This window comes from Streptomyces violens, from assembly GCF_000717745.1.
GTDB classification, from domain to species: domain Bacteria; phylum Actinomycetota; class Actinomycetes; order Streptomycetales; family Streptomycetaceae; genus Streptomyces; species Streptomyces violens.
In genome coordinates, this window is the sequence record NZ_JOBH01000013.1 from 1 (window position 1) to 56,284 (window position 56,284).

At 71.8% G+C, this 56,284-nt stretch carries 49 protein-coding genes, 1 tRNA gene and 1 pseudogene (1 of these 51 cut by a window edge); 22 read left to right on the forward strand and 29 right to left on the reverse strand.

Going from position 1 to position 56,284, the window contains the following annotated elements; translation table 11 throughout:
• Positions 1-228: 228 nt before the first annotated feature.
• Complete coding sequence (locus tag IF04_RS0124440; RefSeq protein WP_030261796.1) at positions 229-1,770, reverse strand: CehA/McbA family metallohydrolase; 1,542 nt, start codon at positions 1,768-1,770, stop codon at positions 229-231.
• Between the two features lie 161 nt (positions 1,771-1,931).
• Between IF04_RS0124440 and IF04_RS0124445 the strand changes: the two genes are divergently transcribed.
• A complete protein-coding gene (locus IF04_RS0124445; RefSeq protein WP_030261798.1) occupies positions 1,932-2,756 on the forward strand; it encodes a TIGR03619 family F420-dependent LLM class oxidoreductase in 825 nt (274 codons plus the stop codon).
• A 166-nt stretch (positions 2,757-2,922) separates the two neighbouring features.
• Positions 2,923-5,577 (forward strand): bifunctional FO biosynthesis protein CofGH, encoded by a 2,655-nt coding sequence (locus IF04_RS0124450; RefSeq protein WP_281179695.1) that lies wholly within the window; start codon positions 2,923-2,925, stop codon positions 5,575-5,577.
• A gap of 53 nt (positions 5,578-5,630) precedes the next feature.
• Here the strand turns inward: IF04_RS0124450 and IF04_RS0124455 are convergent, their stop codons facing one another.
• Entirely contained in the window at positions 5,631-5,888 is a 258-nt protein-coding gene (locus IF04_RS0124455; RefSeq protein WP_030261803.1) for a hypothetical protein, read from the reverse strand.
• Positions 5,889-6,123: 235 nt separating this feature from the next.
• Here IF04_RS0124455 and IF04_RS0124460 point away from each other — a divergent pair, with 235 nt between their 5' ends.
• A complete protein-coding gene (locus IF04_RS0124460) occupies positions 6,124-7,242 on the forward strand; it encodes an ADP-ribosylglycohydrolase family protein (protein WP_030261805.1) in 1,119 nt (372 codons plus the stop codon).
• Between the two features lie 106 nt (positions 7,243-7,348).
• On the opposite strand, the gene IF04_RS0124465 is transcribed toward IF04_RS0124460, so the two are convergent.
• The 5 genes from IF04_RS0124465 to IF04_RS0124485 all read right to left on the reverse strand — a co-directional run bounded on the left by IF04_RS0124465 (position 7,349) and on the right by IF04_RS0124485 (position 13,778).
• The gene (locus tag IF04_RS0124465) at positions 7,349-8,902 is read right to left on the reverse strand and encodes a sodium:solute symporter family protein (protein WP_030261807.1); all 1,554 of its coding nucleotides are present in this window, start codon (positions 8,900-8,902) and stop codon (positions 7,349-7,351) included.
• Positions 8,903-9,273: 371 nt separating this feature from the next.
• Positions 9,274-10,557 (reverse strand): aminotransferase-like domain-containing protein, encoded by a 1,284-nt coding sequence (locus IF04_RS0124470; RefSeq protein ID WP_078600731.1) that lies wholly within the window; start codon positions 10,555-10,557, stop codon positions 9,274-9,276.
• A gap of 348 nt (positions 10,558-10,905) precedes the next feature.
• Positions 10,906-11,115, reverse strand: coding sequence for a DUF397 domain-containing protein (locus tag IF04_RS0124475; protein ID WP_030261811.1), 210 nt, complete (start codon positions 11,113-11,115; stop codon positions 10,906-10,908).
• A 239-nt stretch (positions 11,116-11,354) separates the two neighbouring features.
• Positions 11,355-12,221, reverse strand: a complete 867-nt coding sequence (locus tag IF04_RS0124480) for a helix-turn-helix domain-containing protein (RefSeq protein WP_030261813.1) — start codon at positions 12,219-12,221, stop codon at positions 11,355-11,357.
• Between the two features lie 795 nt (positions 12,222-13,016).
• Positions 13,017-13,778 (reverse strand): GOLPH3/VPS74 family protein, encoded by a 762-nt coding sequence (locus tag IF04_RS0124485; RefSeq protein WP_030261815.1) that lies wholly within the window; start codon positions 13,776-13,778, stop codon positions 13,017-13,019.
• Between the two features lie 224 nt (positions 13,779-14,002).
• Between IF04_RS0124485 and IF04_RS0124490 the strand changes: the two genes are divergently transcribed.
• A complete protein-coding gene (locus tag IF04_RS0124490) occupies positions 14,003-16,816 on the forward strand; it encodes a D-alanyl-D-alanine carboxypeptidase family protein (RefSeq protein ID WP_245654495.1) in 2,814 nt (937 codons plus the stop codon).
• A gap of 285 nt (positions 16,817-17,101) precedes the next feature.
• A complete protein-coding gene (locus IF04_RS0124495) occupies positions 17,102-18,508 on the forward strand; it encodes a glycosyltransferase family 39 protein (RefSeq protein ID WP_245654496.1) in 1,407 nt (468 codons plus the stop codon).
• A gap of 60 nt (positions 18,509-18,568) precedes the next feature.
• Here IF04_RS0124495 and recQ read toward each other — a convergent pair whose 3' ends face one another.
• Both recQ and IF04_RS0124505 read right to left on the reverse strand, forming a co-directional pair.
• Complete coding sequence (gene recQ / locus IF04_RS0124500; protein WP_078600733.1) at positions 18,569-20,647, reverse strand: DNA helicase RecQ; 2,079 nt, start codon at positions 20,645-20,647, stop codon at positions 18,569-18,571.
• 147 nt (positions 20,648-20,794) lie between these two features.
• Complete coding sequence (locus IF04_RS0124505; RefSeq protein WP_078600735.1) at positions 20,795-21,547, reverse strand: excalibur calcium-binding domain-containing protein; 753 nt, start codon at positions 21,545-21,547, stop codon at positions 20,795-20,797.
• Between the two features lie 319 nt (positions 21,548-21,866).
• Here IF04_RS0124505 and IF04_RS0124510 point away from each other — a divergent pair, with 319 nt between their 5' ends.
• Entirely contained in the window at positions 21,867-22,952 is a 1,086-nt protein-coding gene (locus tag IF04_RS0124510; protein ID WP_051831532.1) for a terpene synthase family protein, read from the forward strand.
• Between the two features lie 208 nt (positions 22,953-23,160).
• On the forward strand, positions 23,161-23,391 hold the full coding sequence (locus tag IF04_RS0124515; protein ID WP_030261830.1) for a hypothetical protein: 231 nt from the start codon (positions 23,161-23,163) through the stop codon (positions 23,389-23,391).
• A gap of 96 nt (positions 23,392-23,487) precedes the next feature.
• On the opposite strand, the gene IF04_RS0124520 is transcribed toward IF04_RS0124515, so the two are convergent.
• The 7 genes and pseudogenes from IF04_RS0124520 to IF04_RS39145 form a co-directional block, all read right to left on the reverse strand.
• Entirely contained in the window at positions 23,488-24,279 is a 792-nt protein-coding gene (locus IF04_RS0124520; protein WP_245654497.1) for an ABC transporter permease, read from the reverse strand.
• 259 nt (positions 24,280-24,538) lie between these two features.
• A pseudogene (locus IF04_RS0124525) lies at positions 24,539-25,252 on the reverse strand (ABC transporter ATP-binding protein); the annotation flags it as partial.
• A gap of 228 nt (positions 25,253-25,480) precedes the next feature.
• Positions 25,481-26,551, reverse strand: a complete 1,071-nt coding sequence (locus tag IF04_RS0124530; protein WP_245654498.1) for a polyprenyl synthetase family protein — start codon at positions 26,549-26,551, stop codon at positions 25,481-25,483.
• 287 nt (positions 26,552-26,838) lie between these two features.
• The gene (locus IF04_RS0124535) at positions 26,839-27,456 is read right to left on the reverse strand and encodes a GOLPH3/VPS74 family protein (protein WP_030261839.1); all 618 of its coding nucleotides are present in this window, start codon (positions 27,454-27,456) and stop codon (positions 26,839-26,841) included.
• Positions 27,457-27,567: 111 nt separating this feature from the next.
• Positions 27,568-27,640 (reverse strand) — tRNA-Arg (locus IF04_RS0124540).
• A 131-nt stretch (positions 27,641-27,771) separates the two neighbouring features.
• Positions 27,772-28,074 (reverse strand): hypothetical protein, encoded by a 303-nt coding sequence (locus IF04_RS0124545; protein ID WP_030261842.1) that lies wholly within the window; start codon positions 28,072-28,074, stop codon positions 27,772-27,774.
• A complete protein-coding gene (locus IF04_RS39145) occupies positions 28,071-28,229 on the reverse strand; it encodes a hypothetical protein (RefSeq protein WP_169746153.1) in 159 nt (52 codons plus the stop codon). The genes IF04_RS0124545 and IF04_RS39145 overlap by 4 nt, the downstream gene beginning before the upstream one ends.
• A gap of 138 nt (positions 28,230-28,367) precedes the next feature.
• Here IF04_RS39145 and IF04_RS0124555 point away from each other — a divergent pair, with 138 nt between their 5' ends.
• Positions 28,368-28,997 (forward strand): TetR family transcriptional regulator, encoded by a 630-nt coding sequence (locus IF04_RS0124555; RefSeq protein ID WP_030261844.1) that lies wholly within the window; start codon positions 28,368-28,370, stop codon positions 28,995-28,997.
• Between the two features lie 45 nt (positions 28,998-29,042).
• Here IF04_RS0124555 and IF04_RS0124560 read toward each other — a convergent pair whose 3' ends face one another.
• A complete protein-coding gene (locus IF04_RS0124560) occupies positions 29,043-30,476 on the reverse strand; it encodes a M6 family metalloprotease domain-containing protein (RefSeq protein WP_106975663.1) in 1,434 nt (477 codons plus the stop codon).
• Positions 30,477-30,741: 265 nt separating this feature from the next.
• On the opposite strand from IF04_RS0124560, the gene IF04_RS0124565 reads away from it, so the two are divergent.
• Positions 30,742-31,395 carry a TetR/AcrR family transcriptional regulator gene (locus tag IF04_RS0124565; protein WP_030261849.1) on the forward strand — a complete coding sequence of 218 codons (654 nt, stop codon included), beginning with the start codon at positions 30,742-30,744 and terminating at the stop codon, positions 31,393-31,395.
• A 140-nt stretch (positions 31,396-31,535) separates the two neighbouring features.
• Positions 31,536-33,062 carry an MFS transporter gene (locus tag IF04_RS0124570; RefSeq protein ID WP_030261851.1) on the forward strand — a complete coding sequence of 509 codons (1,527 nt, stop codon included), beginning with the start codon at positions 31,536-31,538 and terminating at the stop codon, positions 33,060-33,062.
• Positions 33,063-33,143: 81 nt separating this feature from the next.
• Here IF04_RS0124570 and IF04_RS0124575 read toward each other — a convergent pair whose 3' ends face one another.
• Positions 33,144-33,641 carry a MarR family winged helix-turn-helix transcriptional regulator gene (locus IF04_RS0124575; protein ID WP_030261852.1) on the reverse strand — a complete coding sequence of 166 codons (498 nt, stop codon included), beginning with the start codon at positions 33,639-33,641 and terminating at the stop codon, positions 33,144-33,146.
• 145 nt (positions 33,642-33,786) lie between these two features.
• Here IF04_RS0124575 and IF04_RS0124580 point away from each other — a divergent pair, with 145 nt between their 5' ends.
• The gene (locus tag IF04_RS0124580; RefSeq protein ID WP_030261853.1) at positions 33,787-34,212 is read left to right on the forward strand and encodes a pyridoxamine 5'-phosphate oxidase family protein; all 426 of its coding nucleotides are present in this window, start codon (positions 33,787-33,789) and stop codon (positions 34,210-34,212) included.
• A 54-nt stretch (positions 34,213-34,266) separates the two neighbouring features.
• Positions 34,267-34,794, forward strand: coding sequence for a pyridoxamine 5'-phosphate oxidase family protein (locus IF04_RS0124585; protein ID WP_051831534.1), 528 nt, complete (start codon positions 34,267-34,269; stop codon positions 34,792-34,794).
• Positions 34,795-34,849: 55 nt separating this feature from the next.
• On the opposite strand, the gene IF04_RS0124590 is transcribed toward IF04_RS0124585, so the two are convergent.
• Both IF04_RS0124590 and IF04_RS0124595 read right to left on the reverse strand, forming a co-directional pair.
• Positions 34,850-35,269 carry a hypothetical protein gene (locus tag IF04_RS0124590; RefSeq protein ID WP_030261857.1) on the reverse strand — a complete coding sequence of 140 codons (420 nt, stop codon included), beginning with the start codon at positions 35,267-35,269 and terminating at the stop codon, positions 34,850-34,852.
• A 53-nt stretch (positions 35,270-35,322) separates the two neighbouring features.
• Entirely contained in the window at positions 35,323-35,883 is a 561-nt protein-coding gene (locus tag IF04_RS0124595) for a GNAT family N-acetyltransferase (RefSeq protein ID WP_030261859.1), read from the reverse strand.
• A gap of 189 nt (positions 35,884-36,072) precedes the next feature.
• Here IF04_RS0124595 and IF04_RS0124600 point away from each other — a divergent pair, with 189 nt between their 5' ends.
• From IF04_RS0124600 to IF04_RS0124615, 4 genes are all read left to right on the forward strand, one after another.
• A complete protein-coding gene (locus IF04_RS0124600; RefSeq protein WP_030261862.1) occupies positions 36,073-37,074 on the forward strand; it encodes a sigma-70 family RNA polymerase sigma factor in 1,002 nt (333 codons plus the stop codon).
• A gap of 252 nt (positions 37,075-37,326) precedes the next feature.
• Positions 37,327-38,088, forward strand: a complete 762-nt coding sequence (locus IF04_RS0124605) for a DeoR/GlpR family DNA-binding transcription regulator (protein WP_030261865.1) — start codon at positions 37,327-37,329, stop codon at positions 38,086-38,088.
• Positions 38,085-39,032 (forward strand): 1-phosphofructokinase, encoded by a 948-nt coding sequence (pfkB, locus tag IF04_RS0124610; RefSeq protein ID WP_030261868.1) that lies wholly within the window; start codon positions 38,085-38,087, stop codon positions 39,030-39,032. Before IF04_RS0124605 ends, pfkB begins: the two co-directional genes overlap by 4 nt.
• Positions 39,033-39,120: 88 nt before the next feature.
• Positions 39,121-41,178 (forward strand): PTS fructose transporter subunit IIABC, encoded by a 2,058-nt coding sequence (locus IF04_RS0124615; RefSeq protein WP_030261870.1) that lies wholly within the window; start codon positions 39,121-39,123, stop codon positions 41,176-41,178.
• Positions 41,179-41,269: 91 nt separating this feature from the next.
• On the opposite strand, the gene IF04_RS0124620 is transcribed toward IF04_RS0124615, so the two are convergent.
• Both IF04_RS0124620 and IF04_RS0124625 read right to left on the reverse strand, forming a co-directional pair.
• On the reverse strand, positions 41,270-42,553 hold the full coding sequence (locus tag IF04_RS0124620) for a L,D-transpeptidase (RefSeq protein WP_030261872.1): 1,284 nt from the start codon (positions 42,551-42,553) through the stop codon (positions 41,270-41,272).
• Positions 42,554-42,632: 79 nt separating this feature from the next.
• A complete protein-coding gene (locus IF04_RS0124625) occupies positions 42,633-43,820 on the reverse strand; it encodes a CaiB/BaiF CoA transferase family protein (RefSeq protein WP_211259856.1) in 1,188 nt (395 codons plus the stop codon).
• A 505-nt stretch (positions 43,821-44,325) separates the two neighbouring features.
• Here IF04_RS0124625 and IF04_RS0124630 point away from each other — a divergent pair.
• Positions 44,326-44,577, forward strand: coding sequence for a hypothetical protein (locus tag IF04_RS0124630; RefSeq protein WP_030261877.1), 252 nt, complete (start codon positions 44,326-44,328; stop codon positions 44,575-44,577).
• A 29-nt stretch (positions 44,578-44,606) separates the two neighbouring features.
• On the opposite strand, the gene IF04_RS0124635 is transcribed toward IF04_RS0124630, so the two are convergent.
• From IF04_RS0124635 to IF04_RS0124645, 3 genes are all read right to left on the reverse strand, one after another.
• Positions 44,607-45,212 carry a YIP1 family protein gene (locus tag IF04_RS0124635; protein ID WP_078600739.1) on the reverse strand — a complete coding sequence of 202 codons (606 nt, stop codon included), beginning with the start codon at positions 45,210-45,212 and terminating at the stop codon, positions 44,607-44,609.
• Positions 45,213-45,314: 102 nt separating this feature from the next.
• Positions 45,315-46,463 carry a P1 family peptidase gene (locus IF04_RS0124640; RefSeq protein ID WP_078600741.1) on the reverse strand — a complete coding sequence of 383 codons (1,149 nt, stop codon included), beginning with the start codon at positions 46,461-46,463 and terminating at the stop codon, positions 45,315-45,317.
• A 54-nt stretch (positions 46,464-46,517) separates the two neighbouring features.
• The gene (locus IF04_RS0124645) at positions 46,518-47,342 is read right to left on the reverse strand and encodes a L,D-transpeptidase family protein (protein ID WP_030261883.1); all 825 of its coding nucleotides are present in this window, start codon (positions 47,340-47,342) and stop codon (positions 46,518-46,520) included.
• Positions 47,343-47,724: 382 nt separating this feature from the next.
• Here IF04_RS0124645 and IF04_RS36010 point away from each other — a divergent pair, with 382 nt between their 5' ends.
• A complete protein-coding gene (locus tag IF04_RS36010; protein WP_051831554.1) occupies positions 47,725-48,231 on the forward strand; it encodes a group III truncated hemoglobin in 507 nt (168 codons plus the stop codon).
• 16 nt (positions 48,232-48,247) lie between these two features.
• On the opposite strand, the gene IF04_RS0124655 is transcribed toward IF04_RS36010, so the two are convergent.
• Positions 48,248-49,351: a methyltransferase gene (locus IF04_RS0124655; RefSeq protein ID WP_078600743.1), complete on the reverse strand. Its 1,104-nt coding sequence runs from the start codon at positions 49,349-49,351 to the stop codon at positions 48,248-48,250.
• A gap of 275 nt (positions 49,352-49,626) precedes the next feature.
• On the opposite strand from IF04_RS0124655, the gene IF04_RS0124660 reads away from it, so the two are divergent.
• Positions 49,627-50,874 (forward strand): amidohydrolase, encoded by a 1,248-nt coding sequence (locus IF04_RS0124660; RefSeq protein WP_030261891.1) that lies wholly within the window; start codon positions 49,627-49,629, stop codon positions 50,872-50,874.
• A gap of 187 nt (positions 50,875-51,061) precedes the next feature.
• The gene (locus IF04_RS0124665; RefSeq protein WP_245654499.1) at positions 51,062-52,159 is read left to right on the forward strand and encodes a MerR family transcriptional regulator; all 1,098 of its coding nucleotides are present in this window, start codon (positions 51,062-51,064) and stop codon (positions 52,157-52,159) included.
• A gap of 61 nt (positions 52,160-52,220) precedes the next feature.
• On the opposite strand, the gene IF04_RS0124670 is transcribed toward IF04_RS0124665, so the two are convergent.
• Complete coding sequence (locus tag IF04_RS0124670) at positions 52,221-53,471, reverse strand: NAD(P)/FAD-dependent oxidoreductase (RefSeq protein ID WP_030261895.1); 1,251 nt, start codon at positions 53,469-53,471, stop codon at positions 52,221-52,223.
• A 230-nt stretch (positions 53,472-53,701) separates the two neighbouring features.
• On the opposite strand from IF04_RS0124670, the gene IF04_RS36015 reads away from it, so the two are divergent.
• Together IF04_RS36015 and IF04_RS0124680 are read left to right on the forward strand one after the other, a co-directional pair.
• Complete coding sequence (locus IF04_RS36015) at positions 53,702-54,220, forward strand: AMP-binding protein (protein ID WP_078600744.1); 519 nt, start codon at positions 53,702-53,704, stop codon at positions 54,218-54,220.
• 290 nt (positions 54,221-54,510) lie between these two features.
• Positions 54,511-54,768: a hypothetical protein gene (locus IF04_RS0124680; RefSeq protein WP_030261899.1), complete on the forward strand. Its 258-nt coding sequence runs from the start codon at positions 54,511-54,513 to the stop codon at positions 54,766-54,768.
• Between the two features lie 44 nt (positions 54,769-54,812).
• On the opposite strand, the gene mscL is transcribed toward IF04_RS0124680, so the two are convergent.
• A complete protein-coding gene (gene mscL / locus IF04_RS0124685) occupies positions 54,813-55,328 on the reverse strand; it encodes a large conductance mechanosensitive channel protein MscL (protein ID WP_030261901.1) in 516 nt (171 codons plus the stop codon).
• 693 nt (positions 55,329-56,021) lie between these two features.
• Positions 56,022-56,284, reverse strand: the final stretch of a protein-coding gene (locus IF04_RS0124690) for an S-methyl-5'-thioadenosine phosphorylase (RefSeq protein ID WP_030261903.1). 571 nt of this gene lie beyond the right edge of the window; the window shows 263 of its 834 coding nt (coding positions 572-834); its start codon lies beyond the right edge, outside the window; it ends in the stop codon at positions 56,022-56,024.

Sequence of the window (56,284 nt, forward strand, 5' to 3'; positions counted from 1 at the left end):
TTTTTTTTTTTTCAAGCAGAAGACGGCATACGAGATAGCGTAGCGTCTCGTGGGCTCGGAGATGTGTATAAGAGACAGCCCCCACCCCTCCCCCTCCACCTCCGCCTGTCGAACGCTCCTCAGCCGGGCCTCAGCCGACCGTCAGCCGCCCCTCAGGCCGGCCCGCAGCCTGCCGTCGTCAGCCGTCGTCAGCCGTCCCCCGCCGTCGTCAGCCGTCCTCCGCCGCCCTCACTCACCCCCCAGGAACACCGGATTGGTCATGGCCGCCATCGGGCCCGGCAGGGCCCGCGTCGTGGCTGGGTGGCGGACCTCCGCGCGTATGTAGGCGGCGTTGTCGGGCGTGGTCTGCCAGCTGAGCGTGCCGGAGCCGGAGGACGGCAGCGGTGCCGTGTACCGCGTGCCCTGGTCCGTGACGAAGGAGACCGTGCAGCCCGGGGCGCCGGTGACCTCCAGGCGGGCGGTCACCCGCGACGCACCACCCACCCGGAGGCGTTCGCCTATGCCGGCGTGTGCGCCGCGTTCCCCGGTGACGGAGAAGGAGAGGCCGACCCGGGCCGACTCGGCGATCCAGACGCGGCCGGCCCGTATGCCCGCCAGGATCGACTGGCGGGAGAGGTCGTCGGCGAGGACGACGGTCTGCGGCAGGCCCACGACGTCCGGGTCGCGGTGGGCGTCGCTGTGACCGACGGCCGGGAGCCAGGCGCCGCGGCCCTGGGCGTGCGCCACCAGCGTGTTGTCCCACTCGGCGAGGGTGACCTCGTCATCGGGGGTGTACGGGCCGTTCCACACCTCCACCGCGTCGGCCTCGTTCAGCCCGAACTTCCAGTTGCAGCCGATGCACGTGGCGTGCGGATGGGCCGGGACGACCAGGCCGCCGGCCCGGCGGACGGCGCGGGCGTACTTCCCGAAGGCGTTGTCCCGGGCGCGGTACCGCCAGTCGAGGAAGACGCCCGGGTCGGTGCCCATCGCGACGACGTGGCCGTTGCGCGTGGTGATCTCCTCGCCGGTGAGGATCAGCAGGTCGTCGCCCCACAGGCCCTCCCACGCGCCGTGCGCGGAGGTGGTGTTGTGCTCGGTCGTGGTGAGGAAGTCCAGCCCCGCGGCGCGGGCGAGCGCGGCGATCTCGGCAGGGGTGCGCTTGCCGTCGGAGTGGATGCTGTGGAGGTGGTTGTCACCTCTGTACCAGGCCCGTCCGCGGCCCTTGGCGCGCTGCGGGGGATACACCGGCTTCGGCGTCTCGCCGGAGGCGCCGTACCGCAGGGTGACCGTGATCTCGTACCGCAGGCCCTGGGGTGCGACCGTGTACGGGCCGAGGGCGATGTGCCACGTGCCGGGCCGGATCGGGCCCGGGAGGTAGCCGGGTGTCGCGGCGTCGGCGCGGAGGAAGAATTCCGTACGGGCGCCGCCCGACCAGCCGCGGAAGCCGGCGCCGCCCAGCTCCGTGCCACGCTGGTCGAAGATGCCGATGTCGCAGGCGTTGCCATTGGTGCCCTCGGGCACGGGCGGCTTGTCGTACGTGTACGAGACGGCGATCTCGCGGACGCCGGGCGGGACTTCCACGGGTACGTACACGAAGTCCGGCGCGCCGGTCGGGAGATGGCCGGAGACGGTCCGGCTCTCGTCCGCCGGTCCGTCCGGTCCCTCCGGCCCGTCCGATCCGCCCTGTCCACCCGCGCGCCCCTCGGCGCCTGCGAAGCTCACGGGGCCGAGCGTAAGGGCTCCCGCCGCGCCCGCGACGGCGCCGAGCCTCAAGATGTCCCGCCGGTCCATCGCCGCTCCTCCTCCATTGCTCCGGCCGTGTGTTGCGTCGTGTGAAAACTGTTGTACGCGCGTATGACACGGACGGAAAGGCCTGTGGATAACCCGGCGACGGTGCGGCAACATGCGCTCACCAACCCTTGAACGGGACGGCCGACGCGGAGGGATTCAGCATGCGGATCGCGACCACGATCTTCCTCACCGACGAGACGATCCGGCCGGTACGGCTGGCCCGCGAGCTGGAACAGCGCGGGTTCGCCGGGCTGTACCTGCCCGAGCACACCCACATCCCGGCCTCCCGCGACACCCCGGCGCCGATGGGGGAGCCGCTGCCGCGCGAGTACGGCCGCACTCTCGATCCGTTCGTCGCGCTCGGCCAGGCCGCGGCCGTCACCGAGCGGCTGGCGCTCGGCACGGGCATCACGCTGGTCGCCCAGCACGACCCGATCGGTCTCGCGAAGCAGGTCGCCACGCTGGACTTCCTCTCCGGCGGCCGGTTCACACTCGGCGTCGGCTTCGGCTGGAACGTGGAGGAGGCCGCCGACCACGGGGTGGAGTGGTCCTCGCGGCGGGCGCTCGCCCGGGACCGGATCGCCCTGATGCGCGCCCTGTGGGCGGACGAACCGACCGCGTACGAGGGGTCCTTCGGCTCCGTACGGGCGAGCCACGCGTACCCGAAGCCGGTGAAGGGCGCGCCGCGCATCCTGGTGGGCGGCGGAGCCGGTCCCACGTTGTTCGCGCACGCCGCTGAGTACGCGGACGGCTGGCTGCCGATCGGCGGGCGCGGGCTCACGGAGGCGCTGCCGGAGCTGCGCCGGGTGTGGGCCGGGGCCGGGCGCGAGGGGGAGCCGGTGGTCGTCCCGTACGGTGTGCGGCCCTCGGCCGGGAAGCTGGCGCACTTTCAGGAGCTGGGCATCGATGAGGTGGTGGTGCAGCTGCCGGCGGCGGGCGAGGGCGAGGTGCTGCGGGCGCTCGACGCGTACGCGGAGTACCTGTGAGGCGCGGGCGGCGCAAGGTGCCGGTGTCTGCCCGGACGCGCAGAGGTGCCCCGGATGTCTGCCCGGACGGTAGTCGGAGGGAACCTCCGTATGGCGTGATCATCCGCACACAAAACGGTCTCCGTGGCCCGTCGGCCGCCCCGGCGCCCGCTCGTATCCTCGGAGGATGACTTCCAGCCCGCAGGGATCCGAGCAACTGCCGCAGGGACCCGAGCAGCCCCCGCAGGGAAACCGGCGCCCCGCGCCGACCGCGAACGCCATGCGCCGGGCGCTGAGGCGCGCACGGGACGGCGTGGCGCTGGACGCGGCCGAGGCGGCCGTCCTCCTCCAGGCGCGCGGCGAGGACCTGGACGATCTGTGTGCCTCCGCCGCCCGGGTACGGGACGCGGGGCTCGACGCCGCGGGCCGCCCCGGCGTCATCACGTACTCCAAGAGCGTCTTCATCCCGCTCACCCGTCTGTGCCGCGACAAGTGCCACTACTGCACCTTCGCCACCGTGCCCGGCAAGCTGCGCCGCGAGGGGCACGGGATGTTCATGTCCCCGGACGAGGTCCTGGACATCGCCCGCCGCGGCGCCGAACTGGGCTGCAAGGAGGCCCTGATCACCCTCGGGGACAAGCCCGAGGACCGTTGGCCCGAGGCGCGCGAGTGGCTGGAGGCCGAGGGGTACGACGACACGCTCGCCTACGTGCGCGCGATGGCGATCCGCATCCTGGAGGAGACCGGGCTGCTGCCGCACCTGAACCCGGGCGTCATGTCCTGGACGGACTTCCAGCGGCTCAAGCCGGTCGCGCCCTCGATGGGCATGATGCTGGAGACCACCGCCGAGCGGCTGTGGAGCGAGCCCGGAGGCCCGCACTACGGGTCGCCCGACAAGGAGCCCGCCGTACGGCTGCGCGTCCTGGAGGACGCCGGTCGCAGCTCCGTGCCCTTCACCAGCGGACTGCTGATCGGCATCGGGGAGAACTACGAGGAGCGCGCGGAGTCGCTGTTCGCGCTGCGCCGCGTCTCCCGTGCGTACCACGGCATCCAGGAGCTGATCATCCAGAACTTCCGCGCCAAGCCGGACACCGCGATGCGCGGCATGCCGGACGCGGAGCTGGACGACCTGGTCGCCACGGTGGCCGTCGCGCGGCACATCCTTGGCCCGTCCGCCTGCCTCCAGGCGCCGCCCAACCTGGTGGACGCGGAGTACGGGCGGCTCATCGGGGCCGGCATCGACGACTGGGGCGGCGTCTCGCCGCTCACCCCGGACCACGTCAACCCCGAGCGCCCCTGGCCCCAGATCGAGGAGCTGGCCGCGCGCTCCGCGGAGAGCGGCTTCGAGCTGAAGGAACGCCTCGCGGTGTACCCGGAGTTCGTGCTGCGCGGCGAGCCGTGGCTGGACCCGCGGCTGCTGCCGCACGTACGGGCGCTCGCCGACCCCGAGACGGGCCTCGCGCGCGAGGACGCGGTGGTCGAGGGGCACCCCTGGCAGGAGCCGGACGAGGAGTTCTCGCTGCACGGCTCGGGCCGCACGGACCTGCACCGCACCATCGACACCGAGGGCCGCACCGGCGACCGCCGGAACGACTTCGACGAGGTGTACGGCGACTGGGAGGCGCTCCGTGAGGCCGCGGCGCCCGGGATGGTGCCCCAGCGCATCGACACGGACGTACGGGCCGCCCTGAAGCAGGCAGCGGACGATCCGACGAAGCTCACGGACGACGAGGCGCTGGCCCTGTTGCACGCAGAGGGGCCCGCCCTGGATGCGCTCTGCGGCATCGCCGACGACCTCCGTAGGGCGACGGTCGGCGACGACGTCACGTACATCGTCACGCGCAACATCAACTTCACCAATGTCTGCTACACCGGCTGCCGGTTCTGCGCCTTCGCGCAGCGCCGTACGGACGCCGACGCGTACACCCTCTCGCTGGACCAGGTGGCCGACCGCGCGCAGCAGGCGTGGGACGTGGGTGCCACCGAGGTGTGCATGCAGGGCGGCATCCACCCGGACCTGCCGGGCACCGCGTACTTCGATATCGCGCGGGCGGTGAAGGAGCGCGTCCCGGGGATGCACGTGCACGCGTACTCGCCCATGGAGGTCGTCAACGGCGCGACCCGTACGGGCATGTCCATCCGGGAGTGGCTGACCGCCGCCAAGGAGGCGGGGCTCGACACCATCCCCGGTACGGCCGCCGAGATCCTCGACGACGAGGTGCGCTGGGTGCTGACCAAGGGGAAGCTGCCCACCGCCACCTGGATCGAGGTCATCAAGACGGCGCACGAACTGGGCATCCGTTCGTCCTCCACGATGATGTACGGGCACGTGGACCAGCCGCGGCACTGGCTGGGCCACCTGCGGCTGCTGGCCGACATCCAGCGGTCCGCGCTGGCCAAGGGTGTCGAGGGGTTCACGGAGTTCGTGACGCTGCCGTTCATCCACACCAATGCGCCGGTTTATCTCGCCGGCATCGCCCGACCGGGGCCCACCTCGCGCGACAACCGTGCGGTGACCGCGATGGCGCGGCTGCTGCTGCACCCGTACATCCCGAACATCCAGACCAGCTGGGTCAAGCTCGGCACCGAGGGCGCGGCCGAGATGCTGCGCTCGGGCGCCAACGACCTGGGCGGCACGCTCATGGAGGAGACGATCTCCCGGATGGCCGGGTCGAGCTACGGCTCCTACCGGTCGGTGCGCGACCTCGTCGCCATCGCCGAGGAGGCCGGGCGCCCGGCCCGCGCCCGCACGACGACGTACGGGCCGGTGTCCGCGGAGCGCCAGGAGGCGGCGCTCCGCTCCGACGGACACCTGCCGGAGCTGCTGCCGGTACTGGACTGACGCACGGGGCCTCCGGGGCCTCCAGCGCCTCCGGAGGCCCCCGTGGCCGATTCTCACCCCTCCCCGCTGTGCTCCGTCTCGTGCTGGAGGATGCACTGCTGCCAGCGGGCGAGGGCCTCGGCCCGGTCGCCGCCGGCGTCCTCCGCCGCGGTGATGAGCGCGTCGGCGGCCATCGCCGCGAGCCGTACGGCGATATGGCAGGTGTCGCGCTGGGGGAGCGGGCGCAGCAGCTCCACCGCCCCCTCGCTGTCCCCGGCCAGCGCGCACGCGACGACGGCCATGGTCGTGCGGTCCCACTCGTACTCGGACATGGTCGGAGCATGCCCACACCAGGGGCGGAGGATGACTCCTGGGCCGATATTGCGCAGGTGAACGGAAAGTTCCGGTAACGATCAAAAGCCGCCTCCTGGGCGCCTCTTCGCATTCCCTTCCTGCCCACTAGTGGCCGAAACCCTGTCGATTACAGTGCCCTGCGTCAGCGAGCGTCAGAAGGGCGTCGGGAGCGGCAGCACGGGTCCAGGAGGGCACAGTGCCAGGAGGGACACAGTGAGCGCAGCGGGCGGGAACGCCATCTGGGGCCGCGCCGAGCAGCAGGACTTCCGCAGCCGGGTGCGCGGCTGCCTGCTGGGCGGGGCGATCGGTGACGCGCTCGGCGCGGGCGCCGCGCACGCCTCGCTCGACGACCTCCGCCAGGCATACGGCACCGAGGGGCTCACGGACTACGCCGTGGTCTTCGAACGGCGCGGCGCCATCACGGACGCCACCCAGCTCACCCTCTTCACCGTCGACGGCCTCATACGGGCCCAGGTGCGCCGCGACACCGGCGCCTGGCACCCGCCCACCGACCTGTACCGCGCCTACCGGCGCTGGGCCGTCACGCAGCACGACTGGGGCCCGGACGAGCGCCGTACGGACGACGGCTGGCTGGCCCGCGAGGAGTGGCTGTACGCCCGCCGCGACCCGGCTCGCGAGTGCCTCACCGGCCTCGGGGACGGCGTCATGGGCACCCTGGACGCGCCCCGCAACCCGCAGGCCAACGGGGGCGGCGCCGTGATGCGCTCGGCCCCCTTCGGGCTGCTGGTCGGCTGGGAGCCGCAGCTGGTCTTCCAGCTCGCCGTGGAGTGCGCGGCGCAGACCCACGGCCACCCCACCGGCTATCTCGCGGCCGGCGCGCTCGCCGTCATCACCCACTCCCTCGCCCGTGGCGAGGACCTCGACAGCGCCGTCCAGAAGGCGCTGGCGCACCTGGCCACCCGCCCGGGCCACGACGAGACCACAGACGCGCTCAAGCGGGCGCTGGGGGCCGTACGGCAGGGCATGCCGACCCCCGCCCGGGTCGAGTCGCTGGGCGAGGCGGGACACGCCGCCGGCGCGCTGGCCATCGCCGTGTACTGCGCACTGGTCGCGGAGGACATCCGGCACGGGCTGCTGCTCGCGGTCAACCACAGTGGCGCCTCCGACCTCACCGGCGCGATGTGCGGCAACCTCCTCGGCACGCTGCACGGCGAGACGGCCCTGCCGCCGGTCTGGCTCGTCGAGCTGGAGGGCCGCGCCACCATCCTCCAGCTCGCCGACGACTTCGCCATGGAGATGACCCAGGGACCCGCGCTGCACGGACCCGGCAACTCGGCACCGGGATGGCTGGCGCGGTACCCGAGGGCGTGAGCCCACAGCGCTGCCAGGGACGCAGCTGCCTTACGGGCACAGCGCTGTCCTACGGGCACAGCGGCGCGCCCCGGGTGCGGCGTTGCACGGGCCTTCGTTGCGGCGACTACACGGGCTTCTTCTGGTCCTGCGGAGCGGACTGCCCGGGTACGGCCAGTGCCGCCGCGGCGGGACCGTCGTCGTCCCCGTCGGAGTTGATCCGGGCCAGTACCGCGTCCCGCTCCGGCGTGGCCTCCGGCCTCACCAGCCCGATCAGTACGAACAGCACGAGCGAGACGGCGACCGGCGAGACGATCTGGATCTGCAGCGAGACGTCGGCGATCCCGTAGTTCGTCAGCCAGAACGCGAACAGGCCGGCTGCCCAGGAAGTCAGCGCAGCGACCGGCCCCGACCTGCGGAAGAGCGGCAGCATGCCCAGCAGGAACGGGATCGAGATCGGCCCGACGAGCCCGGCCACCCACTTGATCACGACCGAGATGATGCCGGCGAAGGCCGGCGAGTTCACCTGCGTCGCGATCGCCATCGACAGGCCGAGGAAGGCGAGGGTGGACAGCCGCGCGGCCACCAGCCCCGCCCGGTGCGACCAGCCACGCGCCTTCGCCGAGACGGCCGGCGCGATGTCCCGGGTGAAGACCGCCGCGATGGCGTTGGCGTCCGACGAGCACATCGCCATCGTGTGCGAGAAGAAACCCACGATGACCAGGCCCAGCAGCCCGTGCGGCAGCAGGTGCTCGGTGAGCAGCGCGTACGAGTCCGACGCGTCCGGCTTCTGGGCCTTGACCAGCAGCGGCGCGACCCACATCGGGAAGAACAGCACCACAGGCCAGACGAACCACAACGCGGCCGACAGCAGTGCCGAGCGCCGCGCCTCACGGGCGCTGCTCGTGGCCATGTAGCGCTGCGCCTGGTTCCACATGCCGCCGCTGTACTCGAAGGTCTTGATGAACAGGTACGCGAGCAGGAACGTCAGCGTGTACGGGCCGACGGTCGGCTGGGTGTGGGTGTCCGGCAGCCGGTCCCACACCGTCCACAGCGCGCTGACCCCGCCCAGTTCGGACAGCACGGTCAGCAGCATCGCCACGCCCGCCAGCAGCTGGATCACGAACTGCCCCAGCTCGGTGAGGGCGTCCGCCCAGAGCCCGCCGACCGTGCAGTACACGGCCGTGACCAAGCCCGTGATCAGAATGCCCTGGTTGAGCGACACGCCGGTGAAGACGGACAACAGGGTCGCGATCGCGGCCCACTTGGCGCCCACGTCCACGATCTTCAGCAGTACGCCGGACCAGGCGAGCGCCTGCTGGGTGGGCAGGTTGTAACGGGTCTTCAGGTATTCGAGCGGTGAGGCGACGTGCAGCCGGGAGCGCAGCCGGTTCAGCCGGCCGGCGAAGAGCCTGGCCCCGATGGCGATGCCGATCGCGATGGGGAAGGACCAGGTGACGTACGAGGTGATGCCGTACTGGTAGGCGATGCCCGCGTACCCGGTGAACATCACGGCGCTGTACCCGGACATGTGGTGCGAGATGCCGGACAGCCACCAGGGCATCCGGCCGCCCGCGGTGAAGAAGTCGCTCACGTTGTCGACGCGTTTGTGCGACCACAGGCCGATGGCGACCATGATGCCGAAGTATCCGATGAGCACAGCCCAGTCGAGACCGTTCATGCCCCCTCCAAGGGGTCCGCCTTGTGAACGTGCAAGAACGCAACAGCACTTCGCCTCGGCGGCGCCCCCGTGCGGGAGTGGGGACTTCGGGGATTGAACCGTTGGCACGGAGCCTGGTCAAGGGGGTTCGAGGGTCACGGATATGAACTCCGGTCACCTAACCGAACGATTTTACTCTCTCTTGACCCCACGCCTCGTTGTCGTGCCCGCGATGGCGCCCGCACCATGAGCGGACACTTCGCCAGGCTCCACCCATCAAATCCGCACAGAAAAAAGCACCACACGGGAGCGGGATCCCGTGCGGTGCAGGAGGGGAGGCCGTATACGGAGGCACACGACAGGTCGTATGACGGACCGCGTACGGAACGGCGTCAGCGAAGGGCCGCGCCCAGCCGCCGCAGACCTTCCCGGATCTCCTCCGGGGAGTGCGTCACGAAGGACAGCCGCATGGTCGCCGCGTCGGCCTGCCCCGCGAAGAACGGTGCCCCCGGGACGTACGCGACGTCGTGCTCGACCACCGACGGCAGCAGCTCCGTCGCGTCGTACCCGGCCGGCAGCTGCGCCCACACGAACATGCCGCCCGTGGGACGGTTCCAGCGCGAGCCCTCCGGGAGCGCGTCGCCCAGCCCCGCGAGCAGCGCGTCCCGCCGCTCGCGGTAAGCGACCCGTATCCGGTCCAGGTGCGCGGGCAGATCGGCGTGCGCCAGGTAGTGCGCCGTGGCCGCCTGGTCGATCGTCGAGGTGTGCAGGTCGGCGGCCTGCTTGGCGATCACGCAGGCGCGTCGCAGCGCGGCGGGCGCGCGCAGCCAGCCCAGCCGCAGCCCCGGCGCCATGATCTTGGAGAACGAGCCGAGCAGCGCCGTACGGTCCTCGGCGCCCGGGAAGGTCGCCACCCACGGCACCGGCTCGCCCTCGAAGCGCAGCTCGCCGTAGGGGTCGTCCTCCACGATCCACAGCCCGCGGCGCGCAGCCACCGCGCCGATCGCGGCACGGCGCTCGGCGGGCAGCGTGCGCCCGCTCGGGTTCTGGAACGTCGGCACGGTGTACAGCAGCTTCGGCCGCTCCCGCGCGACGATCTCGTCCAGCGCCTCGGGGTCCAGCCCGTCGTCGTCGCACGGCACGGACACCACCCGGGCGCCCGCGAACGAGAAGATCTGCAGGGCCGCGAGGTAACAGGGCGCCTCCACCACGACCGTGTCGCCCGGCTCCAGCAGCGCGGTCGACAGCAGCGTGAGGGCCTGCTGCGAGCCGGTGGTGATCAGCAGGTCGTCGGGGTCGGTGGCCAGGCCGCGCGCCGTGGCCCGCGCGGCGACGATCCCGCGCAGCGCCGGGTCGCCCTCGGTGGTCGAGTACTGCAGCACCTGCTGCGGCCGGTCCGCCAGTACGTGCCGGAAGGCGTCGGCGATGCCGTCCGTGTCGAACAGCTCCGGAGCCGGCAGCCCGCCGGCGAACGAGATCACCTCGGGCCGCGCGGTCAGCGCCAGGATCTCCCGCACGGGCGAGGCCCCGGTCCGCGATGCCCGCCCGGCGAGCCCGGGAACGGGTGCTGCGGGTACGGGTGCTGCGGGTGCGGAACCGGCGGCGAAGTCGGCGGTAGTGGCCAGGGGTACGGCCGTGGAGGCGGTCGTGGCAGTGGCGGATGCGGCTCCGGGCATGGTGGCTGGCTCCAATCGCTCGTCTCGCGCGCGCCGTTAACCGGCGTTAGCTGCAAGGCACAGGGAGCTTATGTCTCCGGGTGTGCGTCTCGCACAGGTATCCGCATTGTGGGCACTCGTGGGGCTCCTGCGCACTCCAACTCCCTCCGGGGGAGGCGGCGTCGGGGGAGGTGCGACGCCGGACGGGGGAAGGCCGAGCCCCCTCGGCCGGGACGGCGATCCAGTCGAGAGGGCCCGTTGCGGTGGTGCGGTGTGGTGAGGCAATGGAGTTGTAGAGCTGTGAAGTTGTGGGGTGGTGCGGATCTGGGTGCGGAATGCGGACTTCTGAGGGGCTGGACGACGGGCCGCTCAGGCCACGTCGTACGAACCGGCGCCGACCTCCGCCACGAACGTGCTCCAGGCGGCGGTGTCGAACGTCAGGCGGGGGCCGTCGGGGTCCTTGGAGTCGCGCACCGCGATGGCCTCGGTCGTCGGGACGGCGATCTCGACACAGGCGCCGTTGCCGCCGGAGTACGAGGACTTCGTCCAGGAAAATGCGGAATTGGGCTTGGTTGCCATGTTTGCTCCGACTCGCTCTGGGTTGCCGCGACTTGGCGCGGATTCGGTATGCATGACGCTACGCGCCAACATCACCGACGCCAGAGGGGTGTCACTCATTCGTATGGCATATTCCTTGATCTCTTTTCAAGGAAACCAGCGCAGGTGTACCGTGCCCGCTTCCATTCCGGAATTCGCTATTCGACCGCCTTGCGGGCCGTTTCCCGCCAGGTGAAGCCCCGGTGGATCGGCCCGACGCCTCACCTCGTGCTGTCGGCGTGCTGCTTGGCGGCCTCGGCGATGAACTCCCGGCTCTGATCGGCGTTGAGCGCCTGAGCCCGCAGATGCTCGTACATGATCGTGTACTTGTGCACGTCGTTGGTCTTCTCCAGGTACAGGTCGCTCGTCACGCCCTCGATGTAGACCACGCTGGAGTCGGCCGCGTCGTCGAACTCCAGGATCGAGAACGTGCCGGACATCCCGGCGTGCGCGCCTGTGTCGTACGGCAGCACCTGAACCGTCACGTGCGGCAGCTTGCTGATCTCCACGAGGTGTTCCAGCTGCTCGCGCATGATGAGGTGGCTGCCGACGACGCGGCGCAGCGCGCTCTCGTCCAGCACGACCCACAGCCGCAGCGGGGTGTGCGGATCACTGACCCGCTCCTGGCGCCGCATGCGCACCTGGATGCGCTTCTCCAACTGGTCCGGCGCCAGCTCCGGGACGGTCCCCGGGATCACCGCCTCCGCGTAACCGGGCGTCTGCAGCAGCCCGGGCACGAGCAGCGATTCGTACACCCGCAGCGAGGCGGCCTCGGTCTCCAGGCCGATGTAGACGCTGTACGGGATGTCGCCGAAGGCGTGCCACCAGCCTTGCTGGCGCGAATCCTTCGCCATCTGCATCAGCGAATCGACGATGCGGTGATCCTCGACTTCGTACACCCCGCAGAGGTCTCGGACGTCGCGCTGGCTGATGCTGCGGCGGCCGTTCTCGAGCCTGCTGATCTTCGATTGCGAGACCAGCAGCCGCTCCGCGACCTCCTCCGCGGTCATGCCCTTGAGCTCCCGGAGCCTGCGCAGCTCCTGGCCCAACCGGCGTCGCCTGACGGTGGGATTCACATTGGACGCCACGGGACGTGCACCTCCGGCTCCGGACTGCTGTTTTTTCCTGTTCAGCAGATTGCCACCACCGGTCGGCGCCGCGCTGGGAAATGGCCGGACAAGGTGGGCACGGGTACGAGACGCCCTACGGGATGCGCGGGGCCGGACGGCGCCCACTGCGACGTACGGGCGGATACCGGGAGCGCGTACGGGAGCGTGCACGCGGGGCGCGTACGGAAGCGGAAGCGGAACCGGCGCCCCTGGGCCCGGGCCGGGGCCTGGAAGGCGGTGTGCGGCCCGTACGTGCCTGCTGGGGGGCCGCGGGAGCACCGTTGGGCCGCCGGGCCTGCAAGGCGGCCCGAGGGGGCCGGAAGGGCGGGAAAAGGGCGCGGGGTGGTGGACCCGCCGTCGTCCAGAACGGAAGGTCCACCACCCCGCGCTTGTTGCGGCTCCCGGACGGGATCTGGGGACGGTGCTGCGGTGTGTTGCCGGGTGCTGCGTTGCCGGCTGTTCGGCCGCCGGGTACTGCGTGTTGGCGGCCGGTTCGGTACCGGGCGCTACGTTGTCGATGCTGCGGTCGTGCGTGAGGGGTGCTGCTGCGGACGGGACGGGTCCGCGCGGGCAGCCGTCGCGCGCTGCCTGCCGCGCGGGCGGTGCTCGTGCCGGTGCCGCCCTGGGGTCGGCGGCGTCCTGCTGCTGTCCCGTCCTGTGAGGTGCGTCCGGTTCCTGTCCGTCCCGGTCCTGTCCACCCCGGGAGCTGCCCTTCCCGGGGGCCTGTCAGCCCGGTTCTGTCCTGCTGTCCGTACCGGGGTGCTGTCCGTCCGGCTAACGGGCGCCGACGCGGGCCATGCTGCCCCGCATTGGCTGGGCCGGAACGCCTGGCGTCCCGTCCGTGGCCCGAGCGGCCGGCTGCCTGCCGGCTCCGGGGCCCGGTCCCGCCGCCGTTGCGCGCCTCGGCTGCGCCGCGACGCCGTTCTGCACGTCCATGACAGCGTGTGCGACCAGCCCGCCCATGGGGTCGTGCCGGATGAGATCCCGGAGGCGGGAGCGCGATGAACGCCCCTCGTTCCCGGGGTACAGGTGCTTGCCGAGACCGACCGCGTGGGCCAGTGCGGCGAGCGCCGCGGTCCGCGGGTCCGGTGGTACGCCGGTGCGGATCGCGTTGTCCAGCCGGGTCCTGATTTCCCGGCTGATGGCCGTGTCCGTCGCTTGGTAGCGAGTCGTCGGCAGTACTCCGCACATCTGACCCGCCACGGCATGCACCATGCCGCACCGCTCCAGATGCGTGAGGTAGGTCTGGCGCAGCCCCAGCCGGGGCCCGCCGATCCAGTGGACCGCGCGCACCGGGCTGCCGCGCCGTCGCAGCAACTCGAGCGCCGAATCCAGTGTCGGATCTCCAGTCGGCCGTGGCAGTACCACGGCGATACGATCCCCGTCAGGGGCTATCCGTCCCGCCAGAGCCAGCTCCACTAGCTGGGCCCCGGCCAGACCGAGGTCGAGCGACTGCGGCTGCGCTGTGGTTCCCGTGGCCGGGTCCAAAGCGAGCAGCAGAAGCTCCTCCGGAATTGTTCTGCGGCTCCTGCCCATCCATGCCTCCCCGCGTGGATGAATGACAGGGTGACCCCTCTCACATTCATCTGTCGAGAGTGCGTGGGTGATTCGGCAGGGAACCGGTAGGTATGTCGTTCTCGTCTACTCGGTGGGCGGCAGCCTCTGAGGGCGGGGCGCGAGCCCCGGACAGCGCGGCTGCGCAGCCGCGCTTCTCGCACACAGGACACTTGGCAACACTGGGCAGATCAGCAGCGCGACGTATGAAGGAGATACCGGTGGCGGGCGAGTCCCCCGACAGGTCGGAGCAGAAGCAGTCGTCGGGGGAGACGGCGGAGAGCGAACGCGATCCGCGGCTCGCGGTCTTCCGTGATGCACCGACGGATACGGAGACGTCCGAGGAGGAACCCGAGTCCGGCGAGGCATCCGAGGAGACGTCCACGGAAACGCCCACGGAGACGTCCGCGGAGCCGGATTCGGTTGCGGCGGCCGGGGAGAAGCGCGATTCCGAGGGCGACCGGGGCGGCCAGGAAGGCAGCCGGGGCGGCTCGGGCGGCTCGGAGGCTCCCGAGGGTGGCTCGGACGCTCCTGAGGGTGGCGAGAGCGGTGATGCTCGGCTCAAGGCGGCGGTGGCCGCTTGGGTGGCGGGCAAGGACGCCCCTGAGGGCGCTGAGGGCGCGGAGTCGGGCGAGGGCGCCACTGAGGGCGCTTCTGGCGCCGCTGAGGCCCCTGCGGGTGACGAGGCCGCCGAGGGCAAGGCCGGCTCCGAAGCGGAGTCCGCGCTGCCCGTACGGAAGCCCGGCGGCAAGGCCAAGAAGGGCGCCGGCCGGTCGGACCAGGCGACGGCCGTCTTCGGCACCGTGGCACCGAAGCCGGCTCCGGCCGATGACGCCACCCGAGTGTTTGCTGCCGTAAAGCCGAAGGGTGGGGAGGGCGAAGAGAAGGCTCCCGCCAAGGCCGCCGAGAAGGACCCGGAGAACGGCGCCAAGAAGGACGCGGAGGCTCGGAAGGCCACGGCGGCTGCGATCCCCAAGCGGTCCGAGACCGCCAAGAAGGCCGAAGCCGCCGCCGCGTCCAAGGACACCGAGTCCACCGGCAGCGCGGACAAGAAGGACGCCACGAAGGACGCCGATAAGGACGTCACGGAGGGCGCCAAGAAGGGCGACGGAGGCGGCGCCAAGAAGGACGCTGAGGGCAGCAAGGAGTCCGCAGGCAGCAAGACGTCCGAGGGCACCAAGGAGTCCAAGGGCGACGAGCAGCCCAAGGGCAGCACGGATGCCAAGGACGCCAAGACCGCCAAGGACGCCAAGCCCGCCGAGGATGCCAAGGGCACCGCATCCGCCGCCAAGAGCAGCAAGGCCGGCAAGGTCGGCGAAGACAGCAAGCCCGGCGAGGAGCCCAAGGACGCCGGTAAGCCCGGTAAGCCCGGTAAGGAAGACGCCGAGAAGTCCGGTTCCGGTAAGGAAAAGGACGCCGCCGAGAAGTCCGGCAAGGCGTCCGCCGAGCGGGACGCCGAGCGGACCAGCCAGTTCGTCGCGCTGAAGTCGGCGGACGAGCGGCCGGTCAAGCCGCCGAAGCCGGTCGGCAAGGCCGTCGCCAAGCCGACCGCCAAGCCCGGCGCCGCCTCGGACATCGCGAAGGCCCCGGGCGGCACCGCCGCGTCCGCCCCGCTCCCGCCGGCCGCCGAGGCCACGGCCCCGGCGCGCCCCGGCCCCCAGCCGGCCGCGCAGCCGTCGTCCGCCGCCCCCGAAGGGGCCCCGCTGCCCGAATCCGAGCGTACGAAGCAGCAGCCGCTGCCCCCGCTCGACCTGCTCGCGCAGCTCACCAACACCCCGCCGCCGCCCGAGACCCCGATCCGCACCATCGTGCGGCGGTTCAAGATCTGGACCCCGCTGGCCCTGCTGCTCCTGCTGATCTTCGTGATCGTGCAGGCCGTGCGCCCGCTCCCGGACCCGGCGCTCGCGCTGACCTCGGACGCGACGTACTCCTTCGACGGCGGCAAGCCGTCCCTGCCCTGGCCGACCGAGGGCCAGGCGTACGTCGAGGTGTCCGGCCTGGGTCCGATCGGCTCGTACGGTGCGCAGAAGCCGATCCCGATCGGCAGCGTCGCCAAGACGATGACCGCGTACATCATCATGCGCGACCACCCGCTGAAGCCCGGCAAGAAGGGCGACATGATCCGGGTGGACAAGCAGGCCGAGGAGGACGGCAAGAAGGGGGCCGGGCACGGTGACGAGTCGGTCCTCGACACCGTCAAGGAAGGCGATTACATCTCGCAGAAGGACGCGCTGTCCGCGGTCATGATCCCCTCCGCGAACAACATCGCCCGGCTGCTGGCCCGTTGGGACGCCGGTTCCCAGGAGGCGTTCGTCAAGAAGATGAACGCCACCGCCAAGGACCTCGGCATGAAGAACACCACCTACACCGACCCCAGCGGTCTGATCGAGACCACCGTCAGCACCGCCCAGGACCAGGTGAAGCTGGGCAAGAAGGCGATGGAGATCCGCTCGCTGGTGGACATCACCAAGCTGCCGACCTGGACCGACCCCTCCGGCAAGACCTGGCGGAACTTCAACACCCTGCCGCCGTACAACAACGCGATCGGCCTCAAGACCGGCTCCACCTCGAAGGCGGGCGGCAACCTGCTCTTCGCCGGCCGGCAGCAGGTCGGTGACACGACGCAGCTGATCGTCGGCGCGGTGCTCGGCCAGCACCGGCCGCCGATCATCGACACCGCCAACGCCATCAGCAAGGACCTGCTCACGACCACCCAGGGCGCCCTGGAGGACCGTACGGTCGTGAAGAAGGGCGATGTCGTCGGTCTGGTGGACGACGGCCTCGGCGGCACCACACCGGTCGTGGCGACCGAGGACCTCAAGGCGGTCGGCTGGAATGGCCTGACGGTAAAGCTGGGGCTGACGGACAAGGGCAAGGCCATCCCGCACACGGCGAAGGCCGGTACGGAGGTCGGCGTGCTGACGGCGGGCAGCGGTCCGGGCCAGGCCTCGGTCCCGGTGGCGCTCCAGAAGGACCTCGCCGAACCGACCTTCGGCGCCAAGCTCACGCGCGTGGGCTGACCCGGCGCCCCGCCCCGTACGCACCGCAACGCCCCGGTTCCGCCGGGGCGTTGCGCGTACCGTAGGGCGGGCGATCCGTCCGGGGCGCCAGACCCGATTCCGACCGCTCGGGAGCCCGCCATCGATACCGCGCTGAACGTCCGGACCGCCACGGGACACGTACGCGCCGAGCCCGCACCCTGGACCAGGGTCGTACCGGCGCCGTGCGCGCTGGCGCTGGCGCTGGGCCTGTGGGGCATCCGCCGCCAGGGCAGCATCTGGCGCGACGAGGTCGTCACGTACGACATGGCGCACCGCAGCCTCCCCGAGCTGTGGGGCACGCTGCAGAACGTCGACGCCGTGCACGGCTTCTACTACCTCTTCATGCACGCCGTCTTCGACGTCTTCGGCGGCGACGTCCTCGGCGGTGGCGTCCTCGGCGGTGGCGTGGTGATCCTGCGGCTGCCCTCCGTACTGGCGATGACCGCGGCCGCCGCGGGGGTCGCGCTGCTGGGGGCGCGGGTGGCCGGGGAGCGCGCGGGCGTGGCGGCGGGGCTGGTCTTTCCGCTGCTGCCGCTCGTGCAGGAGTACGCGCAGGAGGGCCGGTCGTACGCGCTCGTCTGCGCGCTGGTCACCTGGTCCACGTACTTTCTCGTCCGGGCGCTCGCCGCGAGCCCTGCCACCGTGGACGCGCGGCGACTCGGGCTGTTCGGCGTGCCCGGTGCCGCGCGGCGCTGGTGGACCGCGTACATGGTCGTGACACTGGCCGCCTGTCTGCTGCACGAGTTCGCCGTGCTGGTGCTCGCGGCGCACGGTGTGACGGTGGTGCTGGCCGGCGTGCCGGGCGCGGTCCGTGGCGCCGTCCGCCGGACCTGGCTCGTCGCCGCCGGGATGGTGGCCGCCGGTCTCGCGCCGCTCGCGCTGTTCAGTACGGGGCAGTCGGCCCAGCTCAGCTGGGTCCTGTGGCCCGATCCCGTGCAGCTGATGACCTTCGGGGTGCTGGCGGCGGTGGGCGTGGTCTGCGCCCGCGTACCCGTACGGACGCGGGGGCCGGTCCGGCTGCGGCCGCTCGCGCTGCCGCTGCTGATCGTGCCGCCGGCCGCGCTGATGCTGCTCTCCCAGCTCCAGCCGATGTTCGTCGACCGCTACGTCCTCTATTACCTCGTCGGCTTCGCCCTCCTGATGGGCGCCGCGCTGGACCGGGCGTTCCGGCCGCTCGTGGGCGACGGCCGGGCCCGCAGGCGGCGCGCGGTGTGGGCGCTGGTGGCCGTACTGGTGGCGCTGCTGCCCGCCGCCGCGTACCTGCGCACCCCGGAGAGCCGTAAGGACGACGCCACGGCCGTCGTCCAGGCCGTACGGGCCGTGGCGGAGCCCGGTGACGGGCTGCTCTTCATGCCGGCCAGGCGGCGGGTGTGGACCCTGTCCGAGCCGGAGCGCTTCCGCGACCTGACCGACCTGGCCCTGTCCCGGTCGCCGGACTCCTCGCACTCCCTGTACGGGACCGAGGTGCCCGCCGACCGCATCCGGGCCCGGATGCTCGGCACCGAGCGCATCGTCGTACTCAGCGACCCGCGCGGCCAGCCGGAGGACCGGACCTCCCGGGAGATCGCCAAGCGCACCACCCTCCGCGACGCCTTCATCCCGTGCCGAGCCCAGGACGTCACCGGGGCCCGCATCACGGTGTACGCCCGCCCGGGGCACTGCGACGGCTGACGCCTGACGGTGCCGGGGGCTGACCGCGGCGTTGGGCCCGTCCGTCGCGCCCTTCGTCTCCTACCAGTCGTCCATGGGCGGCTCTTCCATGTCCCAGTCCCAGGGCTCGTCGGGCTCAGGAGCAGCGGCCTTCCCGCCGGCCGTGGCAGCACCGGCCGTGGCAGCGCCGGCCGTGGCAGCGGCGGCCGCCACCGGGGCACCGCCGGTCACCGGGGCACCGCCCGCCGGGCCGTCCGCGAGGACCTCCAGGATCGACTCGCCGTACTTCGCGAGCTTGTTCTCGCCGACGCCGTTGACCTTGCCCAGTTCGGCCGTGGTGGACGGCCGGGCCGTGGCGATCTCGCGGAGCGTGGCGTCGTGGAAGATCACATACGCCGGGACGCCCTGCTCCTTCGCGGTCGCCCCGCGCCACGTCCGCAGCGCCTCGAACACCGGCAGCGCCTCCGCCGGCAGATCGACCGGCGCGCGCTTGCCCTTCGCGGCCTTCGCCCTGGCCGCCCGGGCCGGCTTCTCCGGCTCGCGCCGCAGCAGGACCTGGCGGTCCCCGCGCAGCACCTCGCCGCTCGTCCCGGTCAGCACCAGCGTGCCGTAGTCCCCCTCGACCGCCAGCAGCTGCTGCGCCAGCAACTGCCGTACGACGCCCCGCCAGTCGGCCTCCCGCAGATCGGCCCCGATCCCGAACACGCTCAGCGCGTCATGGTCGAACTGGATGACCTTGGGGGTCTTCCGGCCCATCAGGATGTCGACGATCTGGCCCGTGCCGAACTTCTGCCCGCGCTCGCGCTGCAGCCGGACGACCGTCGACAGCAGCTTCTGCGCGGGCACCGTGCCGTCCCAGGACTGCGGCGGCGCCAGGCACGTGTCGCAGTTGCCGCAGGGCTTGCTCTGCTGGCCGAAGTACTCGAGCAGCCGCACCCGCCGGCACTCCACCGTCTCGCACAGCGCGAGCATCGCGTCGAGGTGCGCCGCCAGCCGCCGCCGGTGCGCCTCGTCCCCCTCGGAGCCGTCGATCATCTTCCGCTGCTGGACCACGTCCTGCAGGCCGTATGCCAGCCAGGCCGTGGACGGCAGGCCGTCCCGTCCGGCGCGACCGGTCTCCTGGTAGTACCCCTCCACCGACTTCGGCAGGTCGAGGTGGGCCACGAAGCGGACGTCCGGCTTGTCGATGCCCATGCCGAACGCGATGGTGGCGACCACCACGAGGCCGTCCTCGCGGAGGAAGCGCGACTGGTGGTGCGCGCGCGTACGCGGGTCGAGACCGGCGTGGTACGGCACGGCAGCGATGCCGTTCTCCACCAGGAACTGGGCGGTCTTCTCTACGGACGCGCGGGAGAGGCAGTACACGATGCCGGCGTCCCCGGCGTGCTCCGTACGCAGCAGGTCCAGCAGCTGCTTCTTCGGCTCGCTCTTGGACGCGATGCGGTACTGGATGTTCGGCCGGTCGAAGCTGGCGACGAAGTGCCGGGCCTGCTCCATCCGCAGCCGCGACGTGATCTCGGTGTGGGTGGCTTCGGTGGCCGTGGCGGTGAGCGCGATCCGGGGGACATCGGGCCAGCGCTCGTGCAGCATCGACAGGGCGAGGTAATCGGGGCGGAAGTCGTGGCCCCACTGAGCGACGCAGTGCGCCTCGTCGATGGCGAAGAGGGAGATCTTTCCCCGGTCCAGCAGGCCGAGCGTCTGCTCGACGCGCAGCCGCTCCGGCGCGAGATAGAGCAGGTCCAGCTCGCCGGCCAGGAACTCCGCCTCCACCAGGCGGCGCTCCTCCATATCCTGCGTGGAATTCAGGAATCCGGCGCGCACGCCGACCGCGCGCAGCGCGTCGACCTGGTCCTGCATGAGCGCGATGAGGGGGGAGACGACGACGCCCGTGCCGGGCCGCACGAGCGAGGGGATCTGATAGCAGAGCGACTTGCCGCCGCCGGTCGGCATGAGGACGACGGCGTCGCCGCCGCCGATGACGTGCTCGACGATCTCCTGCTGGCTGCCGCGGAACGCGTCGTACCCGAAGACCCGGTGCAGCACCTCCAGGGCCTCACCGCCCGGCGCCCCACCGGTCCGCGCACCCTCGCCTCCGCCCGGGCCGGCGCCTGCGCCCGCGCCACCCGGATCTTGGTCCAGCCCACCGTCCACGTCGTTCATGCCAGGCAGCTTACGAGTCCGAACCACCCCGCCGCTGAGCCTGTGGATAACTCCCTCCGACCGAGACAGTCAGGGAGCGGGCGGCCGCGGAACGGCGTGGGCGATGTCACGCGAAACAGCAGCCCGGGACCGCGCGCCGGCTGAAGATCACGGGTCGTACGGTTCGCAGGCCGTGCCGTCATGATCGCGGTCCAGGTGCTCCGCGTACCCCGGTTCGCCGGACTCGATCGGGGCCACGCCCGCCTCGCGGGCATCGGCGCAGACCTCGTAGTACGGCGCCTCCCCGGGTTCCTCGGGCACCGATCCGGGCTCCTCGGGCGTCACCCCAGGCTCCTCGGGCGTCGATCCGCCGGCGTCCCGGATCGACGCCCCGGTGATGACGCCGTCGGCCACGGTGTACGTACCGGCGAAGGAGCGCACCGTGCCGTCCGTCTGCAGGGCATCGAGATGGACGCTGACCTGCCCGCCCTCGACGCCGAGGATCTGGACGCTGTCGTGCGCCGTGTCGGCCAGCCCCTCGGTGAACGTGCTGTACGAGCCGCCGAGGTTCTTGCCGCCCAGCGCCCACGCCTGCTGGTAGTCGCCCGCATTGATCGCGTCGAAGTACGCCTCGACGGTGGCCGCGGGGTCACGGACGGTCGCAGGAGCCGATGTCCGCGGCCCTTCCGACTGCTGCGATGGCGGCGGAGTGGGGGCGGCGGAGGAGGCGGGGTCGGGCGGTGGCGAGGAGCCGGGCCGGGTGGTGACCGTCGCCGTGCTGGTCACCGTCTTGGAGGTGCTGTCGGGCGACTCCCCCGAAGAGCAGCCGCCGAGGACCAGGGCGACCACGGCCGACCCTGCCAGCAGGCCCGCGGCGCTCCGTGCGCGGGCTGTACCGAATGTGCGGGACCGGTGCCCCATAAAGATCACCCACCATCACCCACCACCGTGGGCACGGGCACTGCTCTTCGGGGGCCACATGGCGCACCCTGTGCGTCGGTCCGGATGCCCGTTGGCTTCATTGTCCGCTTCGCGCGGCCGCCGCGCCTGGGGAGCGACGCCGCGGCCGCCCGACGACCCCACGGGCCCATCGCCCGTGACCGTCAACCTCGGACAACTTCTGCCCTGTTAGGGGGGAATGCTTGCCAGGGGCATGTAGGTCGCGGACGCCCGACGGCGGCCGTTGCAGGATGAGGCACGTTCGTGCCGTCGTCGTCAGCAAGGGCAAGAGGTGCTGTTCATGGCCATGACCGTCAACGAGATCGATCTCCCGCCGATCTTCTGCCCCCTGGAATCCGCCCGGCACCCGCGTGCCCACCTCGTCGACGAACGGGCCAGGGAGTGGATCCGGACCAGCCCCATGTGCACGACCGACGAGGAGCGCACGTGGGTCGCCGCCTCGTGCAGTACCGACTTCTTCGCCCGCTTCGCCCCCGATGCCGCCACCGACGACCGCCTGCTGTGGACCTCCCTGTGGGTGTACTGGGGCTTCGCCTTCGATGACCACCGGTGCGACAACGGCCCGTTCAGTAACCGGCCCGCCGCGTTCAGCGCGCTGGCCGGCCGTGTGCAGCGCGCGCTGGAGGCGCCGTCCGCGCGGGACGAGTCGGACGGGTTCATCCCGGCTCTGCAGGAGATCGCGGCACAGTTCCGGTCCTTCGGTACCCCCCTCCAGGTGCGGCGGTTCGCCGCCGCCCACCGCGCCTGGCTCTCCGGCGTGACCTGGCAGATCGGCAACGCCGCGGCCGGCCGGATGCCGGGCCTGGACGAGTACGTCGCCATGCGGCTGCTGTCGGCGGGCGGCGAACCGCCGTTCGCCATGCTGGAGCTGGCCACCGGCCTGGAGGTGCCCGCCCAGGACTTGGAGCGGCCGGCCGTCCGCGCGCTCACCGAGATGGCCATCATGGTCGCGGCGCTGGACAACGACCGGCACTCCCTCCGCAAGGAGTTGGCCCGCGGCCAGACGGATCAGAACGTCTACAGCGTGCTGATGCAGGAGACCGGGCTGCCGCTCCAGGAGGCCGTCGCGGCCGCCACCCGGCTGCGCGACCGCGTACTGCTGCGCTTCATGGCCGTGCACGACCGGGTGCGCCCGGGAGCCGGACTGGAGCTGAGCACTTACCTGCAGGGGCTGCGGTACGGCATTCGGGGCAACGCGGAGTGGGGGCTCCGGGTGCCGCGTTACCTGAGCCTGGGGCGCGTACCGGACCCCATGGACGAGGCGCCCCTGGAGTGGGCCGAATCGCCCGCGGACGACGACCGGTCGGCGCCCCGGGGGCTGCCCACGGTGGCGTGGTGGTGGGACGACGCGCTGCTCGGAGTTTGAGGTCTCGTCCCTCAGTTTTGAGGTCCGTCTCTCAGTTTTTCACGAAAATCGATTTTCTGCTGTCTTCTCAACTTCCCTTGTTTTCCAGCCCTGTCGTACCCCTTTGAGGGAAGAAACGCGGAAACTCCGGGAAGCCCGTGATTGCGACCGGTGCCGCTATTAAGGTTTCGGTGTCCGGCAGAAATCCCGCCCCACACAAGGAGAATTCATGTCGTTCCTGCGACGTGCCGCGGCCGCATCCGTGATCGCTGTCGCCCTCGCCACGTGCGGAGCCGCTCCGTCCGCGCTGGCTGCCCCGTCCACGTCGTCCGCGTCCGCCACGGTTCCCTCGGACGGGGAGCCCGGCGCCCGCCCGATCCAGATGGGCCCGTTCATGTTCCCCTCCACGGGCCAGCTCCAGGGCGGGTTCGGCTGGAACACCTCGGGTGGTGGGTACTGAGGCCGGTACAGGCACAAGTACCGGCAAGACGCGGTGAGGTGGGTCCGGCAGCCGTGCCGGACCCACCTCACTGTCGTGCTTGCTCGATTTCGGCGCTCAGCGCTTGAGCGTGGCCGCGCTGGCGAGCAGTACGACGATCACGCACCCCAGGATCAGCAGTGCGTCCCGCACGAAGAGGCCGGTCACCCCGTCGTGCCGGGCGGCCTCGCCGGCGGCCTGGACCGCGTACGTCATCGGCATCACCTTGGCCACCGCCGAGAGCCCGTCACTCATGTCCTCGCGCGGCACGAACAGGCCGCATACGAGGAACTGCGGCAGCACCCCGGCCGGCAGGAACTGCACCGCCTGGAACTCGTTCCGCGCGAACGCGCTGACCAGGAGGCCGAGCGCCAGCCCGAGCAGCGCTCCCAGCATCGCGATGATCATGAGCAGATACGGCGGCCCCTTGATGTCCAGCCCGAGCGGCCCCACGGAGAGCAGCGTCGCCAGTACGGCCTGGAGCAGCGCCAGGAAGCCGAACGCCAGGCTGTAACCGAGCACGATGTCCAGCCGCTGCACCGGCATGGTCAGCAGCCGCTCGGCGGTGCCCGAGGTGCGCTCGCGCAGCGTGGAGACCGAGGCGACCAGGTACATCACGATGAGCGGGAAGATCCCGAAGACCTGCGGACCGATGCGCTCGAAGGCGCCGTCCGCGTCGTCGAACATCAGCTTGAGGATCACCATCAGCATGCACGGGATCGCGAGCATGAGCGCGACGCTGCCGCGGTCGCGGACGATCTGCTGCAGCACCCGGTGCGCAGTGGCGAGGGTGATACCCGGGGTGAGCGGCAGGGCGCGGGCGGTGCGGACCGCCCGGGACACGACCGACGGCCGGTACTCGGTTCTCACGTTATGGACCTCGGCACTCGGTTGCGAAGAATGACGCGTGGGGGTCGGGGAGCAGGTCACCGTCGAAGAGCGGCTGGGCGAAGAGCGGCTGGGAGGGGGGCGGGACGGAGCTCGGGGGAGCGGGGGCGGGGATCGACTCGTCGGCCGGCTCGTAGGCCGTCTCGGGGGCCCTCTCGGGGTGCGATGGCGTCGGTACGGAGTCCGTGGGATCCGGTACGGAATCGAGGCGGACCGGTACGGAATCGGAACCGGCCGGCGCCCCAGCCCCCTCCGGCCGCACCAGCCGCATGAACGCGCCCTCCACGCTCGCGCAGCCCGTGTGTGCCAGCAGTTCCGACCGCTCGCAGGAGGCCAGCAGCCGGCCGTCGCGCATGAGCAGCAGTCGGTCGCAGCGGTCGGCCTCGTCCATGACGTGACTGGAGACGAGCAGGGTGGTGCCCTCGTTGGCCAGCCGCCGGAAGACGGCCCACAGTTCCTGCCGGATGAGCGGATCGAGGCCCACCGTCGGCTCGTCCATGACCAGCAGCTCCGGCGAGCCGAGCAGCGCGACGGCCAGCGAGACGCGCGAGTACTGGCCGCCCGACAGCCGGCCGACCGGCTGGTCGGCCCAGTCCGCCAGGTCGACCTCCTTCACCACCCGCACCACGGCGTTCTCCCGGCGCCAGCCCCGCAGCCCCAACGCGGCCGAGAAGTACCGCAGGTTCTCGAGAACCGTCAGGTCGGTGTAGACGGACGGCGCCTGGGTGACATACCCGACGCGCGTCTCCAGGGCCGCGGCACCGGCCGGATGGCCGAGTACCTGGACATGTCCCGCCGCGCAGGCCTGAATTCCGACGACGGACCGGAGCAGCGTGGTCTTTCCGCAGCCGCTGGGGCCGAGCAGGCCGACGATCGCACCGCGGGGCGCGGCGAAACTGATGTCGTCGAGCAGGGCCCGGTCCCCGCGCGCGACCCGGAGGCCGTACACACTGATCGCCGGAGGCCCGTCGGCCGACGCCTTTTTCGCGTGAAGGGTGTGCTGTCTCTGTTCCAAAAATCCGCCGCCCCCGGCTGGGTCCCGCAATATCCGCCAAGAAAGCGCAATCGCCACTGGAAGAAACGGCTGCGGGCCTTAATGGGTTACGTCCCCGACCGTATCGATCGCGCACGTCACCAAATTTCGGTTACTCGGCCGGCCGCCCATGAGTTACCCGGTCGGCCATCAGTGATCCCGCCGCGTCATCAGCATCGCGAGATCGTGCAATTGCCGGTACACCGACGGTACGGGCTCCGCGCGGGCCAGCGCCCGCATCGCGGCGCCCACCTGCCGCCTGGCCTCCACCGCGGTCGCCTCGCGCCCGCCGGCCTCTTCGATCAGCTCGGTGGCCGTCACGATGTCCGCGGCCGACAGCGGCTCCGTACGGTCGTACAGCTCCGCCAGCCGCCGCCCGGCGGGCCCCGTGTCGGCGAGTGCGACGACCACCGGCAGCGACTTCTTCCGGGCCGCGACGTCCGCGCCCACCGGCTTTCCGCTGCGCAGCGTGGTGCCCCAGATGCCCAGCAGGTCGTCCACGCACTGGAAGGCGATGCCCAGGTGCCGGCCGAAGTCCCGCAGCCCGGCGGTGCGCGCCTCGGACGCGCCGGCCAGCAGCGCCCCGAGTGCGCACGCGCAGCCCATCAGTGCGCCCGTCTTCCCGGCCGCCATTTCGAGGTACTCCTCCGCGCGCACCCGGGGCGTGCTCTCGAAGGCCACGTCCTGGCTCTGGCCGCGCAGCAAGTGGTCCAGCGTGCACGAGAGTTCCTTGGTGGCCGCCGCGGCGTGCGGGGTGGAGTCGGCGGCCAGTACGGCCAGGGCGCTGATGAGCAGGGCATCACCGGTCAGCACCGCGGCCGGCGTGCCGTACTGCCGCCACACGGCGGGCCGGTGGCGGCGCAGCGGGTCCGCGTCGATGACGTCGTCGTGCAGCAGTGAGAAGTCGTGTACGAGTTCGACCGCGACGGCCCCCGGGACCACGCTGTCGGCGGGCGCGCCGACGGCCAGCGCGGACAGGAAGACCAGGGCCGGGCGTACGGCTTTCCCGCCGCGCTCCGTGGCCGGCTCGGCGGCGGCGCTCCCGTCGGCGCCGTTCCAGCCGCGGTGATACCCGGCGACCTCCCGCTGCGGCGCGGGCAGTTCCTCGACGACCCGGCGCAGCGCGGGAGTGACGAGCTCCCGCGCCCACCCGAACAGGGCCGCGTCGGCGGCAGGCGTGCTCCGGGGCGCGGCGGCGGCCATACTGCTCAGCGCGGACACGTACGCCCCCCGTCCGTGGTCGTCGTACAGGGTCCGTCGAACGAGCGCTGGCGCGTGAAAAGTTCGTATGGCACGCATCCCAGCTAAGCGCGCCCACCCGCGCAAATCCCCCCGCGGCCCGCCCCACCACCCCAAGATCACTGAAGCGGCGTAAGAACTCCCGCGCCACCGCGCTCATCACACAGTTCCGTCCCTCAACTTCACATGGGCACAAGGAACTTGATAAAACGTTCCGCCGCGCCATTCCCTCCCCCGGGACGGCCAACGCACTGTCGGCGGTGGTCCCGTCAGATCCCGCGCCAGACATTGTCGAAGGCGGCGTCCTCGATGGCCCGCCGCTGCCGCACGGCCTCCAACTCCCGCAACGCGTCATCGACGACGGCCAGCACGGTCACCACCGCCTCATCGCCCGCACCGCCGCCCGCGCTCGTCGAGTCCCCACCCTTGTCCTCGCCGATTCCGACGGCCGAGGCGAGAGCCGCGAGGGTGGGCTCACTCGATGCCCACCGGTCCGCCGCCCGGCGGCGCTCGGGCGAATCGACCGGCACCGCCTGACCGGCCCCGGCGAGCGTCCAACGGCGCCGCTGCCGGGCGACCTGCCCTTCCGCCTCAAGCGCGGCCAGATACGTCGAGTACAGCCCTCGGCCCCGCCGCCACAGCCACTCCTCGACCGATTCGTAGGGCATCTCCCGAACAAGCGCCGCCGCGGCATCGTCCAACAGCCGGTCCTCTATCGCCGGCCGATACCCCGGCACGATGTCCTCACCGTCCAGCGCGACGGCCTGGGCGGCCAGCAGATCGATCAACTCGGCCCCCGCCAGCGCCAGCGACAGCTCACCTTGCTGCAGCGGACGACTGGCCGGCACATCCAGGGCAATGATCACCAGATCCCGTGCTGTGGTCATGGACAACTCCATCCCAAACGCACTCGTAACCCAACGACTGCCGACCCGCCCAGGCTAGACAACAAAGGCCAGTTCAGAGGTTGAACACCTCTGAACTGGCCTTTCTTCGCGTGCCCCCGGCAGGATTCGAACCTGCGACACCCGCTTTAGGAGAGCGGTGCTCTATCCCCTGAGCTACGGAGGCGGGGCGGTCAGCGGTGGTGCGGTGCCCGGGTGGGTGGGCGGTGCGTGCACCATCGGCCGGCCGTGAACAGGGTAGCGGATGGGGTCGTGCCCGGTCTCGCCACTGGGTGATCAAGCCTTGTGGTCGGTGGCTCAGGTGGGGAAGTTCCAGCTGATGGTGCCGTCGGCGGTGACCAGGGCGGCCAGGACGACGAGGTCGGCGAGGCCCAGGGTCATGCCGAGGAGGGCGCGGCCGCGGCGGTCGGTGCCTCGGAAGAGGGCGAGGGCCCCCAGGGTCAGCGAGAGCGGGCCCAGGATGACGTTCATGACGAGCAGGCCCACCAGGCCCAGGACGAAGGAGGCCACGGCCATGCCGTCGGCCTGGTTTCCCTTGCGGCGGCTCTCAGTACGCGAGGTGGTCTCGGTCTCGTACGTGCGGTGGGTGAGCGTGGTCATCGACGGGCCCCCTTCGTGCGGTACTCGCGGATGGCGAAGATCAGCAGCCAGACGGCGATCGCGGCGGCCGCGGTCAGTGTCGCGTCGAGCGGGAGGTGTGCCGCGGTGCCCAGCAGGACTCCCAGGAGGAGCAAGGCTGCGACGAGGAAGATCATTTCTGGCCCTTCCGGGTGAGGTGAGTGGCCTTGATCGACGGTTAGGTGAACAGTTGGTGTGACAGTTGTTCACTGACTTACGAGTCTAGCGCGACCCCGGGGTGGATCGTGTCGGAGAACGGATGTTTACTGAATGGCATGAGTCACACCATCGGCGTCCGGCAGGCCCAGAAGCAGAAGACCCGGCAGGCGCTCCTCGATGCCGGGCTGCGGCTGCTGGCGGAGCAGAGCCTGAGCAGCCTCGGGCTGCGCGAGGTGACGCGGATGGTGGGGGTGGCGCCGGCGGCGTTCTACCGGCACTTCCGGGACATCCCCGACCTGGGCGTCGCGCTGGTCGAGGAGTCGCTCGGCAGCCTGCACGTCGTGATCCGCGCGATCCTTGCCGAGCAGCCCGGTGCCGAGGAGCGCATCGACCGTACGGTCGCGGTCGTCGAGCAGTACGTACGGGAGAACCCGGCGCACGTCCGGTTCATCGCGCGGGAGCGGCACGGGGGCGTGCGCGCCGTGCGGAAGGCGATAGCCGCCGAACTGGCGCGGTTCGCCGCGGAGGTGGCGGCGGGGCTCCGGGAGCAGCCGGTGTCGGACGCCTGGAGCGACGACGACGTGCTCATGCTCGCCGAGATGTACGTCGATCATCTGGTGATGACCGCGTCGGCGATCCTGGATGCCGCGGATGATGATGACGCGGTGGCTTGTGACCGGATCGCTGAGCGAGCCCGCAGGCAACTCCGGCTCATTAGTTTGGGGCGGTTGCACTGGACGGATTGAGGGACGACGGCGAGCGAATGAAGTCTCCTGGCGCCCTCAGTGCCCTCAGTCCCGTTTCGGTGTCGTGATGCGTACTCGGAAGGTGTCCGAGGAGGGGGGCTCCTGGACCGAGACCGTGATGCCGGCCGCGCGGAAGGTCTGGCCGGGGCGGTACGTGGCGTCGGTCAGGCCCGCGCGGACGTTCGGGTCCTTGCGGTAGCAGCCGGCGCTCTTCGGGGTGGCGTCGGAGACGCGTACCGGGCCCCTGCCCGAAGGGGTGTCGGTGGAGACGCGGTAGATCAGGACGCCCGGGCGGCACGCGGTCGGGTCGAGCGGGCCGGTGCGGCGGGCCTCCACGACGTACGCGCGGTACCGGGAGACCGGGACGACCGCAATCTTTTTGCCGCCGGGTACGGCGGCCGGGGTGAGCCGGTGCGTGGTGACCGAGCCGGGGCTGCGTACGCAGTCCACCTGATCCGGGGCCAGCCAGCCGAGCTTCCACTTGTGCCAGCCCAGGAAGTCGTTCTCCGGGCCCCAGTCGACGTCCATGGGGTCCCAGTGGCCCACCGGGTGCGGATCGGCGCGCCCGTCGGTGAAGTACAGGTCCGGCAGGCCGAAGGAGTGGGCGTTCTCGTGGTTGAGGACGCGGTAGGCGCTCGGGCCGGTCTGCCGGCTCCAGATGAACGAGATGTTCTTGAGCTGCGTACCGTCGCCCGTCCGCAGGCCCAGCGGGCCGCCGCTGAAGGTGACGGACCAGACGTTCCGGGTCGCGGGCGGGCCGGCGTTCGGTGTGACCAGGACGTTGACCAGGTCGTAGGCGCGGAAGTCCACGTTGCGGTCGACGGCGCGCACGATCTCCTTCGCCACCGCGTAATAGCCGTTCTTCGAGGCGGGGTTGAAGGAGGTGCCGCGCCCGATGTCGTACGAGGCCAGCGGGCGGGACATCCGTATCCACTTCAGGACGGGTGTCGAGCGGTAGTCGAGCTTGCCGTAGGAGCTCTGGCGGAAGAAGCGCGGGACGGCCGGGAAGAACTCGCCGTAGCGGGCGCGGGGGCTTATTCCGGCGCGTACGTCGGGGAAGTCGATGAGCACCGTGAGGGCCCGTACGCGGCCGGTGGCGCGCGTGAAGCCGCGGGGAGTCGCGGCCGCCTCCGATACGCCGGTGAGGGTGCCGGGGAAAGCGCCGGGGAGGGCGCAGGGGCCGGAGGGGAGGGCCGCGGAGGGGGCGCGAGGGGAGCGCGTCGGCGAGCTCGCGGGGGAGTGCGGGGGAGGCGCTGAGGAAGACGTCTCGTGCGCGGGTGTCCCCGCCTTCGTGCCCGTCGGGTGGGGAGCGGGGGCGTCCGTCCGGTCCCGGGTGTCCGGGGGCGGGGAGGTGGCAGGCCGGCTGTCGCCGTGCCGGGCGGTGCCGGCGGGGCGGGGCGCGGCGGTGTTGAGCGCCGGTACGGCCAGCGTGGCCGCCAGCGCCGTGGTCGCGAGCAGGGCGGACGGTATCTGCCTCATGTGCTCACCCTGGGACGGCGGGCGGCGGCCTGCCCGTCGGGTTACGTCATCCGGTGACGGGGGTGGATTTCGCGGGGGCGAGGGTGAGTGACGCAGGTCACAAGGGGTGAGGGAAATAACCGGGGAGCGGGTCCCCGTTTAACCAGGCGTCCGAGCGAAACGGGGACCCGCTCCCCGGTTTCGCCCCGCAGGCCAGGAAGTACCCGTAAGACAGGCCGCAAGAGGCCGTAAGAGCTCCGCAAGCACCCGGAGGGAGTGAGCCGACGTGACCGTCACCCCGACCCCCGCCGCCAAGGCGGCCCAGCCCCGACTGCGGGCCGATGCGCAGCGCAACCGGGAGCGGATCGTCGCGGCCGCTCGCGAGATCATGGTCGAGCACGGGGCCGCTGTCCCGCTCGACGAGGTCGCCCGCCGGGCCGGCGTCGGCAACGCCACCCTCTACCGGCACTTCCCGGACCGCGCCGACCTGATCCACCACGTCACGCTCTCCGTCATGGACCGCACGGCGGACCGTGCGGAGCGCGCGCTCGCGGCGGAGGGCGACGCGTTCCAGGCGCTCCGGGTCTTCGTGCACGCCGCCGTCGAGGAGCGCATCGGAGCGCTCTGTCCGCTCCTCTCCGACGGCGTCGACAAGGACCACCCCGACCTGCTCGCCGCGCGGGACCGCCTGGAGCGGGCCGTCGAGGCCCTCATGGGTGCCGCGCGCGAGAGCGGCCGACTGCGCACCGACATCGCCGTCGGTGACCTGATGGTCGCGATCACCCAGCTCACGCGGCCGCTGCCAGGGTCCGGCTGCGTCGACTTCGACCGCTTCGTGCACCGCCATCTCCAGCTGTTCCTGGACGGCCTGATGGCGCCCGCGCGCTCCGAACTCCCGGGGTGTGCGGCCACGTTGGAGGACCTCCGGCAAGGTCGGTGACCCTCTGCGTGCCGCCCGGCGCGGCCGCCGACCCGCACCTCGTACTGCGTAACGCGTAACTCGTAATCCGCACTCCGCACTCCGTACTCCGTAACCGTCCCCGGATCTTTTTCTCTCCGCATCACTAGGTGGGCCCGCTCATGCCTGAAACAGTCAAGAACATCCCAAATGTCGACCCGAGACGCTGGAAAGCGCTCATATTCATCGCCCTCGCCCAGCTCATGGTCGTGCTCGACGCGACGATCGTGAACATCGCGCTGCCCTCCGCCCAAGCGGACCTCGGGATCTCCGACGGGAACCGGCAGTGGGTCATCACCGCGTACGCCCTCGCCTTCGGCGGGCTGCTGCTCTTCGGGGGCCGCGTCGCCGACCTCTGGGGCCGTCGGCGCACCTTCGTCATCGGCCTGATCGGCTTCGCCCTCGCCTCCGCGCTCGGCGGTGCCGCGGGCAGCGCCGGGATGCTGCTCGGCGCCCGCGCGCTGCAGGGCGTGTTCGGCGCGCTGCTCGCCCCGGCCGCGCTCTCGCTGCTCGCGGTGACCTTCACCGAGGCGCGCGAACGTGCCAAGGCGTTCGGCATCTTCGGTGCCATCGCCGGTGGCGGCGGCGCCGTCGGGCTGATCCTCGGCGGCGTGCTGACCGAGTACCTGGACTGGCGCTGGACCTTCTTCGTGAACATCCCCTTCGCCGTGGTCGCGGCGGCCGGCGCGCTGCTGGTCATCCGGGAGCCCGCGGAAGGCCGTAACTCCTCCCGCCTCGACGTGCCCGGCGTCCTCCTCGCCACGGCCGGACTGGTCTCGCTGGTGTACGCGTTCACGCGTGCTGAGTCCGACGGCTGGAGTGCCACCCCGACCATCGGCCTCTTCGTGGCGGCCGTCGTGCTGCTGCTGGCCTTCGTGGTCGTGGAGTCGCGGGTGAAGGCGCCGCTGCTGCCGCTGCGCGTGGTCACCGACCGCAACCGCGGTGGCGTCTACGCCTCGCTCGGCCTCGCCGTGATCGGCATGTTCGGTCTCTTCCTCTTCCTGACCTACTACTTGCAGATCGTGAAGGGGTACACGCCGGTCGCGACCGGTCTGGCCTTCCTTCCGATGATCGCGGGCATGATCACCGGCTCGACGCAGATCGGTGCCCGGCTGATGACCCGGGTCCGGCCGCGGCTCCTGATGGCCCCCGGCTTCCTGCTGGCCGCGATCGGCATGCTGTCGCTGACCCGGATCGACCTGGACACGTCCTACCCGGCGCTGATCCTGCCCTCGTTCCTGCTGCTCGGCCTCGGTATGGGCACGGCCTTCATGCCGGCCATGTCGCTGGCCACGCACGGGGTGCAGCCGCAGGACGCCGGTGTGGCGTCGGCGATGGTCAACACCTCGCAGCAGGTGGGCGGCGCGATCGGTACGGCGCTGCTGAACACCATCGCGGCCGGCGCGACCGCGGCGTACGCGACGGCGCACGCGGCCGGTGCACGCTCCGCCGACGTCCTCAAGCTGCAGTCGATGGTGCACGGCTACACGACCGCCATCTGGTGGGCGGCGGGCATCCTGCTCCTCGCGGCGGCGATCGCGTTCGTCTTCGTCACCACGGGGCGGCCCGGTGCCGGTACGCCGGTGGCGAGCTCGGCGGACGGTACGGGCGCGGCCGAGGACGTGCCGGTACCGGTGATGGCGCACTGACGCAGACGTGAAGAAGGGGCGCTCCCGAGGGGCGCCCCTTCCGCGTGCTCCGCGTGCGCTCTGCCGCCCGCTACGCGGTGCTCAGCGCAGCCAGGGCAGATCGGCGCCCTGCGGCTGCAGGCCGTCCGCCACCGACCGGCAGATCTCGGCGAGTTGGCGTACCTGCTCCGGGGACAGCCGGTCGAACAGCGCGGCCCGTACGGTCGCGACGTGGCCCGGCGCGGACTCCTCCAGGACCTTCATGCCCTCGTCCGTGAGCACGGCGTTCTGGCCGCGCTTGTCGGAGGGGCAGTCCTCGCGGCGGACCCAGCCGTTCTTCTCCAGGCGCGCGATCGCGTGCGAGAGCCGGGACCGGGTGATCTTGGCGTTCTGGGCCAGCTCGGTCATCCGCAGCCGCCGCCGCGGCGCCTGGGAGAGCTGGACGAGCAGGCCGTAGTAGATGTGCGGCATGCCGGCATCGCGCTGCAGCTGCCGGTCGAGGTGGTCTTCCAGAAGCGTGGTGGCGTGCAGGTACGACTGCCAGGCGTACTGCTCCTCGTCGCTGAGCCAGCGCGGCTCACCGGCCATGTCGTTGCTCATACCATCCACTGTCTCATTGCCCGTGGCGTTCTTGAAGATTTAACAACGAAGTGGACGGCCGTTATGCCCGTGCCCACGCCGGAATGCCCTGCGGCTGCCCTTCGTTGTGGAGGTGTCACGCACTCGACGCCCAGGAGGCGCAGCGATGCCGCTCACCGTGGAAGAACGTGACCAGTTGCTCGCCGAGCCGCACGTAGCCGTGCTGGCCGTGGATTCGGGGAGCGGACGCGCTCCCCTGGCGGTGCCGATCTGGTACAGCTACCGCCCCGGCGGCGGCTTCCTGGTCTTCACCGGCCGTACGTCCCGCAAGGCGCGGCGCATCGAGGCGGCGGGGCGGTTCTCGCTGGTCGTGCAGCGCACCTCGCCGACGTACCGGTACGTCATGGCGGAGGGGCCGGCGAAGCTGGTCCCGGTCACCGTCGAGGACGTCGAGGAGGTGGCCGGGCGGTACGTGCCGCCGGAGGGCGTGGCGGAGTACGTACGACAGGCGCTCTCCGGGGACGGCGACGAGATGGTCGCAGTCCTGCTCACCCCGGAGCACTGGATCTCGGCGGACGCGGGACCTTCCTGAGACTGTTCGTAAAGCCTGACGGAAGGTGTCGGGTATCCCCGTCAGTCTGAGGCCATGACGAACACGGTGGCGACGACGCACACGAAGGCAGCGGGCTGGTCGGAGTTCTCCGCGGCGGAGCCCGCGCTCGCGGGGTGGGTGGAGCGGCGGTTCGGCGCGTACCGGCACCATGTGCTGGCGACGCTGCGCGCGGACGGTTCGCCGCGGCTGAGCGGCCTGGAGGCCGACTTCCGGGGCGGGGAGCTGTGGCTCGGCATGATGCCCGGGTCGCGGAAGGCGCTGGACCTGCGGCGCGATCCCCGGTTCGCGCTGCACGCCAATCCGGGTGCCGGTGACGGCATGGCGGACGGGGACGTACGGATCGCGGGGCGCGCCATGGAGGTCACCGAGGCGGACGTGCTCGCGCGGTACGCGGACGAGGCCGGGGCGCCGCTGCCGTTCCACCTCTTCCGGGCGGAGCTGACCGAGGTGGTGCGGACGTACGTCGAGGACCCGCACATCGTGCTGGTGACCTGGCGCCCGGGGCGTGCCGTGCGCACCGTACGGCGCGGCAACGACGACGCCCCGCCGACCGTCGACTGAGAACGCCCCGCCGACCGTCGACTGACGGCGGTCGGCGGGGCGCACGCGGTGGGGGCTACCGTCGCGCCCCCGGAGTGCCGTGTGTACGGAAGAGGTACAGGGCCACGACCAGCATGATCACGCCGAACAGGGCGCCCATGCCCGACGCCTTCAGCACCGTCGAGGTCCCGGCGAGGCTGTAGAGGAAGCCCATCGTGGCGCCGAACATCACGCCGTACGAGAGGGCGCGGACCTCGGTGATCATGCGGGACTGGCTGTGCATCAGGGCCAGCCCGAGGACCACGGTCACCGCGGTGGCGATCAGGCCGAGCACGAAGGCGTGGACGCTGGACGAGCCGGTGCTGTGGTCGAGCAGTCCCGCGTAGATGCCGTAGGCGATGCCGCCCGCGACGGGAACACCGGTCGTGACGGCCACGTGGTGGCGGGGCGCCGCGGCCGTGGTGGCCGTGGAGCGGGTGCGAGCGTGCGTCTGCATGACGGCTCCTCTCTCTCGCCCTCCCTCCAGGCGACACCCGGGCGCGGCCGCCGTCAACCGGAGCCGGGATCGTTCTCGTACCCGGAGCCCAGCTCCTTCTCGTACCAGGCCACGTCCCAGTAGCGGCCGAATTTGCGGCCGACCTCCGCGAACGTACCGACGTGCCGGAAGCCGAAGCGGGCGTGCAGGGCGGCCGAGCCGGGGTTGGGCAGCGCGATGCCCGCGTACGCGCGGTGCACGTCCTTGCCCTCCAGGGCCTCGAAGAGCGCCTTGTAGAGCAGGGTGCCGACGCCGCGGCCGGTCGCTTCGGGCGCGAGGTAGACCGTCGTCTCCACGGACGTGCGGTACGCGGGCTTGGGGCGGAAGGGGCTGGTGGTGGCGTACCCGAGGAGGCGCCCCTGCCGCGCGCCCGCGTTCTCCCGGGCAACCAGAAGGCGGTGCGGGCCGTCTTCGGGGTGGGAGAGGAGCCAGGGGCGCCGCTCTTCGGGGGTGAAGGGCTCGGTGTCGAATGTGATCGCTGTCTCACGGACGTAGTGGTTGTAAAGCTCCGTGAGGGCCGCCAGATCGGCCTCGATGCCCGGCCTGACCTGCACTTCCCTGCACTCCAGCGGCATGTGGCCTCCCTCGGTGGGGACGCAGGGTACTGCATGATCAGAAAAACGACGGGTCGCCATGGGAATTCTGTCCGGTTTCCAGCCGTTGTTTCCTTCAGACGGGGGCACCCGGGCCCCGGCAGACCGCAGGGATCAGGTGTCCCGGCCGCCACCATCCCGCGACCGACTCATCGCAGAGGGAGCACACGCATGGCAACCCGTGCCGTCGCCCGTCGTCAGCCCACCACGAGCGGTGCTGAGACGGCAAACAGCGTTCGCGCCGTAGGCGGGGAGATCGCCGACCGCGACCTGGTCGGCATGTACCTCGACGAGATCGCGCGCACGCCACTGCTCGACGCCGCGAAGGAGGTCGAGCTGTCGCAGACCATCGAGGCGGGTGTCTATGCCCGGCAGATCCTGGACGGCGAGGTGACCGACGGCAACGCCGCCGGCGCGACGCCCGAGGAGCTGCAGGCGCTGGCCGACGAGGCCGAGAAGGCCAAGGACGTCTTCATCCGTTCCAACCTCCGCCTGGTCGTAGCGGTCGCCCGCCGCTATCCGCGGAGCGGCCTGCCGCTGCTGGACCTGATCCAGGAGGGGAACGCCGGCCTGGTGCGCGCGGTCGAGAAGTTCGACTACGCCAAGGGCTTCAAGTTCTCCACGTACGCGACGTGGTGGATCCGCCAGGCGATCACGCGGTCCATAGCCGACCAGTCCCGTACGATCCGGCTGCCCGTCCACCTGGTCGAGGAGCTGGGCCGGATCCGCCGTGTGCAGCGCGAGTTCAACCGCGAGCACGGCCGCGACCCGGAGCACGCGGAGATCGCCGCCGAGCTGGGCGCCAAGCCCGAGCGGATCAGCGACGTCCTGGACTGGGCCCGCGACCCCGTCAGCCTGAACATGTCCGTGGACGACGAGGGCGAGACGCAGTTCGGTGACCTGCTGGAGGACACCTCCGCGGCGTCGCCCGAGCAGTCCGTGCTCACGCTGCTGCGCAGCGAGGAGCTGGAGGACCTGATCGACCGTCTCGACGGCCGCACCGCCTCGATCATCAAGGCGCGGTACGGCATCGAGGACGGCCGCGAGCGGACCCTGACCGAGGTCGGCAAGCAGCACGGCCTGACCCGTGAGCGGATCCGCCAGATAGAGAAGCACGCGCTGCTGGAGCTGAAGCGCATGGCGCACGACACGGGCTTCGACGCCGCGGCGTAAACGCTTCTTCACCCCATAACGGGACCTCGCCCGCAGCGGGTCCCCCCAGTACGAGCCCCGGCACCCTCCCCCGAGTGCCGGGGCTCTTTGCTGTCCATGCGCGGTGGGCCTTGTAGATCCCTTGGATGGGATGCCCGTTTGTGTCTGCCCATTGCCCGAGTCTGTTTACTTTGCAGAAATCCGGGCGTAGCCTGCTGGTGAAACCACACGTTCGGGCATCGTACGGACAGGAACGGAACGGACCCAGGTCGCATGTACGCAGCGGAACGACAGCAGGAGATCCTGCGCCTCGCCCGGGACAGCGGGCGGGTCGACGTCCTCTCCCTCGCCGAGGAATTCCAGGTCACCGCCGAGACCGTGCGGCGCGACCTGAAGGCGCTGGACCGCGCCGGACTGGTCCGGCGGGTGCACGGCGGGGCCATACCAGCGGGCCGGCTGGACTTCGAACCGGACCTCGCCGAGCGGGACACCGTCGCGGCCGACGAGAAGGACCGCATAGCGCGCGCCGCGCTCGCCGAGCTGCCCGACGACGGCAGCGTGATCCTGGACGCGGGCACCACCGCGGCCCGGCTGGCCGCCGAGTTCCCGCTGGAGTCCGACGTCACCGTCGTGACCCACGGCCTCCCGGTCGCCGCCCGCCTCGCCGACCACCCCGGGCTCACCCTGCACCTCGTCGGCGGCCGCATCCGGCACCGTACGCGGGCCGCCGTGGACGACTGGGCGCTGCGCGCCTACCGCGAGATCAACGCCGACGTCCTCTTCCTCGCGACGAACGGCTTCTCGCTGGAAGGCGGCCTGACCACGCCCGACCTCGCCGAGGCCGCCGTCAAGCGGGCGGTGATCGCCGCCGCCCGGCGGGTCGTGCTGATCGCCGACTCCTCGAAGTTCGGGCAGCAGCACTTCGCCCGCTTCGGCGACCTCTCCGACGTCGACGTCCTGATCACCGACACCGGGCTCAGCCCCGAGAACGCCCTCGCCATCGAGCGCGCGGGCACGGAAGTAGTACGCGCATGATCCTCACCGTCACCCCCAACCCCAGCCTGGACCGCACGTACGAGGTGCCCGCTCTGGAGCGCGGCGCCGTGCTGCGGGCCGGCGCCGACCGGGTCGACCCCGGCGGCAAGGGCGTCAACGTCTCCCGGGCGGTCGCGGCCGCCGGGCACGAGACGCTCGCCGTGCTGCCGGTCGGCGGCCCGGCCGGACAGGCGCTCGCGAACCTGCTGGTGGCCGAGGGGATAGAGGTCGCGCCGGTCCCGGTCGCCGGGGCCACCCGCTCCAACATCGCGGTCGCCGAGCCCGACGGCACCCTTACGAAGATCAACGCGTCCGGCCCCGAGCTGTCGGCGGCCGAGTCCGAAGCGCTGCTGGAGACCGTACGGGAGCGCTCGGCGGGCGCCGCCTGGATCGCCTGCTGCGGCAGCCTGCCGCGCGGGCTGGCGCCCGAGTGGTACGCCGATCTGGTCGCCCGCGCGCATCGGGCCGGGGCCCGGATCGCCCTGGACACCTCGGGCCCGTCGCTCACCGCGGCACTGCGCGAGCGCCCCGACGTGGTCAAGCCCAACGCCGAGGAGCTGGCGCAGGCCGTCGGTCGGCCGCTCGCCACGATCGGCGACGCGGTGAAGGCCGCGGAGGAGCTGCGGACGCTCGGCGCGCGGGCGGTATTGGCCTCACTCGGCGCGGACGGGCAGCTGCTGGTCGACGCGACCGGGGCGTATTACGGCTGCGCCGAGGTGGATGTCGTGCGCAGCAATGTCGGTGCGGGGGACGCCTCGCTGGCGGGGTTCCTCGCGGCCGGTGGTACGGGGATCCGTGCGCTGGCCGAGGCGGTGGCGCACGGCGCGGCTGCGGTGCAGTTGCCGGGGAGCGTGATGCCGACGCCTGCCGACCTGCGGCCGTCGGACGTGACGGTGACCGATGTAGTCCCGGTCGACCGCCCGCTGACGGAGGCCGTGTCATGAACGGTTCTGTGCGTCGGGGTCGCCCGCCGTTCGATTGTCCTCAAACGCCGGACAGGCTGGATTTGCCGGTTTCTGAAGGGAGCCCGCGATGAGTGAGCTGATCACCGCGGATCTGGTCGATCTCGACCTGTCCGCCGACACCAAGGAAGCGGCCGCCAGGTCGCTGGCCGAACGGATGGTGGCGGCCGGTCGCGTCACCGACCTGGAGGGATTCCTCGCGGACGTGGCCGCGCGCGAGGCCCAGATGCCCACCGGCCTGGACGGCGGCATCGGCATCCCGCACTGCCGGAGTGCCCATGTCACCGAGCCGACGCTGGCCTTCGGGCGCAGCGCCGCCGGCATCGACTTCGGCGCCGCGGACGGCCCGGCCGACCTGGTCTTCCTGATTGCCGCGCCGACCGGCGGCGACGCCGACCACCTGTCGATCCTCTCGACGCTGGCCCGGCACCTGATGGACACCGAGTTCACCGGCGCCCTGCGCTCGGCGGACGACCCGGAGCGGGCGGCCGCGCTGGTACGGGGCGACGAGCCCGAGGCCGCCGAGGCCCCCGAGCCGGAGCCCGCGGCCGAGGCCGCCGAGCCCGAAGCGGAGACCCCGGCAGCGGAGGCCCCGGAGACGCCGGATGCCCCGGAGCCCGAGGCCGCCAGTACGTTCAAGATCGTCGCTGTCACTTCCTGTCCCACCGGCATCGCGCACACCTACATGGCCGCCGAGTCGCTGACGAAGGCGGGCGAGGACGCCGGCGTGGAGCTGGTGGTCGAGACGCAGGGATCGGCCGGGTTCACCCGGCTCGACCCGGCGCTGATCGAGGCCGCCGACGGCGTGATCTTCGCGCACGACGTGGAGGTCCGGGACCGGGAGCGGTTCGCGGGCAAGCCCGTCGTCGACGTCGGCGTGAAGGCGGGCATCAACCGCCCCGCCGAACTGATCGCCGAGGTACAGGAGAAGGCGGCGCGCGGCGAGGTCGGCGCGCCGGCCGCGCACCGCGACGCGCCCATGGACCGGGGCGGCGAGGAGACCGACGGCTACGGCACGCGGCTGCGCAAGTGGCTGATGACCGGCGTCAGTTACATGGTGCCGTTCGTCGCCGCGGGCGGTCTGCTGATGGCCCTGGCCTTCGCGATCGGCGGCTACGAGATCAACAAGGCGCCGTCCGTCGCCGAGCACTTCATCTGGACCGAGACCGGCAGCTGGGCCGCGCTGCTCTTCCAGATCGGCAATGTGGCCTTCACCTTCCTGGTGCCGGTGCTGGCCGGATTCATCGCGTACGGGATGGCCGACCGGCCGGGGCTCGTACCGGGCTTCGTCGGCGGCTCGATCGCGCTGACGATCAACGCGGGCTTCCTGGGCGGACTGATCGCCGGTCTGGTCGCGGGCGCTGTGGTGATGGCGATCCAGCGGGTGAGGGTGCCCGCGCCGCTGCGCGGCATCATGCCGGTGGTGGTGATACCGCTGGTCTCCTCGGCGGTGGTCGGGTTCCTGATGTTCCTGGTCATCGGCAAGCCGATCGCCGCGCTCCAGAAGGCGCTGACCGACTGGCTGTCCGGCCTGACCGGCGCCAACGCGATCATCCTGGGCGTCATCCTCGGCCTGATGATGTGCTTCGACCTCGGCGGCCCGCTGAACAAGGTCGCGTACGCCTTCGCGGTCGGCGGCCTGGCCAACCCCAACGACGGCAGCCTGAAGGTGATGGCCGCGGTGATGGCGGCCGGCATGGTCCCGCCGCTGGCGATGGCGCTGGCCACGACGGTGCGCGGCAAGCTGTTCACCAAGGCCGAGCAGGAGAACGGCAAGGCCGCCTGGGTGCTGGGCGCTTCGTTCATCACCGAGGGCGCGATCCCGTTCGCCGCGGGCGACCCGCTGCGCGTGATCCCGTCGGCGATGGCGGGCGGCGCGGTGACCGGTGCGCTGTCGATGGCGTTCGGCTGCACGCTGCGCGCCCCGCACGGCGGCATCTTCGTGGTCCCGCTGATCGGCCAGCCGCTGCTGTACCTGGTGGCGATCGCCGCCGGCGTGGCCGTCAGTACGGCTCTGGTGGTCGTCCTGAAGGGGATGCGCAGGACCGGTACGGAGGCGGTGGCCCCCGCCGCGGAAGGCGAGCCGCAGTCGGCCGCCGAAGCGAAGAGGGAGCCGGTCGCGGCCTGAGAGCCGACGCCTTCCCCTCCCAAGAACACACCACCCCGCTGCCAGTGCCCGGCAGCGGGGTGGTGTACGTCTGCGTGCGGCGCTCGAACGATCAGGCCGCGCTGCCCGCCGTCCACTCGTCCCAGTCCATGTTCCAGCCGTTGAGGCCGTTGTCGGGCTTGATGGTCTTGTCCGGGGAGTTCTTCACCACGACCACGTCACCGATGAGCGAGTTGTCGTAGAACCACTTGCCGGGGGTGTCGCTGTTGGCGCCCTTCGCGTCCCGCAGGCCCACGCAGCCGTGGCTGGTGCCCGCCTGGCCGAAGATCGAGGGCGAGCCCCAGTAGTTGCCGTGGATGAAGGTGCCGGACGCGGACAGCCGCATGGCGTGCGGCACGTCCTTGATGTCGTACTCGCCCTTGCCGTCCTTCTTGGTGAAGCCGACCGTGGAGCCGTCCATCCGGGTCTCCTTGAACTTCTCCGAGATCACCATCTGACCGTTGTAGGTCGGGTTCTCGGGGCTGCCGCCGGAGATCGGGATCTTCTTGAGGGTCTTGCCGTCCCGCTCGACCGTCATCATCTGGGTCTTCATGTCGACGGTGGAGACCTGGGAGCGGCCGACGGTGAAGCTGACCGTCTTGTCCTGGACGCCGGTGACGCCGTTCGCGCCCTCCACGCCGTCCAGGTCGATCTTCATCGTGACCTTCGAGCCGGCCTTCCAGTAGTCCTTGGGGCGGAAGTCCAGGCGCTGGTTGCCGAACCAGTGGCCGACGACCTGCTGGCCGCTGCTGGTGGTCACCGTGATGTGCGACTGCACGGCCTTCTGGTCGGTGATGGCCTTGTCGAAGTTGAAGGAGACCGGCATGCCCACGCCGACGGTCTTGCCGTCGTCCGGGGTGTAGGTGCCGATGAAGCTGTTGGCGGGTGACACCGTGGTGAACGTGGAGTTCTCGGCCGCCGAGCGGCCCTTGGCGTCCTTGGCGCTGGCGGCCAGCTGATACTTCGTACCGCGCTCCAGCTGTACGTCCGGCTTCCAGCCGGAGCCGTCGGCGGATATGGATCCGGCGACCTTCTCTCCGGTGTCCACCCGCGTCAGCGTCACCTTCGTCAGCTTGCCGCCGCTGACCTTCACGTTCGTTCCGTTGATGCTGGCGCCGCTGGAGCCGTCCTTCGCCGACACCTTGATCTTGGCGTCGGAGGCGTCCTTGGCGGCCGCGGCGTCGGCGCCGGCCTGACCGTCCTTGTTGTTCGCGCCCGAGGCGTCACCACCGCAGGCGGTCAGGGCCAGGGCGCCGGCGGCGAGCAGTGCCGCCGCAGCGAGGCCGCGCCGAAACGAGCGCGAAGTGCGGGGCTGTGCGGGCGCTGCGTTGTCCGGCGTTGTCACGAGCTGCTCCAGGCAAGAGTGTTGGTCCACTGTTCTTAAACAGCGACTGTGAGCCGTTTTGGTTGCAGCTCTCCATATCTTGTGACGGATGTCACACGAGTGGGGGAAGCGGCTGGTCGGAGGGGCCGGCCAGCCACTCGCGGAGCTGCGTTCCGTGCTCGTCCAGCCGCGGCGGTGCGACGGGTTCGGCCACCGGCGTACGGGACAGCCGCAAGGGGCTGCGTACTTGGGGTATCCGTTCCTCGCCGACCGGAACGATCGGATCCAGCCCCAATTCCGCCGCGAACTCCAGGGCCTCGCTCAGGGTGTTGACGGGCCCACAGGGCACCGACACCTGACCGAGCCGCTCCGTCCAGCCCCGTGCGGTGTCGCCCGCCAGCCGCGCCTCCAGCTCCTTCACCAGCTCCGTACGGTGCTCCACGCGGTCGGGATTGGTCGCGTACCGCGCGTCCTCGGCCAGCTCCGGCGCGCCCAGCGCCGCTGCCAGCGCCCGGAACTGACGGTCGTTCCCCACCGCCACCGCCAGCAGCCCGTCGCGGCAGGCCAGCGTCTCGTACGGCGCGATGCTCGGGTGCCGGTTGCCCATCGGGCCCGGGTCGCGGCCGGTGGCCAGATGTCCGGACGCCTGGTTGACCAGCGAACCCAGCAGGGAGGACAGCAGGTTCACCTCGACGTGCTGTCCCTGGCCCGTACGGTCCCGGTGGCGCAGCGCCGCCAGGATGCCGGTCGTGGCGTCCTTCGCGGTCAGTACGTCCACCAGCGCCACGCCCGCCTTCCGGGGCGGACCGCCGGGCTCGCCCGTAATGCTCATCAGCCCGCCGACCGCCTGCACGACGAAGTCGTAGCCGGGCAGATGGGCGCCCTCGCCCGAGCCGAAGCCGGTGATCGAGCAGTGCACCAGGCCCGGGTTGGCGGCGAGGGAGGAGACCGGGTCCAGGCCGTACTTGGCGAGCGCGCCGGGCCGGAAGTTCTCGATCAGGACATCGGCCCGCACGGCCAGTTCGCGGGCCGCCTCCGCGTCGTCCGGCGCGGAGAGGTCCAGGGCGAGCCCGCGCTTGGAGCGGTTGGCGGCGTCGAAGTACGCGGCCGTCCCGTCGGCCGCGAAGGGCGGTCCCCAGGCCCGGGTGTCGTCACCGGCGCCGGGCCGCTCCACCTTGACGACCTGGGCGCCCAGGTCCGCCAGGGTCGCGGCGGCCAGTGGCCCCGCCAGCACCCGGCTGAAGTCGGCGACGAGCACGCCGTCGAGCGGCTTCGGCTGGTCCGTACACTCCACGCGCACTCCTCCGTCATGGTGATCCGGTCGTCCGGTTCACCCGTATCGGTGGTCCGGTTGTCGTATCGGGTGAGTGGTGCGCCGCCATGCTCGCGGACGATCTTGGCTGGACGGAACCCGCCGATGCGTCCAACGCGCACTGCCCGACTCGGCCGTGCAGGAGTGGTGGGGAGGTACCGGTGAAACGGGCGGAAGCCGGGACACCGCGCCGCCGGCCGCCGGATTCTTACGGACGTGGCGCGGAATTGTGGCGGAATTCTTGCGGTGCTTCCGGCGATTCTTGAGGGCCTCGCACCTGATGCGGTGGGATGAGGGATGGTTGCGGCGTGATGCGGGAAGAACCCTGAGTGATGCAGGAAGGTCCGTTAGTGGTGGGAGATGCGTCACTTCGGGTCTTAAGTCCTATAAAAACCTGTCATAAAGCCTGAGGCGTGGTGTCTACTGATCCGCGTCAGCCGTCGGCGCCGAGCGCGCCGGCGCAGCACCGCGCCCGTACGCCATGGAGGACTGGATGCTCCCCTCCGTCTCGACCCTGCAGCAGATCGGCCTGGCCGTGCTGCTGCTCGCGACCCTCGCCTGGGCCATCGGGCTGGTCCGGACCGTGCGCCGGGACCGTCACGCGCCCCAGCCGCCGGGCGCGGCCCCGCGGCTGCTCAAGGCCGTACCGCGGCAGGTCGTCCCGCCGTCGGAGAGCGTCGAGCTGACCGCGGCCGAGCGCGAGGCGTTCGCCGGGCTGGTACGGGACCTGACGCGCGGTCACTGACAGGGCTCAGCGCCGTCGGGCGCTGCCTCTCAGCTGATCGGGCCGAGCTTGAGCAGTGCGAGCGACGCCAGCATCTGTACCGCCACCGCACCCACCGACCGCAGCGTCGGCAGATGGTGCTGCCCCCGTATGAGCAGCACGGCCAGCGCACAGCTGAAGCCCCACGTCGTCAGCGCCACCGCCTGCGCGACGGGATGGCCCTCCGGCAGCAGGAACGACAGCGCGAGACGGGGCAGATCCGTCACCCAGAACACCACGATGAACAGGCTGACCGTCGGCCGGAGCCGGCCGTTGCCGCCGAGGGTGCGCGCTATGGCGTGCGTGACCAGCCCCAGCCCCAGGCTCGCGACGAGCACGCCCGCCTCGGTGAGGCCCGCGAGCTGCCACACCACCTCCTGCGGGCCGGTTCCCCACTGCGCCCGGAAGGACTTCGACGCCAGCAGCCCGAGCGCGCCGCCGACCAGCGTGAGCAGGACCGCCGCGCTCCACGCCCCGCGGTCGCGCGCCTCGTCCAGTACCTCCACCGGCCGGTACCACAGTCCCAGGATCAGCCGGTGCCACCACAGCCGGCGCCGCTTGGCGGCGGGCTGGGGTGCGGAGGCCGGCTGGACGAGGGTGGGCGGCGGTACGGGCATACGGCCGTTTCTACCACCGGGATTCATGAGGGGAGGAGGCAGGGACCGGTGGGCGCGGCAGTTCCGGTGCGGTACCGCTCAGGTCCCGTAAGTCGATAACGCTCAGGTCCCGTACAGGTCGGTGTACGAGGGAAAGACGCCGCCCGGGCCGTCCACACCCTCCGCCGCCAGCATCGCCTTCACGACGGCGCGGGTCAGCGCGTCGGCGCCGGCCGCCAGGATCTCGTTGACCGCTCCGGCGTCGGCGTGCACGGCGAACGCCGGGTCGGTCTCCGCGCTCTCCGGAGCCGCGGGCCGCTCCCCGGTGGCCAGCGCGAAGACCGTGTCGCCGTCCGAGAGCAGATGTACCGGCCGTATGGCGCGGGCCAGCCCGTCGTGCGCGGTGCCCGCCAGCTTCTGCGCCTGGGCGCGGGTCAGCGCGGCGTCCGTGGCGACGACGGCGAGAGTGGTGTTCAGCGGCGGGCGCACGGAGGCCGCCGAGCGCGCCGCCGACTCCGCGCGGGCGGCGGCCAGATGGCGCATGGCGGCCGTGTGCGCCTCGGGCACGGGCGGCCGCGCGGTGCCCTGGTACAGCCGTCCGTACAGCAGCCCGGTCACCGGGTCGACCGGCGAGCCCGCCGCGTTGACCGCCGCGAGCACCGCGACCGTCACCCCCGACGGCAGCACGATGCTCGCCGTGCCGATGCCGCCCTTCAGGCCGCCGGCCACCGCGCCCGTACCGGCGCCCACGTTGCCCTGCGCCACCGGCGATCCGGGCGCGCCGCGGTGCGCCGCCTCGATCGCCGCGCGGCCGAGCGCCGCGTCCGGCCGGGCCCGCCAGTCGCCGCCGCGCCCCAGGTCGAAGAGGGCGGCGGCCGGCACCACCGGCACCACCTGCGCGGGATCGGGCCCCACCTGGAAGCCTCGGCCGTGGTCCTCCAGCCACCCCGCCACACCCGAGGCCGCGTCCAGCCCGAAGGCGCTGCCGCCGGTCAGCACCACGGCGTCCACCCGCTGTACGAGGTTGCGCGGATCCAGGGCGTCGGTCTCGCGGGTGCCGGGGCCGCCGCCCCGTACGTCGACGGCGGCGACCGCGCCGCCCTCGGGCGCGAGGACGACGGTCGTGCCGGTGAGGTGGCCCGCGTCCGTGCGCTGCGCGTGCCCCACCCGGAGGCCCGGCACGTCCGTCAGCGCGTCGTGGGGGCCGTGCGGGGTGAGGGACTGCTCGGTACCCGCGTCGGGGGACTGTCCGGTGCGTGTGGGGTCAGCCATGGTCCATGCGTACCACGGGGGCGCGCCGCCGGAGGGGATTGCGCGGGGCCGGTCTCAGCGGCCCGACGGGCCCATCACGATGACGGGGTGTTTGGCCGGATCCAGCGTCCGCAGCAGCTCGCGCATCACGTCGGGCTTGAGGCTGATGCAGCCCTGAGTGGGGCCGTCGTGGTCGACGTGCAGCCAGACGCCGCCGCCCTTGGCCGCGCCCTGGGGGCGCCGCGGGTCCAGCGGCGAGGAGCCCGGCACGCGGTTGTAGTCGATCGCGATGACGTAGTCGAACGAGCCGGCCAGCGGCTCGCCCTCCACGCCCGATCCGCTGGCGACGAAGGAGGAGTTGTGGTCGTACGGGAGCTTCGTGCCGCGCGGCGGGGCGAGCTTGCCGCCCGCGTCGCTGAGGGTGAAGACGCCCTCGGGCGAGCGGAGGTCGCCGTAGCGGTGGTCCTTCGTCCAGCCCCTGGCGGCGTTGTGCGCGGCCCAGGCCGTGCCGCCGCGCCACTTCTCGGAGTCCTTGGCGCGGGTGTAGAGCGTGACGGTGGAGTCGTGCGAGTCGGCGTCCTCGCCCGTGACGACGAGGACCTGCCGGGACTCGGCCGGGATGCGGTCCCGGGTGGCCGCGTCGAGGCCGGGGATGTGGCCCGGCTCCGTACGGACGGGGGAGCCCTGCTTGAGGCCGGTGGGCCGCTGCTTGGAGGAGGCGGTCGCGGTGGGCTCGTCCTGCGCCGTCACCGAGACGCCCTGGCTGCGCTGGTCGTCCCCCGAGGCTGGCCAGGCGCACAGCGCGGTGCCCATCAGGACCACCACGGCCGCGCCACCGACGGCCTTGCCGCGTCGGGACAGGCGTATTCGCTCACTGGGCTGGGCGTGCCGGCCTGCCATGGTGTGACAACTCCTTGCGCGACGGCGCTTCGTGGGCATAAAAGGGGGCAATATGCACCCTACCCTTCACAGGGTGGGTTTAGCCCCGCGGGCCCCTTGTTCCGCTTGTTCTGCACATCATGCCGTGTGGTGATCGGTGCCGGCGCGGAATGGGTATCCACCGGTGCGGGGCGGACAGTTGGCGCGGCGTACTGTACGGCGGCCCGGGCGGCCGCTGCCTGCCGGTCAGCGAGGGTTGACCGGATTTGGTACCCGGCGGTGAGTCGGGCAGTGCGGCGGGGTCGGGCACCATGGGAAGCCGGGGATGTGGTGGACGGTGGAGACGGCGAGAGCGGCGGGAGTACCGGCGGTGACGGAGTCGTACGGCGGGGACGATCAGGGGGTGTCCGGAGGACCGGCGCCTGGGCGTGACCCGGCGGGCCGCGTGGACCTCGCCGGCCGCACCGACCTCGACCGGCTGCTGCGCCGCTTCTACACCGCCGCCTTCGCCGACCCGCTGATCGGCCCGTTCTTCACCGACGTCGCGGGCACCGACCTGACAGCGCATCTGCCCGCGATCACCGACTTCTGGGAGCGGGCGCTGTTCCGTACCGCTGACTACCGCGGTGACGTCTTCGCCGCGCACGCCGCCCTGCACCGCCTCCGGCCGCTGACCGCCGCGCACTTCGGGCGCTGGGTCCAGCTCTGGCAGGCCACCGTGGACGGGCTGCACGCCGGGCCGCGCGCCGAACGCGCCAAGACGCAGGGCGAACGGCTCGCGGTCGCGATGCTGCGCCGCCTGTACGGCCCGTCCGCCGACACCGGAGGCGGCACCGGCGGCTTCGTACCGCTGGCCGCGCTGCGGCTGCGGACGGCGGGGCCGCGCGTACAGCCGGCGGCGGCGCTGTAGGACGTCCGGCAGCCGGCTAGCCGTTGTCCGCCGCGGCCCGGGGCGTCGTCCGCTCCGCCGGTACGGACTCCACGATCGAGGGGAAGGCGGGCGTGGACAGCACACGGGTCAGCCGGAAGTCCGCCGCCGAGAGCAGCGTGGCGTACTCCTCTGCGGTCCGCTCCTTGCCCTCGAGGACCGCCATCATCGCCACGTCCATCGCCTTGCCGTAATGCGGCGCGTTGCCTTGCGGCAGCACCGAGTCGACGATCAGCAGCCGGCCGTGCGCCGGGATCGCGGCCCGCACCCGGCGCAGGATGTCCACGCAGGCCGAGTCCGGCCAGTCGTGCAGCACATGCTTCAGTACGTACACGTCGCCGCCCTCCGGCACGGCGGTGAAGAAGTCGCCCGCCTCGGCCCGCCAGCGGCCCGCCAGCTCCGGTACGCCCAGCACGTGCCGGGCGATCGCCGGCTCCTGGTCGTAGAGCACCCCGGAGAGCGAGGGGTGCAGCTCCAGGACGGAGCGCAGCAGGCCGCCCCGCCCGCCGCCTACGTCGACCACCGTGCTGCCCTCGGGGAACGGATAGCTCTCCGCGACCAGCCCGTCGACCGGCCCGGACAGCGACGCCATCCCCGTGTCGAACAGCTCGCGCGTCCCCGGGTCGGCGGCCAGGACCTCGAAGAGCGGCGCCCCGAAGAGCCGGTCGAACGACGGCCCGGCGGACCGCACGGTCTCCGCGAGCGCGGCCGAGGACCGCCGGAACGTCTCGTCGGTCATCATGAGCACCGCGTCCCGCAGCGAGTGCGGCACGTCCGAACGGAGCGGCTGCGCCGCCGGCGTCAGCCGGAAGGCACCGGTCGCGTCCTCGCGGAAGATGTCCCGGGTGGCGAGGTAGCGCAGTACGCGCCGCAGGTGGGGGCCGTGCGTGCCGGTGGCGTCGGCGAGCTGGTCGGCCGTGCGCGGACCGGCCGCCAGGTGGTCCGCGATGCGGTACTCGACCGCGGTGCGCAGGGCGGCGGAGAACAGGTGCCCCAGCGCGTGCTCCATCAGAAAGGCGACCGGGTCCTCCGGCGTCCGGCCGTCGGCAGGGCGGTCCGCCGGCCGCCCCGTGGGCCGGCCCGTCGATGACGTGGTCAACATCTGCCTCCCGTCACTCACCGAGGTGAGAGCTGGCGTCCGGGCCGAGATCGCCGGCCGGGCCGTCCCGCACCGGACGGCCACCGTGCCCGCACCGGACGACCACCGTGGCAGCGCCCGGCCCGCCTGTCACCCGTACCTCCCGCACCACCCGCGAACTCCGGCCACCCGCTGCATATCCATGAGGACCTTTCGCCCCCTGTCGCGTGGCACGCGGCGGCCACCGAACGGGCCGTGCCCCCTGTGCGGTAAGGGCGTTACGTGATCGAATACGGCACATGAGCGATCGTGCGCGTGAGATGGTCCTGGCCCCGCTCGACGCCCGCATGGCGGACCTCGAAGCCCTCTACGAAGATCTGCACCGGCACCCCGAACTGTCCTTCCAGGAGACCCGCACCGCCGCCGAGGCCGCCCGCCGCCTGGAGGCCGACGGCTACGACGTACTCACCGGCATCGGCCGCACCGGCGTGGTGGGCGTACTGCGCAACGGCGAGGGACCGACGGTCCTGCTCCGCGCCGACATGGACGCGCTGCCCGTGACCGAGCGGTCCGGCCTCCCGTACGCCTCCACCGAGCCGGGCGTGATGCACGCCTGCGGCCATGACGTGCACGTCACCTGCCTGGCCGGGGCGGCCGGACTGCTCGCCGCCGGACGCGACCACTGGTCCGGCACCCTCGTCGTCCTCTTCCAGCCCGCCGAGGAGGACGGCGGCGGCGCGCAGAAGATGATCGACGACGGCCTCTACAGCAAGGTCCCGGTGCCGGACGTGGTCTTCGCGCAGCATGTCGCGCCGCTCGGGGCCGGCCTGATCGCGTACCACGACGGCGCCTGCATGGCCGCCGCCGACAGCCTGCGCATCACCTTCCACGGCACCGGCGGCCACGGCTCCCGCCCGGAGACCACGGTCGACCCGATCCTGATGGCCGCCTCGTTCGTCCAGCGGGTGCAGTCCGTCGTCGCCCGCGAGACCGCGCCCAGGGAGCAGGCCGTCGTCACCGTCGGCTCCTTCCACGCGGGCGACGCCCCGAACGTCATCCCCGACCGGGCCACCGTCCAGCTCAGCATCCGCACCTTCGACGAGGAGGTACGCGCCCGGGTACTGGCCGCCGTCGACCGGATCGCCCGCGCGGAGGCCGCCGCGTCCGGCGCGGCGCGCGCCCCCGAGACGGAGACCCTCGCCACCTTCCCTGTCACCCGCAACGACTCCGAGGCGCTGCGCGAGGTCAACGCCGCCTTCGCCGGCCTCTTCGGCGAGCAGGCGCTCTTCCCCTTCGACCCGGCCTCCGGCAGCGAGGACGCGGGCCTGCTCGCCACGGCGGCGGACGCCCCGCTGTACTACTGGTGGCTCGGCGGCTGGGACCCGGCCGCCTTCCGCAAGGCGATGGAGGCCGGCCGGCTCTCCCAGGACATCCCCTCCAACCACTCGGCACACTTCGCCCCGGTCCAGCAGCCGACGCTGTCGATGGGAACGCGGGCGCTGGTGGCGGCGGCGCTGACTCGTCTGGGGAGGGACGGGGCGGCGTAGGACGGGGTGGCGGGGGTGTGAGGCCGGGGCTCGGGGGCGGGGCTTTCGGGTGACGGGGGCCCTCGGTAGGCGCTGGCTTTCGGGCGGTGCGGGCCCGAAGCGGGCGCTTCGGCGCCGGCGTTGACCTTGCCCTTGGGGCAGGCCCCAGCCTCGGTCCCGGAAGGCGAACCGGGAAGAGGTGGGACGCGTGGCGGAGGACGGTCTGCTGACGATCAGTGCGTTCGCCCGCGCCTCCCGGCTCTCACCGAAGGCGCTGCGGCTCTACGACGATCTGGGCCTGCTGCGCCCGGCCCGCGTCGACCCGTACAACGGCTACCGCTTCTACGCCCGGGACCAGCTCGAACGGGCCCGCCTGGTGGCGTGGCTGCGCCGCCTGGGCATGCCGCTGTCCCGTATCCGGACGGTGTGCGACCTGGCCCCGGCCGAGGCCGCCGCGGAGATCGCGGCGTACTGGGCCGGCGTCGAGGCGGACACCGCCGCTCGCCGGGACCTGGCCGCCTTCCTCATCGACCAGCTCAGCGGAGAGGACCCGGCCATGACCCACGAGACGATCACCGGCATCCGGTACGCAGCCCTGTCGGACACCGGCCTGGTGCGCGAGGGCAACCAGGACACGGCATACGCGGACAGCCGCCTGCTCGCGGTCGCCGACGGCTTCGGCGCGGACGGGGCCGCGGCCGGTACCGCCGCGATCGAGGCCCTGCGCACCCTGGAGAACACCCCGGCCCCGCTCCCCGGCGACATCCTCAACACCCTCAGCGAGGCGGTGGGGCGGGCGAACCGCGCCGTGGCCGAGCGGAGCACCGCCGAGGACAGCGGCACCACCCTCACCGCGATGCTGTGGACCGGCTCCCGGCTGGCACTTGTGCACGTCGGTGATTCCCGCGCCTACCTCCTGCGCGACGGCGGCTTCTTCCGCATCACGCACGACCACACCCTCGTCCAGTCCCTCGTCGACGAGGGCCGGATCACCCCCGAGGAGGCGTCCGCGCACCCGCAGCGGGCGCTGCTGCTGCGGGCGCTGGACGGCCGGGCCGGTGACGCCTCCGTACCGGACGTGAAGCTGCACGACGCCCGGCCCGGCGACCGCTATCTGCTCTGCTCCGACGGCCTGTACGGCGTGGTCACGGACGCGGAACTGCGCCGCGTACTGGCCACGCGCGGCACCCCGGAGGAGGCGGTGCGCGACCTGATCGCACTCGCCCACGAAGCCGGCGCCCCGGACAACGTCAGCTGCGTCGTCGCCGACACGGTCACGGCACCGGGTCGGCACACCGGCCCCTGAGAGCCCGCACCTTGAGAGCCCTCTTCTTGAGAGCCTGCCGCTGCTGTCTCTGTCTGCTGCCTCACCCCAGTCCCTTGAGCATCCCGTGCCAGTAGAACTGCGGGAGTCCGTACCGCTTGAGGAACCACATGTCCGTCCGCTCCTTCGTCGTGTCCAGGAAGGGCAGCGAGGGAGCGGGCTTGAGGTCGTAGTCGAACTCCGCCAGCAGCATCTTGTGGCGCGCGGTGACCAGCGGGCAGGAGGTGTACCCGTCGTAGCGGGCGCGGAGCGGGCGGTCGCGCAGCGTGTCCCGGAGGTTGGCGACGACCACCGGGGCCTGCTTGCGCACGGCCGCGCCGGTCTTCGAGGTCGGCAGGTTCGCGACGTCCCCGAGTGCGAACACCTCCGGGTGGTCCGGGTGTTGCAGTGTCGCCGGGTCGGCCTTCACGTATCCGAAGGGCGAAGTCGGGTCGGCCAGCGGCCCGCCGGCGATCCATTCGGGCGCGGCCTGCGGCGGCACCGCGTGCAACAGGTCGTAGGAAATCGTCTCCTTGTCGCCCGTCGCATGGTTCACGATCACCGCTTCGCGGGTCGCCCCGTCCACGGACACCATCTCCGACCGCAGCCGTACCTCGATGCCGTACCGCCGTGCCACGTCCTCCAGCACCCGGCCGAACTCCGGCACCTTGAACATCGCCGTCTCGGGCAGCACGAGGACGACCCGGATGCGGTCCAGCACGCCGCGCTTGCGCCAGTGATCGGCGGCCAGGTACGCGATCTTCTGCGGCGCGCCGCCGCACTTCACCGGCCCGGCCGGCATCGTGAACAGCGCGGTCCCGCTCTTCATGCGGCGGATCAGGTCCCAGGTCAGCGGGGCCAGTTCGGGCAGGTAGTTGCTGGTCACGCCGTCGTGACCGAGGGCCTGCGCGAGCCCGGGCACACCGTCGGGGTCCAGCCGCAGCCCCGGCGCGAGCACCAGCCGGTCGTACGCGACGGTCCGCCCCGATGCCGTACTGACCGTACGCGCGCCCGGATCGACGGCCACGGCGGCCTCCCGCAGCCAGTGCACGCCGGGCGGCATGACCTCGGCCTCGGTGCGTAACGACGCCCGCAGCGGCGCCTGGCCGCCGCCGACCAGCGTCCACAGCGGCTGGTACCAGTGCGTACCGGAAGGCTCCAGCACCGCCACATCCGGCGCCCCGGCCCGCCGCAACCGCGCGGCCACGGTGATCCCGGCGGTACCGCCGCCTATGACGACGATGCGGTGATGCTCCCGGCTCGACCTCCCGGCGGGCCGCGCGACGGGGTCGGGCTGACTGGCTGACGTAGACATGTAAGCCTCCTGGAGTGGGGGCGCAGCGCGCCCGGACGGGGTCGTGTGGACGGGTCCGGTGGACGGCGCCCTCGGGCGGGGTCCCGCTCAGCCTCCCAGGGGTGGGGTACGGGGGCGAGAGCGCGTACGGGCCCGTATTTTCGGCTGCGAGGCGGCGCCTCCGGTTCCATTGGTGGACGCATCTATCGCACGTTCAACAAACGTTGATCGGCGATCTTCAAGCTGGGCGTATGTTGCGCCGCGTTCCCTCCGACCCCGATCCCATTGACCCGAACCTCGCCCCGCACGCTCCGGACATCGCCTTGAGCTGGACCGGTGAGCCGGGCCGGGTCGAGGAGCTGACCCACAGCCAGCTCATCGACCGGTCGTCCCGAGCCGCCGCGGCGCTGACCCGCTTCGGTGTACGCGCCGGCGACCGGGTGGCCGTCCATCTGCCCCTGGTGCCCGAGTCAGTGATCACCACGCTCGCCTGCGGCCGTATCGATGCCGTACGCAGCACCCTGCCGGTGTCGCTGACGGCACCCGAACTCGCCGCCCGTGTACGGGAGTCCGGCGCGCGCGTGCTGATCACCGCCGACGCCGCGTTCTGGGACGGCGCCGTCCGCCCGCTCAAGACCATGATCGACCGAGCCCTGTCGAACGGCGCCACGGACGTGCAGACCGTACTGGTCGTAAACCGCTGCCCGCGCCCCGTCGCCTGGCACCCGGGCCGGGACCGTTGGTGGCACGAGGCACTCGACGCCGACTGAGCCTTACGGCGGACGCGCGGGCGGACGCGGGGCGGATGTATGGGTCGGCGCGTGGGCGGACGTGTGGGGCGGCGCGTGGGCGGCTGAGTCCCGAGGGGCGGCGCGCACGGGCCCTGGCCGCGATCGAGGAGCCGGCTCGGGGGAGGGGCGCCCGCGGCGCCAGCGCCCCGGGCCGCACCACCCGGCGCGGTCGCGCCCAGGGCGGCAGCGCTCGAGGTGCGGGCGCCCGGGGTGCGAGCGCCCGGTACAGCCCCGCCGAGCACCGTGCGGCGTGGTCGTACCCTGGAGGAATGAGTGAGACCGCGGATGCCGCAGCCGAGAATGAGCCGGAAGAGGCCCCGCAGGCTCCGGTCGCGCCCGCGGTCGCGGGGAATGGCGGCGGCCGGGGCGCGAAGCCCGGGACCGCTGCGTTGATCTTCGATGATCCGTTGGACCGGCAGTCGGCGGACGACACGGACCGGGGATGGGGCGAGCGGCCCGGGGCCGGGAACAGCAGCGCCGCCGACCTGGCGCGCTTTCTGGACGAGAAGCCGCCCCACCACATCTGACGGCTCCGGAGAGCCGCGTCCGAGGCGTGGGGCGGCGGCTCGCGTCAGCTCTGCGACTTCTCCGTCGAGACGGGGCCGGGAATCGCGCCCGCGCCCACGACGGGCTCCGAGCCGTCGCGCTGGGTGATCAGCGCGTCGCGGATCTGGGCCAGCAGCTCGAGCTCGGTCGGCTCCACCGGGGTCTCGTCCACCGGCTTCTTGGCGTCCTGGCGCGCCTTCCACTTGTTCATCGGAAGGATCATGAGGAAGTAGACGACCGCGGCGGTGATCACGAAGGTCAGCGCGGCGCTGAGCACCGAGCCCCAGAGGATGTAGATACCGTCGGTGAATTCGCCGGTCTTGGGGTCCGGGTGGCAGGAGGCGCTGAGGCAGCTCTTGTAGTGGTCCAGGTTCTGCGAACCGAGCGCACCGACGAACGGGTTGATGACGCCCTTCACCACGGCGTTCACGATGTTGGTGAAGGCGGCTCCGACCACGACGGCAACCGCAAGCTCGATGACGTTGCCGCGCATCAGGAATTCCTTGAATCCCTGCAGCACGCCGTTCTTCTCGTCGCTCACCTGACAGCCTCTTTCCACGCTTACTACGGACGCCGCGCCTTTCGGAGGCGCCGGCGCAACTTACGGCGAGGTGGGGCAGAGCTGTCCATGAGGTCAAAAAGGACCGGGGCTTGGACGGGGCGTCAGTACGGATCAGCATGGCGTTACCGCCGTACGGGGGGAAATCGCCACATTGCGACATCGGGGAGCTGCCCCACCATCCGTCACAGTTTTGCGTGCCTGATGCGTATCGGCCAGTAGAACGGAATTGCTGAAACGGCCTTCGGCACGTGTTTCACCGCCCGGTGAGGCGATGGCGAGGGCGGCCGCCATGGCGGCCAGGCCAGCGGAAACGGCGTACCACCGGACCTTCGGCAGGGTCGGCGTGCGGCGCCGCCCACCGCGAATGCGGAATGGCTCGAAGTGTGGAACCTCACACAACGGGGGTGCGGGCAATGGGGGATTGGTGTAGGAGGAGGTGGTCATCGTCGGTCACCGCCGAAAAGAGGGGAATCGCACGCCCCCGCGTCGGTGCGCCAGGGCGTCGGACGAGAACCACCCTGACCGAATCCGGCGGATCTCGCGGCGGCCTGTGGACAGCCGATCCCGCTACCCGTCGGTTGTGTACAACTCCCTCACCCACAAGGGGTTCATGCGGCGTCCGCGAGGACGGCTACAGCCCCCGCGAGGACGGTCGCGGCCGTCCCGGGACGGTTACGGCAGCTCGATCCCCAGTTCCCGGCCCCCGTGGACCTGGGCGCAGGCGCAGGTGCGCGCCGTGGCCGCAGGGAGTGCGGCCACCGCGTCGAAAAGGACCTCGCGCAGCCGGCCGACGTTCTCGGCGAAGACCCGCAGGACCTCGTCGTGCGAGACGCCCTCGCCGGCCTCGGCCCCCGCGTCCAGGTCCGTGACCAGGGCCATGGAGGTGTAGCAGAGGCCCAGCTCGCGAGCCAGGACGGCCTCGGGGTGGCCCGTCA

What these genes read in the sequence shown, in the direction of transcription:
- IF04_RS0124440 (WP_030261796.1), bottom strand. Translation starts at nt 1,770, where the DNA reads ATGGACCGGCGGGACATCTTGAGGCTCGGCGCCGTCGCGGGCGCGGCG.
- IF04_RS0124445 (WP_030261798.1), top strand. Translation starts at nt 1,932, where the DNA reads ATGCGGATCGCGACCACGATCTTCCTCACCGACGAGACGATCCGGCCG.
- IF04_RS0124450 (WP_281179695.1), top strand. Translation starts at nt 2,923, where the DNA reads ATGACTTCCAGCCCGCAGGGATCCGAGCAACTGCCGCAGGGACCCGAG.
- IF04_RS0124455 (WP_030261803.1), bottom strand. Translation starts at nt 5,888, where the DNA reads ATGTCCGAGTACGAGTGGGACCGCACGACCATGGCCGTCGTCGCGTGC.
- IF04_RS0124465 (WP_030261807.1), bottom strand. Translation starts at nt 8,902, where the DNA reads ATGAACGGTCTCGACTGGGCTGTGCTCATCGGATACTTCGGCATCATG.
- IF04_RS0124470 (WP_078600731.1), bottom strand. Translation starts at nt 10,557, where the DNA reads ATGCCCGGAGCCGCATCCGCCACTGCCACGACCGCCTCCACGGCCGTA.
- IF04_RS0124475 (WP_030261811.1), bottom strand. Translation starts at nt 11,115, where the DNA reads ATGGCAACCAAGCCCAATTCCGCATTTTCCTGGACGAAGTCCTCGTAC.
- IF04_RS0124485 (WP_030261815.1), bottom strand. Translation starts at nt 13,778, where the DNA reads ATGGGCAGGAGCCGCAGAACAATTCCGGAGGAGCTTCTGCTGCTCGCT.
- IF04_RS0124490 (WP_245654495.1), top strand. Translation starts at nt 14,003, where the DNA reads ATGAAGGAGATACCGGTGGCGGGCGAGTCCCCCGACAGGTCGGAGCAG.
- IF04_RS0124495 (WP_245654496.1), top strand. Translation starts at nt 17,102, where the DNA reads ATGGCGCACCGCAGCCTCCCCGAGCTGTGGGGCACGCTGCAGAACGTC.
- recQ (WP_078600733.1), bottom strand. Translation starts at nt 20,647, where the DNA reads ATGAACGACGTGGACGGTGGGCTGGACCAAGATCCGGGTGGCGCGGGC.
- IF04_RS0124505 (WP_078600735.1), bottom strand. Translation starts at nt 21,547, where the DNA reads ATGGGGCACCGGTCCCGCACATTCGGTACAGCCCGCGCACGGAGCGCC.
- IF04_RS0124510 (WP_051831532.1), top strand. Translation starts at nt 21,867, where the DNA reads ATGGCCATGACCGTCAACGAGATCGATCTCCCGCCGATCTTCTGCCCC.
- IF04_RS0124515 (WP_030261830.1), top strand. Translation starts at nt 23,161, where the DNA reads ATGTCGTTCCTGCGACGTGCCGCGGCCGCATCCGTGATCGCTGTCGCC.
- IF04_RS0124535 (WP_030261839.1), bottom strand. Translation starts at nt 27,456, where the DNA reads ATGACCACAGCACGGGATCTGGTGATCATTGCCCTGGATGTGCCGGCC.
- IF04_RS0124545 (WP_030261842.1), bottom strand. Translation starts at nt 28,074, where the DNA reads ATGACCACGCTCACCCACCGCACGTACGAGACCGAGACCACCTCGCGT.
- IF04_RS39145 (WP_169746153.1), bottom strand. Translation starts at nt 28,229, where the DNA reads ATGATCTTCCTCGTCGCAGCCTTGCTCCTCCTGGGAGTCCTGCTGGGC.
- IF04_RS0124555 (WP_030261844.1), top strand. Translation starts at nt 28,368, where the DNA reads ATGAGTCACACCATCGGCGTCCGGCAGGCCCAGAAGCAGAAGACCCGG.
- IF04_RS0124560 (WP_106975663.1), bottom strand. Translation starts at nt 30,476, where the DNA reads ATGAGGCAGATACCGTCCGCCCTGCTCGCGACCACGGCGCTGGCGGCC.
- IF04_RS0124570 (WP_030261851.1), top strand. Translation starts at nt 31,536, where the DNA reads ATGCCTGAAACAGTCAAGAACATCCCAAATGTCGACCCGAGACGCTGG.
- IF04_RS0124575 (WP_030261852.1), bottom strand. Translation starts at nt 33,641, where the DNA reads ATGAGCAACGACATGGCCGGTGAGCCGCGCTGGCTCAGCGACGAGGAG.
- IF04_RS0124580 (WP_030261853.1), top strand. Translation starts at nt 33,787, where the DNA reads ATGCCGCTCACCGTGGAAGAACGTGACCAGTTGCTCGCCGAGCCGCAC.
- IF04_RS0124585 (WP_051831534.1), top strand. Translation starts at nt 34,267, where the DNA reads ATGACGAACACGGTGGCGACGACGCACACGAAGGCAGCGGGCTGGTCG.
- IF04_RS0124590 (WP_030261857.1), bottom strand. Translation starts at nt 35,269, where the DNA reads ATGCAGACGCACGCTCGCACCCGCTCCACGGCCACCACGGCCGCGGCG.
- IF04_RS0124595 (WP_030261859.1), bottom strand. Translation starts at nt 35,883, where the DNA reads ATGCCGCTGGAGTGCAGGGAAGTGCAGGTCAGGCCGGGCATCGAGGCC.
- IF04_RS0124600 (WP_030261862.1), top strand. Translation starts at nt 36,073, where the DNA reads ATGGCAACCCGTGCCGTCGCCCGTCGTCAGCCCACCACGAGCGGTGCT.
- IF04_RS0124605 (WP_030261865.1), top strand. Translation starts at nt 37,327, where the DNA reads ATGTACGCAGCGGAACGACAGCAGGAGATCCTGCGCCTCGCCCGGGAC.
- pfkB (WP_030261868.1), top strand. Translation starts at nt 38,085, where the DNA reads ATGATCCTCACCGTCACCCCCAACCCCAGCCTGGACCGCACGTACGAG.
- IF04_RS0124615 (WP_030261870.1), top strand. Translation starts at nt 39,121, where the DNA reads ATGAGTGAGCTGATCACCGCGGATCTGGTCGATCTCGACCTGTCCGCC.
- IF04_RS0124630 (WP_030261877.1), top strand. Translation starts at nt 44,326, where the DNA reads ATGCTCCCCTCCGTCTCGACCCTGCAGCAGATCGGCCTGGCCGTGCTG.
- IF04_RS0124635 (WP_078600739.1), bottom strand. Translation starts at nt 45,212, where the DNA reads ATGCCCGTACCGCCGCCCACCCTCGTCCAGCCGGCCTCCGCACCCCAG.
- IF04_RS0124640 (WP_078600741.1), bottom strand. Translation starts at nt 46,463, where the DNA reads ATGGCTGACCCCACACGCACCGGACAGTCCCCCGACGCGGGTACCGAG.
- IF04_RS0124645 (WP_030261883.1), bottom strand. Translation starts at nt 47,342, where the DNA reads ATGGCAGGCCGGCACGCCCAGCCCAGTGAGCGAATACGCCTGTCCCGA.
- IF04_RS0124655 (WP_078600743.1), bottom strand. Translation starts at nt 49,351, where the DNA reads ATGTTGACCACGTCATCGACGGGCCGGCCCACGGGGCGGCCGGCGGAC.
- IF04_RS0124660 (WP_030261891.1), top strand. Translation starts at nt 49,627, where the DNA reads ATGAGCGATCGTGCGCGTGAGATGGTCCTGGCCCCGCTCGACGCCCGC.
- IF04_RS0124670 (WP_030261895.1), bottom strand. Translation starts at nt 53,471, where the DNA reads ATGTCTACGTCAGCCAGTCAGCCCGACCCCGTCGCGCGGCCCGCCGGG.
- IF04_RS36015 (WP_078600744.1), top strand. Translation starts at nt 53,702, where the DNA reads ATGTTGCGCCGCGTTCCCTCCGACCCCGATCCCATTGACCCGAACCTC.
- IF04_RS0124680 (WP_030261899.1), top strand. Translation starts at nt 54,511, where the DNA reads ATGAGTGAGACCGCGGATGCCGCAGCCGAGAATGAGCCGGAAGAGGCC.